Origin of the sequence: Streptomyces albidoflavus (assembly GCF_000719955.1) — a bacterium.
GTDB lineage: Bacteria > Actinomycetota > Actinomycetes > Streptomycetales > Streptomycetaceae > Streptomyces > Streptomyces albidoflavus.
This window is the reverse complement of record NZ_JOII01000027.1, coordinates 57672-113420: the sequence shown is the minus strand read 5'-3', so window position 1 is coordinate 113420 and position 55749 is coordinate 57672. Positions and strand designations below refer to the sequence as shown.

Genomic DNA, 55749 nt, shown 5'->3' with positions numbered 1-55749 from the left:
GCCGGTTTCACGTCCCGGTGCAGCACCCCGGCGCCGTGCGCCGCCCGCAGCGCCGAGAGCACCTCGGCGCCGACCGAGGCGGCCCGCTCCGGCTCCAGCGGCCCGTCCGCCTCCAGCACGTCCTGGAGGGTGATTCCGCGCACCAGCTCCATCACGATCCACGGCCGCCCGTCCTGGCGTACGACGTCGAACACCTCGGCCACGCTCGGGTGCTCGATCCGTCCCGCCGCCCGGGCCTCCCGCTCCAGCCGGGCGTGGAGCCGGGCCACGTCCTCCTCGGGGAGGCCGAACGGCACGCTCACCTCCTTGACGGCCACCTCGCGCCGGAGCGTCTCGTCCCGCGCCCGCCAGACCGTCCCCATGCCGCCCCGGCCCAGTTCCCCGACGAGCCGGTACCGCCCGGCCAGCAGCCGCCCGCGCGCCGCCGGTGGCGCACCGTGTCCTTCGCCGCCCGCTCTGCCCTGCCTGCCCGACGTACCCGATGTGTTCATGAACCCTCCGTGGGGGAGCGCCATTTCTCACACAAGTACCCCGTGAGGGCGTATCCGCAGCGCCGCCGCGCTGGTGATTCCGGCACGCGCCCGCCCTCGCGCGGGTGCGCCGGAGTCCGCCCCCGGCGCTCGCACGCCGCTTCACGCAGCGTCACAGCGGTCCCGTGCGACATGTCCCGGTCACGTGTGGGTATCCGTCAACAACCTTGCGGGCAGGGCCGATCCCGTGCCCGGGATACCGGCGTGGACCCCAAGGGCGATAGGGTTGCCCTGCCCGGGGCCGGGTGCCCTCGTACGGGTGGGGAGTGACATGGAACAGATAACTGTGCGCAGCAGGCCGCGAGTGCCTGCGATCACGTGCGGGAGCAGCGCGACCAGTTCGCGCCTCGACCGCCATCTCTCGGTGCTGGGCGGTCCTGCCGTCCCGCAGCGCGAGACGGCCGAGGCGACGACGCTGATGCGTGAGCTCACCTCACGGAAGGCCGCGCACGATCGCACCGGCAGGGGTGCGCGGGTCAGTCGGGTATCGCTGTTCGCACCGCTCAGGCGGCTGCGCAGGTCGCTGTTCGGCGGCCACTGACCCCGGGCCGGCCGTCAACCATCCGGCCGGCCTCCCCCTCCCCCTGTTCCAGACACCGTCCGGTTCGGGGCGCAACAGCTGTGCCACCACTCCCCGGCACATGACGGCGCCCCGCCCGGCGGTTTCTTTTTGCCCGGGCCCCGCTCACCAGAGGGCGGACTGCCCCTCCGGCCCCTCCTCGCGCACCGCCAGGGCCGGACCGGGCCGCCGCGCCGCCGCCGGGACCGGGAGCACCCCCACCGCCCGCAGCTCCGCCTCGCCGAGCACCGGCCCCGCCACCTCCGGACGGCTCGCCTCCGCCTCGGCCAGCAGCGCCAGCACCGTGATCAGCTCCAGCAGTTCCCGGGTCCGCTCCTGCGGCCACTCGCCGGGCGCCAGCCCCTCCAGCGTGCCCGGCGCCCCCAGCGCCGTCCGCCGCGCCACCCACTCCGCCAGCACCCGCACCCCGCCGCAGGTGAACTCCCAGGCCCCCGGCGGCACCGGCGCGATCCGCCCGCCCCCGACCATGAGGCTCTCGCTCTCCGCGTCGTACGCCACGGGGTACGGCCCCTCCTCGCCTGCCGCGACGGGGACCAGCGGCGCCCGGACGTACGGCCGCCGGCCGCCGGGCAGGCGGGGACGGTCGCCGTCGAGCGGGGCCAGCAGGGCGAGGACGGCGGTGCCCCAGGCCACGCCGGCCTCCCACTCGCGGGCCTGCCGGGGCAGCGGGACCTCGCAGCCGCCGGCCCCGGGGACGGCGGCGCAGACGATCCAGGCGAAGACGTCCCCGGCGCTCACCGGCAGGCCCCACTCCTTCGCCAGGTACGGGAGGAGGCCGGGCGCGAGGTTGGGATCGGCGGGGTCGGGGCCGCGGTGCAGGGGGCGGACCGGGCGGGCCCTGCCGTACGGGTTGCGGCCGGTCGGCAGCAGGGCGGTGGCGAGGATCGGGGGGCCGCCGGGGCCGGTCTCCAGCAGGTAGCGGGAGTGGGGGCCGTGGGCGCGCCAGAGTTCGGGCCGGGCCGTGTCCAGGAGCCGGTGGTCGGGCAGGAGCCACCGCGCGTCGAAGGGGCCGTCGAGGACGCGGACCGGTTCGGGGCACGGGCCGGGGTCGCGGGCGAGGCGGCCGGTGGCGGTGGTGCGGCCCGGCAGCGGCGCGACCGAGGAGCGGGTGGTGCGGGCCCGGGTCGGGCCGAAGAGCTCCTCACGCCGCTCGCCCTCCGCCTCGGCCAGCGCCCGCCAGCGGCGCCGCAGCGTCTCCGGCTCGGCCGCCAGCGGCCAGTCGCGGCCCGGCCGCCAGGGCGCCACCGACCAGGGCATCAACTCCGCCAGCCGCACACCCCGCCGGCCCGCTCCGCCGCCCCCTCGCTCGCTCATCCTCGCATCGTACAAACCGCCCGCCCCGCCCCGCCGCCGGTCCGGGGCCTCAGGGGCCGGTGAGGACGGCCAGGCGCTGGGTCGCGCGGGTCATCGCCACGTAGCGGTCGACGGCGCCCTCGACGCCCTCGCCGAACCGCTCCGGGCCGACCAGGACGACCAGGTCGAACTCCAGTCCCTTCGCCAGCTCCGGGGTGAGGGAGCGGACGCGGGAGGTGGCCGTGAAGGTGGGGTCGCCGATGACGCAGGCCACGCCCTCGGCGTGCTCGGCCAGCCAGGCGTCGAGGAGGGCGTCGCGGTCGGCGGCCGGGCCGTGGTGGACGGGGACACCGGTGCTGCGCACGGAGGAGGGGACGTTGGCGTCGGGCAGCGCGGCGCGGATGACCTGCTCGGCCTCGGTCATGACCTCGCTGGGGGTGCGGTAGTTGACGCCGAGCGAGGCCACCGTGATCCGGTCGAGGCCGGCCCGCTCCAGCCGCTCGGGCCAGGTGGCGGCGAAGCCGTGCCGGGCCTGGGCTCGGTCGCCGACGACGGTGAAGCTCCGCGAGGGGCAGCGCGACCGCAGCATCTGCCATTCCGCGTCGGTCAGCTCCTGCGCCTCGTCCACGACGATGTGCGCGAACGGGCCCTGCAACGGCTCCCGCTCGGCCCCCGGCAGCGCCCCCTCGTCGATCAGGGTGGACTGCAGGTCGTCGTGGAGGAGCATCGTCACCGCGCCCTCCCCGTCGTCGTCGGCCCGTACCAGGGTGTCGACGACGGCGGCCCGGCGCTCCCGCTCGGCGGCGACGGCGGCGTCCTGGCGGAGCTTGCGTACGGAGGACCGGGGGTCGCCGAGCCGCTGCCGGGCGGCGTCCAGGAGCGGCAGGTCCGCGAGGGTCCAGGCGTCCGGCACGGGGCGTTGCAGCGCGCGGACCTCCTCGACGGTCAGGTGCGGGGCGCAGCGGCGCAGGTAGGCGGGGACCGTCCAGAGGTCGCCGACCAGGTCGGTCGCCTCGATGACGGGCCAGGCCCGGTTGAGGGCGCCGATCAGCTTCCGGTTGCCGAGGAGCGAGCGGCGGAGCAGCGCGGGCGGGGCGTCGCTCTCGTCCTGGTCCATGAGGAGGGTGAGGAGTTCGTCGCGGATCTGGCCGCGGGCCTCGTTGTGCGGGGTGCCGGGCTCCACCGCGTCGAAGGCGGCGGCCCAGTCGGCGGCGCTCAGCCAGAGCGTGGACCAGTGCGTGACGACCTCCATGCCCTCGGTGGGCGGCTCCTCGTACAGGGCGACGGCCGGTTCGACGGCCCGCACCATCGCGGCCGAGGACTTCAGCCGGGCCACCTCCGGGTCCGCCTCGGGCCGGGCGGCGGCGCCCTCGGGGACCAGGTCGCGCAGGGTGCAGGTGCGCACGCCCTCCTCGCCGAGGCTGGGCAGCACGTCGTCCACGTAGTTCAGGTACGGCTGGTGCGGGCCGACGACGAGGACGCCGCCGCGCCGGTGGCCCAGGCGCGGGTCGGCGTAGAGGAGGTGGGCGGCGCGGTGCAGGGCGACGACCGTCTTGCCGGTGCCCGGGCCGCCGTCCACCACCAGGGTGCCCCGGGAGCCGGCGCGGATGATCGCGTCCTGGTCGGCCTGGATGGTGGCGAGCACGTCGCGCATCCGGTCCGAGCGGTGGCCGCCGAGGGAGGCGAGGAAGGCCGACTGGTCGTCCAGGGCGGCGTGGCCCTCCAGGCCGTCGGCGGTGAAGACCTCGTCCCAGTAGTCGCTGATCCGGCCGCCGCTCCAGCGGTACCTGCGGCGGCTGGCCAGGCCCATCGGGCGGGCGTGGGTCGCCGCGAAGAACGGTTCGGCGGCGGGGGAGCGCCAGTCGGTCAGCAGGCGGCGGCCGTCGCCGTCGGTGAGGCCGAGGCGGCCGATGTACACCGGCTCGGGGTCGTCCTCGCGGACGAAGTGGCCGAGGCAGAGGTCGAGGCCGAAACGGCGCAGGGTCCGCAGTCGCGCCCCGAGGCGGTGCACCTCGGTGTCCCGGTCCATCGCGGCCCGCCCGGCGCCGCCGGGGGAGCGGAGCGCGGCGTCCAGGCTCGCGGTCAGCTCGGCGACCGACTGTTCCAGGGCGGCCGTGACGGCGGCGAAGTGCCGGTCGTCGCCGCCGGTCAGCGCCGGGTCGGCCTTGGCCGCCAGGCGGCCGGGGAGGGCGAAGGCGGTGAAGGCGGCCGGGGAGTCCGCCCCGGGGACGGGCGAAGGGGTGCGCACTACGGGAACCACTCATTTCGGCAGGATCGGGCGACGGCCCGTGATTCTGCCTGGTGGAGGGGGCCTTGCCGCAAGGCCCCCCTTGAGCTATACCTTGAGAGTGGCAAGGAGCGCCGAGGCGCTCGTTGCCTTTCTTTCTGCCCCGGCGCCCCCGGCCCGCCTACGCGTCCAGCGTGACCGTGAACGAGAACCGGTCCCCCCGGTAGTGGATGCGGGTCACGTCGAGGGTGCGGCCCTCCTCGTCCACGGTGACCCCGGTGTAGTGCAGGATCGGGCTGAGCAGCGGCACGTCGAGCAGGCGGGCCGTCTCCGGGTCGGCGAGGCGGGCCTCGACCGTGTCGGTGATGCGGGCGATGCTGAGGCCGACGGTGTCCCGCAGCACCTTGGTCATCGGCCGTATCTCCAGCTCGGCGGGGTCGACCCGGGCCGCGATCTCCGGCGGGAGGTAGTTGCGGGCGTGGTTGGTCGGCTCGCCCGTCTCCTCGTCGTGGCGCAGCCGGTGGTACGCCGTCACCTCGGTGCGCCCGGGGAAGTACTCGGCCAGGCCGGCGGGGACGGGCGCCGGGCCGTGGTCGAGCAGGCGGGCGCGCATGCCGGACTGCTGGGCGACGATGGCGTCCACCGAGCCGAGCAGACGGACCGGGGCGCCCGGGCGGGCGCTGGGCTCGATGAAGGTGCCGCGCCTGCGGTGGCGGGTGATGAGCCCCTCGTCCTCCAGCTCCTTGAGCGCCTGCCGCATGGTCAGCACGCTGACGCCGTAGTGCGCGGCGAGCTGCTCCTCGGTGGGCAGCCGGAGCGGGTCGCCGGGGGAGCGGCCGAGTACGGAGGCCCGCAGGGACTGCGAGACCTGGTACCAGAGGGGCAGTTTCCGGTTCAGGACGATGGAGTCCGGTGCGAATGCGGTCACGGCTTCTCCGGGAGGACGGGACGGGGCGTCCCCGGCCGCCGGTGCGGGCGGCCGGGCCACGGGTGGGTCAGGGGATCATCCCGCAGTTCCCCAGTGTCGCTCCAGGCCCTGCCACACCCCGTCGTACCCCTGCTGGCGGTGGGCGGCGCCGGCCGCCTGCGCGGTCGGCAGGATCGGCCAGCGCGTCTCGAACATGAAGGCCAGCCCGTCGTCGATCTTCTGCGGCCGCAGCTCGGCCGCCGACGCCTTCTCGAAGGTGTCCCGGTCGGGGCCGTGCGCCGACATCATCGGGTGCAGCGAGCCGCCGCCGGGGACGAAGCCGCCGGCACCGCCGCGCTTGGCGTCGTAGGCGCCGTCGATCAGCCCCATGTACTCGCTCATCACGTTCCGGTGGAAGTACGGCGGGCGGAAGGTGTCCTCGCCGACCAGCCAGCGCGGGGCGAAGGCGACGAAGTCGACGCCGGCCAGGCCCGGGGTGTCCGAGGGCGAGGTGAGCACGGTGAAGATCGAGGGGTCGGGGTGGTCGTAGCTGATCGAGCCGATGACGTTGAACCGGCGCAGGTCGTAGACGTAGGGGACGTGGTTGCCGTGCCAGGCGACGACGTCCAGGGGGGAGTGGCCGTAGGTGGCCCGCCAGAGGTTGCCGCAGTACTTGGTGACGACCTCGACGGGCTCCTCCGCCTCCTCGTAGGCGGCGACCGGGGCGCGGAAGTCCCGCGGGTTGGCCAGCCCGTTGGCGCCGATCGGGCCGAGGTCGGGGAGCTGGAAGGGGCGGCCGAAGTTCTCGCAGACGTAGCCGCGGGCCGGGGCGCCGGACAGTTCCGCGCGGAAGCGGACGCCGCGCGGGATCAGCGCGATCTCGCCGGGCCCGGCGACCAGCAGGCCGAACTCGGTGCGCAGCCGCAGCGTGCCCTCCTGAGGGACGATCAGTAGTTCGCCGTCGGCGTCGGAGAAGACCCGCTCCATCGAGATGTCGGCCGCGTAGAGGTGGACGGCCATGCCCTCGCGGCGGGCCGGGTCGCCGTTGCCTCCGAGGGTCCACAGCCCGGCCAGGAAGTCGGTGCCGGGGGCCGGGTCGGGCAGCGGGTCCCAGCGCATCCGGTTGGGGTCGGGGACGGCGTCGGTGAACGGGCCGCCGTGCAGCGTGCCGTTCCCGGTCCGGACGAAGGCGGGGTGGGCGGCGGAGGGGCGGATGCGGTAGAGCCAGGAGCGGCGGTTGTGGGCGCGCGGCTCGGTGAAGGCGGTGCCGCTCAGCTGCTCGGCGTAGAGGCCGAGCGGGGCGCGCTGCGGGGAGTTGCGGCCCTCGGGGAGGGCGCCGGGGACCGCCTCGGAGCTGTGCTCGTTGCCGAAGCCGGTCAGGTAGGCCGGGGTGGCCGGTGCGTGTCCGTCAGCGCTCATCTGGTGACTCCCTTTTCCGCCAATTCCTCTGCAGCACCATAGGATTGCGGAGGTCCGGTGACAAGCCTCCGCACGGACGGGTCCGTGCGCGGGGGGCTCTCAAAAACTGGACATTGCTCTACTCTCCCGGGACATGTCGTGGACACGCAGGTTCCTCGCCGTCCTCGCCGTCGCCGGGACGCTCCTCGCCGCCCTGCTGACGGCCCCGCCCGCCCTCGCCCACGAGGAGCGCCCCGTCGACTTCCCCGACGGTTCCGGCAGCGTCCCCGTCCACCGCGACGAGCAACCCGACCTCCTCGTCTGCAAGAAGGGCCGGGCCGCCTTCGAGCGGCGTATCGCCTCCTTTCCCCAGGCCCTGCTGGAGAAGAACCGCACCCTGTACGACCGCTGCCTGCGCGAGGGGTACCGCCACCTCCAGCAGGCCGTCGACGCCGTCGACCGCCCGGGAACGACCATCGCGATCCTCCCCGGCCTCTACGAGGAGGAGCCCTCCCAGCCCGCCCCCTCGGGAGCCTGCGCCCGCCTCGACGCCCCCGACTCCCAGCTCGGCTACCAGATCCTTTCGTTCGCCCAGCAGAAGCAGTGCCCGCACAACCAGAACCTCGTCGCGATCCTCGGCAAGAAGGACCTCCAGATCGAGGGCACCGGCGCCCGCCGCACCGATGTCGTCATCGACGCCAAGTACCAGAAGCTCAACGCGATCCGTGCCGACTCCTCCGACGGGATCTACTTCAAGAACTTCACCGCCCAGCGCACCACCTTCAACGCCCTCTACGTCCTCGCCGGGGACGGCTTCGTCATCGACGACGTCCTCACCCGCTGGAACGACGAGTACGGCTTCCTCACCTTCGCCGGCGACCACGGCCTCTACAAGAACTGCGAGTCCTACGGCAACGGCGACTCGGGCATGACGGGGGGCTCGGTGTACGTCTGAAGGCGCGACAGCGACAACGAGTTCGACCACAACGTGACTCCTCCCTCCGGTTCGATCCGGTGGGCTTCTCCAGTACGCGGTTCAAATCACGTCAGGAAGGACCAGCCCGGCCCTGAGCTTGACGTTCCAGGCGCCGACCCGATCCGCGTGGTCGCGGTGATCACAGGCGGTGCACTGGAACTTCTCACCGTCGCGGTTCTCGCGGTCCACGTGCCCGCACTGCGGGCACGTGCGCGAGGTGTTGCGGGGGTCCACCGGGATCAGGACGCGAGCGGCGCTTTCAGCCTTCTGCGCGAGGATGCCCAGGAACACCCCCCAACCCGCGTCATGAATACTGCGATTGAGTTCGGCCTTCGAGGCGGCACCGTTCGGCAGGAATGAGCCGGCGGTCTCGGGGTCGGGCTTCGGCTTGGGGACGCGGACCATGTTCGCGATATTCAGCCGTTCGTGCGCGATCTGGTCGTAGGCGTGGACCAGAGCCAGTGCGGCCTTGTGCGCATGATCGGTGCGCTGACGGCGGATCTTGCGGTGCAGCTTGGCGGCCTTCTCGACCGCCCGGCGGTGGTTGGCGGTGCGATGCTCTCGCTTGCACCGGGGGAACGCTTTGAGTGCTCGCTGGGCGTTCGCCAAGGCTTGGTTGCCGCGCTTGCCGTGCCTCGGGTTCTCGACGTGCACTCCCTCGGACGTGGTGAGGAAGTGGGTGATGCCCATGTCGATGCCGGTCACCGTGCCCGCCGTCGGGAGCGGCTCGGTGGGTACTTGGTCGCAGACGAGTATGACGTACCACTGCCGCCCCTCGCGCTTGACGCTGACGGTCTTGATGCGGCCCTTCACTGCGCGGTGCTGGTGCACGCGGACGTGTCCGACCCCTTGCAGACGGACACGGGTGACGGAGTCGAGCGGGATGGAGTTCCACCGGCAGCCGTCCCCGTCCTTGGGGAACTCGACCGTGTCGAACCAGCTCACGCCTCGGAATCGGGGGTATCCGGGCTTTTCGCCCGCCTTCACGCGTCGGAAGAATGCTTGGAACGCCTTGTTCAGGCGGCGCAGTGTTGCTTGTTGAGAGCTGAAAGACCAGCGGCCTTGCTGCTCGGGGTCGAACGCTCGGATCTCCTTGAGCTGTGCGGACTGCTCGCCGTACTTGACGGAGGTCTTCGAGCTGTGCCGGTAGGCGTCCCGGCGTTCCTGTAAGGCCGCGTTGTAGAGGGAGCAGTGATCTCGCAGCATCTCGCCGAGTGCCTGGCGCTGTCTGACGGTGGGGCGAAGCAGGAACTTGTAGGCACGAATCACGAGTTGTCTCCACCCTGCTTCTTCGACCCGGGCCGCTCCCATTGAGTGTCGATGTACTTCTCCATCGCGTCCGCGCTGAGGGTGCCGGCCGAGGCGACGAAGAACGACGACGACCACAGCGTGGGCATCCGGCTCTTGAGGTGCGGGAACTCCGAGCGGAGTACGCGAGAAGTGAAACCCTTGAACTGGTTCGCCACGTAGGAGGCGGAAGCCTTCGGATCGTGTCTGACGAACACGCGCACGTGATCAGGGGCGATCTCAAGGGTGGCGATCTCCCACCCCTTCTCGGCCGCCTTCTGCTCGATCAGCTCATGCAGCCGGGTCGCCACGCTGCCACCGAGCACGCGGCGGCGGTACTTCGAGCACCACATTACGTGCAGCCCCAAGTCGTACACGGCGCCGGAGTAACGGCGGATCGATCGCGTCGCAGTCACGACGATCACTATACACATGCCGCACGTATAGTTCGCCGTGGTCAAAGGAACAGGATCGCGACGGAAGTTGAGGTCGAAGCAGCCCGGAGAAGCGATCTCCTCATGCATGAAGGCGCGCCCGAGCCGCTGGCCGCCAGATAGTGCGATTGCGCTACCGCCCGGACGCCGCGGTGGTGGCCCGGCCGTCACGTCGGCCAAGCCGTCACCTCGCACGGCAGATGGCCGACAGCGAGCACGTCGCCCGCAGCGCCCACGGCATCGGCACCCGGCACGACCTGCCCGTCTCCCCCTTCTACGCCTTCGCCGGAGCCTTCGCCGCCCTCCTCGTCTCCTTCCTCGGGCTCGGCCTGCTCTGGTCCCGCTCCCGCCTCACCGGGGAGGCCGCCGGGCGCCCGCTGCCCGCCGCCGTCCAGCGGTGCGCCGACGCCCGGGCCACCACCCTCGCCCTGCGCGCCCTCGGCCTCGCCGCGTACCTCACCCTCCTCGCCCACCTCCTCCTCGGCCCCGACGACCCCGCCCGCAACCCCGCCCCGGCCGCCGTCTACGCCCTTTTCTGGGCCGGGCTCGTCCCGCTCTCCCTGCTCTGCGGCCCGCTCTGGCGCCGGCTCAACCCGCTGCGCACCCTCCACCTCCTCGGCCGCGCCCTGCTCCGCCGCCCCGAGCCGGACCGCGTGCCGCCCGCCCCGCTGGGCCTGTGGCCGGCCGCGCTCGGGCTCGCCGCCTTCACCTGGCTCGAACTCGCCTCGCCCGCCCCGGCCTCGCGCGCCGCGCTGCTCACCTTCCTCGGCGCGTACACCGTGCTCCAGCTGGCCGCCGCCGCCCGCTGGGGCGAGGCGTGGTTCGCCCGGGGCGACGCCTTCGAGGCGTACGCGGGGCTGCTCGCCCGGCTCTCGCCCTTCGGCCGCCGTGCCGACGGCCGGCTCGTCGTCCGCAACCCGCTCGACGGCCTCGACGCCACCGAGCGGGTCCCCGGCCTCGCCGCCACCCTCTGCGTCCTCCTCGGCTCCACCGCGTACGACGGCCTCTCGGGCACCGCCGGGGGGACCGGCACCCTCCAGACCTCGCCGCTGGGGCGCACCCCGACCGCCACCCTCGGCCTCCTCGCGGTGATCGGCGTGACCGGGGCCGTCTACGCGCTGTGCACCGCCGCCACCCGGGTCCGGGGCGCCGGGGCCGCCTTCGCGCACAGCCTGGTGCCGGTGGCGCTCGGCTACCTCGTCGCCCACTACTTCACGCTCTTCACCACCGAGGCGCCCCACGCCGTCGCCCTCGCCGTGGGGGCCGGCCCGGGGCCCGTACCCGAACCACCCCTGGAGCCGGGTGCCCTGGCGGCGCTTCAGGTCTGCGCCGTCGTCACCGGCCATGTGCTCGGCGTCGTCGCGGCGCACGACCGGGCCGTCCGGCTCCAGCCGCCCGAACGCGCCGTCAGCGGGCAGATCCCGCTCCTCGTCCTCATGATCACGTACACTCTGGGCGGCCTCGGCCTGCTCGTCGCCTGAGGTCCCCGCGCGGCCCGGCCCCGCCCGACGCTCGCGCGGGCGCCCGCCGGGAGGGCACCATGGACCCTGTGCAGCACCTCACCTCCCTGCGCCGCGCTCCCGTCCAGCAGCGCAGCGCCGAACGGCTCGTCCGCATCCTCGACGCCTGCGCCGACCTCCTCGACGAGGTCGGCTACGAACAGCTCACCACCCGCGCCGTCGCCGACCGCGCCCAGGTCCCGATCGGCTCCGTCTACCGGTTCTTCGACAACAAGCGCGCCCTGGCCGACGCCCTGGCCCACCGCAACCTCGACCGGTACGCCGACCGCATCGCCCGCCGCGTCGGCGAGGTCGACGGGTCCGACTGGCGCGGCGCCGTCGACGCCTGCCTGGACGAGTACCTGACGATGAAGCGGACCGTCCCCGGCTTCACCCTCATCGACTTCGGCGTGCCCGCCCCGCCCACCGACGGCGAACCGCACGCCAACCACCAGGTCGCCGACCGGGTCGCGGCGCTCCTCGCGGCCCACCTCGGCCGCCCGCTCGACGACGCCCTGCGCCGCGCCGTCCTGGTCGGCGTCGAGGCCACCGACTCCCTGCTCCACCTGGCCTTCCGTACCGACCCGGCGGGCGACGAGGCCCTCGTCGGGGAGACCCGCACCCTGCTGCACGCCTACTTCGCGCACACCTTCGACCGGCCGCCCGGGGGACCGGGCGGCTGAACCGTGACCCTGGTGCGGGCCGAGGCCGGGGCGTTAGGTTGGCCGCCGCCCACCCTCGCCCAGCAGCCGGGAGAACTCGACGTGGTCCGTGCCGCCTTCCTGCCCGCCACCGGCTCCGCCCTCACCGTCGGTGAGATCGACCTGCCCGACCCCGGCCCCGGCCAGGTGCGGATCAGGCTCGCCGCCGCCGGGGTCTGCCACTCCGACCTGTCCCTGACCAACGGCACCATGGCCGTCCCCGTCCCGGCCGTCCTCGGCCACGAGGGCGCCGGAACCGTCGTCTCGGTCGGCGAGGGCGTCACCTCGGTCGCCCCCGGCGACGGCGTGGTCCTCAACTGGGCGCCCTCCTGCGGCGACTGCGGGGCCTGCGGCCGGGGCGAGGTGTGGCTCTGCCGCAACGCGCTGGCCGGGGCCGCGCGGGTCCACGCCCACCGGCCCGACGGCACCGTCCTGCACCCCGGCCTGAACGTCGCGGCCTTCGCCGAGGAGACCGTCGTCGAGGAGAACTGCGTGCTGCCCGTCCCCGACGGGGTGCCGCTCACCGACGCCGCCCTGCTCGGCTGCGCCGTCCTCACCGGCTACGGCGCCGTCCACCACAACGCCCGTGTCCGGGAGGGCGAGTCCGTCGTGGTCTTCGGCGTCGGGGGAGTGGGCCTCGCCGTCCTCCAGTCCGCCCGGATCGCCGGGGCCGGCGCGGTGATCGCCGTGGACGTCTCCGAGGCCAAGCGGGACCTGGCCCACCAGGCCGGCGCCACCGAGTTCGTCCTCGCCTCCGACACCACGGCCAAGGAGATCCGCGCCCTGACCGGCGGCGAGGGCGCCGACGTGGCGATCGAGTGCGTGGGCCGGGCCGCCACCATCAGGACCGCCTGGGAGTCGACCCGGCGCGGCGGCCGCACCACCGTCGTCGGCATCGGCGGCACCGACCAGCAGGTCACCTTCAACGCCCTGGAACTCTTCCACTGGGGCCGCACCCTCTCCGGCTGCGTCTACGGCAACTCCGACCCCGTCCGCGACCTGCCGGTCCTCGCCGAGCACATCCGGGCCGGGCGGCTCGACCTCGCCTCGATGGTGACCGACCGGATCGGGCTGGAGGACATCCCCGGCGCCTTCGAGCGGATGACCGCGGGCAAGGGCGGCCGGGCCCTGGTGGAGTTCGGGCAGGCGGGCCGATAGGGACGGCGCCCGGCGCCCGGCGGGTGCCGGGCGTCCCTCTCCCGGCCCCGCACGCTAAGCGCTTGCTCAGTGTCGGGGGTAGGGTGTGGCACCGGTACGGAGGGAAGGGCTGGTCATGAGCGCGGTGGAGCGGGACCCCGAGGGGTCCGACGAGGTTGTGGACGAGAGCGCCGGGGAGGCGGCCGGTGAGCCGGACGACGCGGCCTGGGCCGAGGTGACCCCGGACGCGGCCCGCAGGCTGCTGGTCGCCGCCGTCGACGCCTTCGCCGAACGCGGCTACCACGCCACGACCACGCGCGACATCGCCGGACGCGCGGGGATGAGCCCCGCCGCCCTCTACATCCACTACAAGACCAAGGAAGAGCTGCTCCACCGCATCAGCCGCATCGGCCACGACCGGGCGCTGAAGATCATGCGGGACGCGGCCGACAGCGGGGGCACCGCGGCCGAACGCCTGGACCGCGCCGTCCGCTCCTTCGTGGGCTGGCACGCCCTGCGCCACACCACGGCCCGCGTCGTCCAGTACGAACTGGACGCGCTCGGGCCCGAGCACCGCGCCGAGATCATCGAACTGCGCCGGGGCACCGACGCGGCCGTCCGCGAGATGATCTCCGACGGCGTCCGGGACGGCGAGTTCGAGGTCCCCGACATCCCCGGCACCACCCTCGCGGTGATCTCCCTCTGCATCGACGTGGCCCGCTGGTTCAAGGTCGGCGGCGCCCGCACCCCCGAGGAGATCGGCGCGCTCTACGCCGGTCTGGTCCTGCGGATGGTCGGCGCCGGCGAGAAGTGAGCAGACGTACGGCCCGGGAGCGCCTGACGCCCCCGGGCCGTACGCGCGGTGTTCAGAGGTAGTAGCGGACGACCGCCTCGGCGACGCAGACCGGCTTGTCGCCGCCCTCGCGCTCCACGGTGAAGACGGTGGTGACCTGGATGCCGCCGGTGACCTCGCCCACCTCGGTGACCTGCGCGGTGGCGCGCAGCCGCGAGCCGACCGGCACGGGGGCGGGGAAGCGGACCTTGTTCACGCCGTAGTTGACGCCCATCCGCACGCCCTCGACGGAGATCAGCTGCGGGCCGAAGACGGGCAGCAGCGAGAGCGTCAGGTACCCGTGCGCGATGGTGGTGCCGAACGGGCCCTCCTTCGCCTGCTCGGGATCGACGTGGATCCACTGGTGGTCGCCGGTCGCCTCGGCGAACTGGTCGATCCGCTTCTGCTCGATCTCCAGCCAGTCGGTGTGCCCCAGCTGCTCACCGACGGCCGCGCGCAGCTCGTCGACCGATGCGAAGATCCTCGGTTCTGCCATGTCCCGACCTCTCTCATCCACATGTCTAAGCGCTTGCTCAGCATGGACCGGCCGCCTCCGGCTGTCAATGAAACGCCCCACCGGCCCGCCGGTTCCCCCTCCCGCCACTGGGCCCGCCCGTGGGCCCGGCGTTCACCCGCGCCACGTAGGGTCGGGCGGGTGCCGCAGATTCCGCAGAAGATCCACGAGCTCACCGTCGGGCAGCTCTCCGCGCGCAGCGGGGCCGCCGTCTCCGCCCTGCACTTCTACGAGGCCAAGGGGCTCATCTCCAGCCGCCGCACCTCGGGCAACCAGCGCCGCTACCACCGCGACACCCTGCGCCGGGTCGCCTTCGTCCGCGCCGCCCAGCGCGTCGGCATCCCGCTGGCCACCATCCGCGACGCCCTCGCCGAACTCCCCGAGGAACGCACCCCGACCCACGAGGACTGGGCCCGCCTCTCCCACGTCTGGCGCGCCGAACTCGACGAGCGCATCAACCAGTTGCACCGCCTGCGGGACCACCTCACCGACTGCATCGGCTGCGGCTGCCTCTCCCTGGAGACCTGCGTCCTGTCCAACCCGGACGACACGGTGGGCGCGTCGCTGACGGGGTCGCGGCTGATGGGGGCACGGCGCAAGGCGTAGGAGGTTCAGGGGCGGGGCCGCCCGGACCGGTGGAAGACGACGGCCACACGGCGGTGACGGCGGTGGTGCCGCTCACCGCGACCGCGACGGCCGGCAGCCCGCACAGCAGGGCCGAGAAGGTCAGGACCAGGTGCGGCGGGAAGCGTCCGGCGAGCTGTGCCGCACAGGCGGCCCCCGCCGTGCCGCCGACCGCCCCGGCCGCCGGCAGCAGCCCGAACCCGGCCTCCGGCAGCCCGAGCACGCTGCCGCTGTAGACCACCAGCACCGACCACCACGCGGCGTCGGCGAAGGCGATGGCCGAGGCGGCGCAGGTCACCACCGCGAGCCGGGGGTGGCCCAGGAGCCGGCGGGCACCGCCCAGCAACTCGGTCAGCAGGCGGGGCCGCTCCTCGCGGGCGGGCGGAGCGGCCACGGTGGAGGCGGCCCTCGGCAGGGTGAGCACCAGGATGACGGCGACCACCAGGGCCGAGGCGTCCACGGCCAGCGGGACGAACATGGCGGTGGCGAAGAGCAGGGCGCCGATCAGCGGGAGGGCCCCGGCGCGGATGCCGTCGGCGACGTTGGCCGCCGCCGCGGAGGCCCAGAACCGCCGGAAGGAGGGCGGGAGACCTCGGTCCGCCGCGGCGGGCGCTGTCACGACAACTCCGTCTCTCGCGAACGGACAGGACGCGTCCGCCCGGGGGCGGGTGGCCCAGGCCAGGAGGGCGTGCTGCCCCGGGCAAGGGCGGGTGCCGGACTTCATGTCCCCGGCCCGGAGGGCGTGTTCACCGGCCCGCGCGCCCCCAGGCGTACCCCCACCCCCCCGGTGGAGCGCGGGGCGCCGAGGGTACATAAGGGGCGAGATGTCGATGCTGAGGGAGGGAGAGCCGGATGGGAGTGGCCGTCTGCTCGTTGAAGTGGGAAGCCGCCCGGACCGGGAGTCAGCGCATCGTCTACGACAGCGACGGCTACCACCTGGTGCGCTTTCCGTACGAGGAGAGCGAGGAGTCGTACGACCCGTGGGGGATGCACGACCCGGGGAAGGCGTACCCCGATCCGGAGTCGGGGCTGATCGTGCCGAGCCACGACGGGTGGGGGACCGTCTCGGCGCTGGTGTTCTGGGCGCCGGACAGCCGGCCCGTGGAGTACCGGGCCCGGTTCGTGCGGGACCCGCTCGGGAGTTCCACCGGGTACGACTCCACGGCGACCACCGACTCGGCGCCGACCGGGGGAAACCAGTTCCGGACGTACATGTGGCAGATGTTCGTCCGGAAGGACACCCCGCTCGGCCTGAAGGTCACCGCCAGGGCGTCGGGTGACGTGCCGGTGCCCGCGGCGCTGACCCTCGCCGAGTTCAAACTGGCCGTACAGACGGACGTGCACGTGCCGGAGTGACCGGCGCCGTGCGTGGGCGCGGCCCCCGCCGCCCTCGGGGCGCGGCCGGGGCCGGGTCGCTCAGGCCGCGAGCAGGGGAGTGGCGACCTGGGTGAGTGCCCGGGGGGTGAGCAGTTCGCGCGGGACGCTGATGCCGCAGTGGACGCAGTGCGGTTCGGGACCCTCGCCCCAGGCCAGGTGGGGGGTGGCGCAGACGGGGCAGTCGGTGCCGGGTTCCCGGTCCAGGGCGTCCAGGAGGCGGCGCAGCACCTCGGCGAGGGGGAGGGAGGGGTGCAGGCGGGGGTTGTCGCACCAGGCGAGGGCGTAGCCGCTGCCGGTGCGGCGCTGCCAGGTGTCGACGCCGGCCGGGCGGCGCAGCCCGTCGTGCTTCTCGCGCCGCCGGCGGGCGGCGAAACGGGCCTCGTGCGCGAGCCAGAGGTCCCGCGCCTCCTCCACCTCGGTCAGGGCCGCCTCCAGCCGGGCGGGATCGGGTGACCGGTCCTCGGGGCCGAAGCCGTGCCGGGAACACAGGTGGTCCCAGGTGGCCCGGTGGCCGTAGGGGGCGAATCGTTCGAGGCACTTGCGCAGGGAGTAGCGGCGCAGGGCCAGGTCGCATCGGGGGTCGCGGACCTGTCTCGCCAGACTCCGGAAACCAGCCATGGTGGTGCACCTCCGTGATCGGAACGCCGGCTCCGCCCCGGACCACCGCCGTCCGGGAGCCGCGGAGGGGGGCCCGGGCGGAGTGCGGTCGGAGCGAGGTCGTTACAGGGACGTATGCGCCGTCGAAACGGCTCCATTCGTCCCGACGCACTGCATTCCGCTTTCGTGCCCCGGAGGGGCGTATCCCGGCCACCCCCGGTGTGTGGGGATTCGGAAAAAGTGACGCATGTTCACCTTCAGCCCGTGTCCTACCGGCGGTAACCTCCGGCTCACCATCGTCGGGAGGATCAGGTATGCGACGGCGCACCCCCAGATACGCCCCACGCACCTCACTGGCCGGCCGGGCGGTGGCCGTCACGGCCACCGCTGTGCTCGCCCTCACCGCGGGGCTGCTCTCCCCGCTCCCACCGGCCGCCGCCGACGACCCGCCGCCGGTCGCCGATCACTGCGGAGACAACTGCCTGGACATCCTGCCGCCGGGCAACAACGGCAGCGCCACCCTCGTCGAGATCCTGGCTAACCGGGCACTCGGCACCCAGCCCAAGCACGCCGACGACCAGCTCGCGCCGTACGACGCGCTCGCCTCCGGCTACGGCTCGCTCACCGACGACAAGCTCTCCGAGTTCTTCCAGGACGCCTCCTTCGGCGTCCCCGAGGATCAGGTCGCCTCCGTCACCAGCCCCCGCGAGGACGTGACGATCACCCGCGACAAGAAGACCGGGGTGCCGCACATCAAGGGCACCACCCGCTACGGCACGGAGTTCGGCGCCGGATACGCGGCCGGGCAGGACCGGCTCTGGCTCATCGACCTCTTCCGGCACGTCGGCCGCGGCGAGCTGACCCCCTTCGCGGGCGGCGCCGAGGCCAACCAGGGCCTGGAACAGCAGTTCTGGCCGGAGGCCCCGTACACCGAGGAGGACCTGGAGGCGCAGGTCGCCTACATCCGCGACCACGGCGGCGAGCGCGGCAGGCAGGCGATGGCCGACGCCCAGGCGTACATCGACGGGCTCAACGCCTACCGTGTCAAGGCGAAGAAGAGCCGCACCTTCCCCGGCGAGTACGTGCTCACCGGAAAGATCGGCGCGGTCACCAACATCGGCGAGATCGAGCCGTTCAAGCTGACCGACCTGATCGCGCTGGCCTCCGTGGTCGGCGGTCTCTTCGGCAACGGCGGCGGCGGTGAGGTCGAGGCCGCCCTCTCCCTCCTCGCCGCGCAGCAGAAGTACGGCGTGGAGAAGGGCACCGAGATATGGGAGGGGTTCCGCGGCCGCGAGGACCCCGAGACGGTGCTGACCGTCACCGACGGCACCTCCTTCCCCTACGCCGGCAAACCGGAGAAGGCGCGCGGCCAGGCGCTGCCCGACAAGGGTTCGGTCACCCGCGAGCAGGTCGTGTACGACCGCACCGGCTCGGCCGCGCAGAAGAACCCCGCCAAGGACCCGGTGAAGGCACCCGCCGAGCTGAAGCCCCTCCAGGGCATGTACGACGACGGCGTCCTGCCGGCCGACCTGTTCTCCAGCGACCGGGGCATGTCCAACGCCCTGGTGGTCTCCGGCGAGCACACCGCCTCCGGCCACCCGGTCGCCGTCTTCGGCCCGCAGACCGGCTACTTCGCGCCGCAGCTGCTGATGATGCAGGAGCTCCAGGGCCCGGGCATCAGCGCCCGCGGCGTCTCCTTCGCCGGGGTCGGCATGTACGTCCAGCTCGGGCGCGGCCAGGACTACTCCTGGAGCGCGACCTCCGCAGGCCAGGACATCACCGACACCTACGCCGTCGAACTCTGCTCCCCGGACGGCTCGGCGCCGGGCAAGGACGCCGTCCACTACCGCTTCCGGGGTGCGTGCCTGCCCATGGAGAAGCTGGAGAAGACCAACGCCTGGAAGCCCAGCCTCGCCGACTCCACCGCCAAGGGCTCCTACCGCCTCCAGGTGTACCGGACCGAGCTCGGCATCGTGACCCACCGGGCCACCGTCGACGGCACCCCCGTCGCCTACACCCAGCTCCGCTCCACCTACGGGCACGAGGCCGACTCCATCATCGGCTTCCAGATGCTCAACGACCCCGGCCAGGTGACCGACGTCGCCTCCTTCCAGGAGGCCGCCCAGCACATCAACTACGCCTTCAACTGGTTCTACGCCGACTCGCGGGACACGGCGTACTACAACAGCGGCGGCAACCCGGTCCGCGCCGAGGGTGTCGACCCGGCCCTGCCGGTGCGCGGTGAGCCGGAGTACGAGTGGCGGGGGTACGACCCGGCCACCCACACCTCCGACCAGACCCCGCCCGCCGAGCACCCCCAGTCGGTCAACCAGGACTACTACATCTCCTGGAACAACAAGCAGGCCAAGGGGTACTCCGCCGCCAACTTCAGCCACGGCGCGGTGCACCGGGGCGACCTGCTCGACGGCCGGGTGAAGAAGCTGGTCGAGACCGGCTCGGTCACCCGCGCCTCGCTCACCAGGGCGATGGCCGAGGCCGGCGTCACCGACCTCCGCGGCGAGCAGGTGCTGCCCGAACTGCTGAAGCTCCTCGGCGGCGGCGACAGCCCCGAGACCACCAAGGCCGTCCAGCAGCTCCGGGCCTGGCAGGCGGCCGGGTCCCAGCGCAACCAGAGCGCGGCCGGCTCCAAGGCGTACGCCCATTCCGACGCGGTGCGGATCATGGACGCCTGGTGGCCGAAGCTGGTGCGGGCCTCGTTCGAACCGGGTCTCGGCGAGGAGCTGTACACCGCCCTCACCGGTGAACTCACCGTCGACGAGGCGCCGTCCGCCGGGCACGGACCGACCGGCTCGCACGCCGGGTCGGCCTTCCAGAACGGCTGGTGGGGCTATGTCGACAAGGATCTTCGGCGCGTTCTCGGCGAGCCCGTCGAGGGCGGCCCCGGCGTCGCCTACTGCGGCGACGGCGACCGCGACGCCTGCCGCAAGGTGCTGCTGACCACCCTCACCGAGGCCGCCGCGACCCCGGCCGAGGAGGTCTACCCCGGTGACGACACCTGCGAGGCGGGCGACCAGTGGTGCGCCGACAGCATCGTGCAGCGTGCCGTGGGCGGCCTCACCCACAAGAACATCCAGTGGCAGAACCGTCCGACCTACCAGCAGGTGGTGGAGTTCCCGAGCCACCGCTGACCCGCACCCGCACCGCACTCCCTGAACACGGCGGCGCCCCCGGCACGTTCCTGCCGGGGGCGCCGCCCTGTGGCGCGGCTCAGCGGTAGAGCAGGTACTTCCGCCGCGTCCGCCGGAACTCGGCCAGCTCGGCGCGCCAGCCCGCCACCACCTCGTCCGTGGTCGCGCCCGCGTCGATCGCGGTCCGGACCTGGGTGGAGCCGGTGAGCTTGTCGATCCAGTTGTCCTCGCGCCAGGCGAAGCCCGGCCAGACCTGGCGCGCCGTCACCAGCAGCCCGATGCCGGTCCGGACGGGGTCGAAGACCTCCCGGTCGTGGACGTGGACCTGGACCCCGCCGACCGTCACCCCCTGGAACTTGGAGAAGACCGGCGCGAAGTACGCCTCGCGGAAGTGCACGCCCTTCAGGCCCAGCTTGTTGGCGGCGGCCGCCCAGGCGTGGTCGATGCCCTCGGCGCCGATCAGCTCGAACGGGCGGGTGGTGCCGCGCCCCTCGGAGAGGTTGGTGCCCTCGAAGAGGCAGGTGCCCGCGTAGACCACGGCGGTCTCTGGGGTCGGCATGTTGGGACTCGGCGGCACCCACGGCAGCCCCGAGGCGTCGTAGAAGTCGTCCCGCCGCCAGCCGGTCATGCGGACCGTCTCCAGCTCGGCCGGCCGGGCCAGGAACTCGCCGTTGAAGAGCCCGGCCAGCTCCGCCACGGTCATCCCGTGCGCCTGCGAGATGGGCTCGCGCCCCACGAAGGTCGCGAACTCCTTGTGCAGCACCGGGCCCAGCGCCTCCCGGCCGGTCAGCGGATTGGGCCGGTCCAGCACCACGAACCGCTTGCCGGCGAGCGCCGCCGCCTCCATGCAGTCGTACAGCGTCCAGATGTAGGTGTAGAAGCGGGCGCCCGCGTCCTGGATGTCGAAGACGACGGTGTCCACGCCCGACTCGGTGAAGATGTCGGCGAGCTTCTGGCCCGTGGTCAGGTACGTGTCGTAGACCGGCAGCCCGGTCGCCGGGTCGTCGTAGCGGCCCTCGGAACCCCCGGCCTGCGCGGTGCCCCGGAAACCGTGTTCGGGCCCGAAGACGGCGCGCAGGTCGACGCGGCGGTCGGCGTGCATCACGTCGACGATGTGCCGCACCTCGCGGGTGACGCCGGTGGGGTTGGTGACCACGCCGACCTTCTGTCCGGCCAGCACCCGGTAGCCGCCGTCGGCCAGTTGCTCGAAACCGGTGCGCAGCCCGCGCCCGCCCCGCCCCGGAGGGCCGCCCTGGGCCAGGGCGGGGGCCGCGGCGGTGGCCGTCAGGGCTCCGGCGGCCGTGGTGGCGGCGAGGAGACTGCGTCGGGACAGGGTCATGCGCGGACCTCCGGAGTGCGGGGCTGTCATGTGCACGCACGCTAACGCGCCGAGCGCCCCCAGGGAACGAACCCGCGCCGGACGATCGCATTCCGCCGGAGCGGCCGGAGGCTTCTCAGGTGTCCGCGGCCGGCTGCCCGGTGAAGGCGCCCGCCGCCGCCGCGAGCGCCGTGGCCCGCGCCGCGCGGCGGGCCAACTGCGGATCGGGGGCCGCGCCGAGGAGCAGCAGCTGGTGGTAGAGGGGGGCGGTGGCGGCGACGAGCAGGGGCCGGGCCTCGGTCCCCGCCGGGAGGTCACCACGCGCGAGGGCCCGTTCGATCACCACCTCGCAGCGCGCGTACCGGTCGTCCCACAGGCGGCGCTGCGCCTCGGCCGCCTGCGGGGAGCGGAACGAGGCGGCGATCAGCGCGGGGACGACGGGCGGCCGCGCGGTCAGGGCGTCGTGGATCTCCTCGTTCAGCCCGGTCAGGTCGTCCTCCAGCGAGCCGGTGTCCGGCGGCCCCCAGTCGTCCGCGCCCGCCGCGTCGAGCACGTCGGCGAGCAGCCCGCCCACGTCCCGCCAGCGCCGGTACACCGTGGTGCGGTGCACGCCCGCCCGGGTCGCGACCGCCTCCACGGTGAGCCCGTCGTACCCGTGCTCGCCCAGTTCCGCGAGGACCGCGTCGAGCACCTGGCGCCGCGTACGGGCCGTGCGGCCCCCGGGCCGGGGGCGGGGGCCGGGAGGCGGAGCCGTCTCCGGGTCTGCCGTCTCGGAACCCATCCTCGTCCGCCCTTCTCGCCGATATCCGTTGCGCGGGCGCCGCCGCTGTGTCAGCATCCTAATGCATCAGTTGTCGCACTAGTGGAGTGATCGATGTTCCTGCGAAGCGTTCCCCCGGCCGTCCGGCCCCAGGCCGCCCCGTCCTCGAACGTTTCGGAGAACCCGCATGCCCGTACAGATCACCGCGCTCGACGTCAGCAAGTCCTTCGACGGCCGTCCCGTCCTCTCCTCGGTCACCTGCTCCCTCGGCGCGGGTGAGCGCACCGGGATCATCGGCGAGAACGGCTCCGGCAAGAGCACCCTGCTGCGCCTCTTCGCCGGGGTGGACCGCCCCGACGAGGGCGAGATCGTCGTCCAGGCATCCGGCGGCGTGGGCCACCTCGCCCAGGAGGAGCGGCTGCCCGCGTCCATGACCGTCCAGCAGGTCCTCGACCGCGGCCTCGCCGGACTGCGCGCCGTCGAACGCCGCCTGCGCCACCTGGAGGCCGCGATGGCCGCCGGCGACGCGTCGGTCCTGGCCGAGTACGGCGACCTGCTGACCCTCTTCGAACTGCGCGGCGGCTACGAGGCCGACGCCCGGGCCGAGCGCGCCCTGCGCGGCCTCGGCCTGCGCCTGGTCGACCGCGACCGTGCCGTCTCCACGCTCTCCGGCGGGGAGCAGGTCCGGCTGCGGCTGGCCGCGCTGCTGGCGGGCGCGCCGGAGATCCTGCTGCTCGACGAGCCCACCAACCACCTCGACGCCGCCGCCCTGCACTGGCTGGAGGAGCACCTGCGCGCCCGGCGCGGCACCACCGTCGCCGTCTCCCACGACCGGGACTTCCTCGAACGCGTCGCCACCAGCCTGCTGGAGGTGGACGCGGACCGCCGCACCGTCGTCCGTCACGGCGGCGGCTACGCGGACCACCTCGCCGAGAAGGCCGCCGCCCGGCGGCGCTGGGCCCAGGAGTACGAGCAGTGGTGCGCCGAGGCCGACGGGCTCCGCGAGACGGCGGCGACCACCGCCCGCCGGGTCGCCCACGGCCGCTCCATGAAGGACAACAACAAGATGGCCTACGACCGGGCCGGCGGCCGCGTGCAGCAGTCCGTGGCCGCCCGGGTCCGCAACGCCGAGGAACGGCTGCGCCGCCTGCTCGCCGACCCGGTCCCACCGCCCCCAAAGCCCCTGCGCTTCACCCCGGTCCTGCGGACGGGCCGCCTGGACGGCGCCCTGGTGGACGCGTCCGGCATCGAGGTCCCGGGCCGCCTGGAGCGCACCGGCCTCACCCTCGCCGCCGGTGACCGCCTGCTGGTCACGGGGGAGAACGGCGCGGGCAAGTCCACCCTCCTCCAGGTCCTCGCCGGGGAACTGGCGCCGGCCTCCGGGACGGTCACCCGGCGCGGCCGCGTCGGCCACCTCGCCCAGGAGCCTCCGGCGGGCGACCCGGACCGGACCGTCCTGGCCGCCTTCGCCCACGGCCTGCCGGGGCTGCCCCCGGACCACGCCGAGCACCTGCTCTCCCTCGGCCTGTTCACGCGCGAGCAGCTCACCGTGCCGGTGGGCCGCCTCTCCACCGGGCAGCGCAGGCGCCTGGCCCTCGCCCGGCTGCTCAGCCGCCCGGCCGACGTCCTGCTGCTCGACGAGCCGACCAACCACCTCTCGCCCGCCCTGGCCGAGGAGGTCGAGGCCGCGCTGGACGGATACGCGGGCGCCCTCGTCGTCGTCAGCCACGACCGCCGCCTCTGCCGCCGCTGGCGCGGCGACCGCCTCACCCTCGACGCCCCCGCCCCGGCGGCCGTCGCCCGCTGAATCCCGTCACACCCCTGACTCCCGCACCACCGGAAGGACGCCCACCCGTGCCCCCGTTCCCCGCCCCCGCCGACCCCACCGCGCTGCACCCGATGGAGGGCCAGCCGCGCGTCGTGCTCCTCAAGCCCCTCGTCACCTCCCCGCTCATCGAGGTGGGGGAGTTCTCCTACTACGACGACCCCGACGACCCGACCGCCTTCGAGACCCGCAACGTCCTCCACCACTACGGCCCGGAGAAGCTGGTCATCGGCAAGTTCTGCGCGCTGGCCACGGGCGTGCGGTTCCTCATGAACGGCGCCAACCACCGCATGGACGGCCCGTCCACCTTCCCCTTCCCGATGATGGGCGGCTCCTGGACCGACCACCGCGGCCTCCTCGCCGACCTGCCCGTCCGCGGCGACACCGTCATCGGCAACGACGTCTGGATCGGCCACGGCGCCACCGTCATGCCCGGCGTCCGCATCGGCCACGGAGCGATCGTCGCCGCCGGCTCCGTCGTCACCCGGGACATCCCCGACTACACCGTCGCCGGAGGCAACCCCGCCCGCGTCATCCGCCACCGCTACGACGAGAAGGACACCGCCCGCCTCCTCGACCTCGCCTGGTGGGACTGGCCCCTGGACCACCTCACCGCCCACCTCCCCACCGTCATGTCCGGCACCGTCGACGCCCTGGAGGCGGCAGCACCCCGCTGAACGCCCGCCCGCCCCTCTCGGAGCCCGGCCGGTGCCTGAGGCCACCACCAATGGCCCGGGGTGGCGGCAGGACCGACCCCCGCCCCAGCTCTTCCCAACCACATACCGACTGGTTAGTCTGCCAAGGCCAGCCGCAGGCAGATCGCTGATTGGGAGCCACGTGGACACCTCCTCCGTGCAGGGAACAGGAATCGTCGTCACCGGAGCCGCGGGCGGCATCGGCGCCGCCCTCGCCGAGCGCTTCGTCCGCGAGGGCGCCCGCGTCGTCGTCAACGACCTGGACGAGACCCGCACGAAGGAGGTGGCCGAACGCACCGGCGCCATCCCGGTCTGGGGCGACGCCTCCACCGTGGTCGACGCCGCCCGCGACGCCCTCGGCGGCACCGTCGACACCTGGTGCGCCAACGCCGGCCTGACCTCCCCCGGCACCGAGGAGGCCGACGAGGAGATCTGGGCGGCGGCCTGGGACGTCAACGTCATGGCCCACGTCCGCGCGGCCCGCGCCCTGCTCCCCGGCTGGCTCGAGCGCGGCCACGGCCGCTTCGTCTCCACCGTCTCCGCCGCCGGCCTGCTCACCATGATCGGGGCCGCCCCGTACAGCGTCTCCAAGCACGGCGCGTACGCCTTCGCCGAATGGCTCTCGCTGACCTACCGCCACCGCGGCCTGAAGGTCCACGCCATCTGCCCGCAGGGCGTGCGCACCGACATGCTCACCGCCGCCGGTTCCGCCGGCGACCTGGTCCTCGCCCCCACCGCCATCGACCCCGAGGACGTCGCCGACGCCCTCCTCGCGGGCATCGCCGAGGACCGCTTCCTCATCCTTCCGCACCCCGAGGTCGCCGGGTACTACGCGGCCCGCGCCAAGGACCCCGAGCGCTGGCTCGGCTCCATGAACCACCTCCAGCAGACCTGGGAAGGAGCAGGCCGATGACGACCGCTCCCCGGCACGGCTACGAGACCAAGCCGTGGCTCGCACTCCTCGACGACGTCCAGAAGGCGCCCGTCGCGCCCCCGCCCACCGTTGTCCACGCCTTCCGCGCGGGCGCCGCCCGCCACCCCGGGCGCACCGCCCTCGCCTACTTCGACGGCCGGATCGACCACCGCGAGGCCGACCTGCTCAGCGACTCCGTCGCCGGGCACCTCGCCGCCCACGGCATCGGCCCCGGCGACCGCGTCGCCGTGATGCTGCAGAACAGCCCGCACTACGTCCTCGCCGTCCTCGGCGTCTGGAAGGCCGGCGGCGTCGTGGTCCCGGTCAACCCGATGTACAAGTCCGGCGAGGTCGCCCACGTCCTGGCCGACGCCGAGGTCAGCGGCCTGGTCTGCGCCGACCGCACCTGGGAGGCGTACCTGCGCGAGGTTGCCGCCGGGAGTGCCGTACGCCTCGTCCTCACCGCCGACGAGCGGCAGCTGCAGAGCCGCGACGACGACCGGGTCCTCACCTTCGATCCGGTACCGGCGTTCGCCGACACCGAGGACCTGCTGACCGTCGCCCGGGCCGGGCACCGCGCCCCCGAGGGCCGCGAGCGCACCGCCGAGGACACCGCCCTCATCAGCTACACCTCGGGCACCAGCGGCACCCCCAAGGGCGCCACCAACACCCACGGCAACATCACCTACAACGCCGAACGCCAGCGCACCGGCTCCCGCATCCCCGAGGGCTCCACCTACTTCGCCCTCGCCCCGCTCTTCCACATCACCGGGATGGTCGCCCAGTTCGCCGCCTGCGTCCTCAACGGCGGCACCCTGGCCCTGGCGTACCGCTTCGAGCCCGGCGCCGTCCTCGACGCCTTCGCCGAGCACCGGCCCGCCTACACCGTCGGCCCCGCCACCGCCTTCATGGCGCTCGCCGCCCACCCCGCCGCCACCCCGGGCCACTTCTCCTCCTTCGTCCTCATCTCCTCCGGCGGCGCCCCGCTGCCGCCCGCCCTGGTCGAGAAGTTCCGCGCCGGCTTCGGCCCGTACCTCCACAACGGCTACGGCCTCACCGAGTGCACCGCCCCCTGCGCCTCCGTCCCGCCCGGCCGCGAGGCCCCCGTCGACCCGGTCTCCGGCACCCTCGCCGTCGGCGTCCCCGGCCCCGACTCGGTGGTGCGCATCCTCGACCCCGAGGGCCAGGAGGTGCCCTTCGGCGAACAGGGCGAGATCGCGGTACGCGGTCCCCAGGTCGTCCCCGGCTACTGGCGCCGCCCCGAGGCGACCGCCGAGACCTTCCCCGGCGGCGAGCTGCGCACCGGCGACATCGGCTTCATGGACCGCGAGGGCTGGCTGTACGTCGTCGACCGCAAGAAGGACATGATCAACGCCTCCGGCTTCAAGGTCTGGCCGCGCGAGGTCGAGGACGTCCTGTACACCCACCCGGCCGTCCGCGAGGCCGCCGTCGTCGGCGTCCCCGACCCCTACCGGGGCGAGACCGTCCGCGCCTATGTCAGTCTGCGGGCCGAGGCGGACCCCGCCGACCTGGTCGCCCACTGCAAGGAGCGGCTCGCCGCGTACAAGTACCCGCGCGAGGTGCGGGTCCTGCCCGAGCTGCCGAAGACGTCCAGTGGGAAGATCCTCCGGCGGGAACTGCGTTCACCCAGTGGCGCCGGTTCCGGCGGCAACGAGACCGAAGGCCGCGCCTAGCGGCAGCGACGAGGAAGGTGGCGGCGCGCAGTGCCCCAGAACACGCCCGGAAACCCGGAGGGCGACGGCACGCCCGTACCCCGGCGGCTGCTGGCCGCCGCCACCCGCCTCTTCGCCGACCAGGGGTACGACCGGACCTCCGTCCAGGAGATCGTCGAGGCGGCCGGCGTCACCAAGGGCGCCCTCTACCACTACTTCGGCTCCAAGGAGGACCTCCTCCAGGAGGTCTACGCCCGGCTGCTGAGACTCCAGCAGGAGCGCCTCGACATGTACGCCGGCTCCCAGGAGCCCGTCGAGGAGCGGCTGCGCGCGGCCGCCGCCGACGTCGTCGTCACCACCATCGAGAACCTCGACGACGCCTCCATCTTCTTCCGCTCCATGCACCAGCTGAGCCCGGAGAAGAACAAGCAGGTCCGGGCCGAGCGGCGCCGCTACCACGAGCGGTTCCGCGCCCTGGTCGAGGAGGGACAGCGGGCCGGGGTGTTCACCCGCGACATCCCCGCCGACCTGGTGGTCGACTACCACTTCGGCTCCGTCCACCACCTCTCCACCTGGTACCGCCCCGACGGCCCGCTCACCCCGCAGCAGGTCGCCACCCACCTCGCCGACCTGCTCCTGCGCGCCCTCACCCACCCGGGCACCTGAGCCGGAACCGGCACCGCGAAGGCCCCCGCCCACTTCAGGGCGGGGGCCTTCGGCCGTTCCCGGGTCAGCGGTACTTCTTCAGCTCCCGGCGGGCCAGCGAGCGCTGGTGGACCTCGTCGGGGCCGTCGGCCAGCCGCAGGGTGCGGGCGGCCGCCCACAGCTCGGCCAGCGGGAAGTCCTGGCTCACCCCGCCCGCGCCGTGCAGCTGCACCGCCCGGTCGATGATGTCCACCACCGCGCGGGGCGTCGCGATCTTGATCGCCTGGATCTCGGTGTGCGCGCCCCGGTTGCCGACGGTGTCCATCAGCCAGGCCGTCTTCAGCACCAGCAGCCGCAGCTGCTCCACGGTCACCCGGGCGTCCGCGATCCAGTTGTGCACCACGCCCTGCGCCGCCAGCGGCTTGCCGAACGCCTCCCGCTCCACCGCGCGGCGGCACATCAGCTCGATGGCCCGCTCGGCCATGCCGATCAGCCGCATGCAGTGGTGGATACGGCCCGGCCCCAGCCGTGCCTGGGCGATGGCGAAGCCGCCGCCCTCCTCGCCGACCAGGCCGGCCGCCGGGACGCGGACCTGGTCGAAGATCACTTCGGCGTGGCCGCCGTGGTAGTGGTCCTCGTAGCCGTAGACCCGCATCGCCCGCTTGACGGTGACGCCGGGGGTGTCGCGCGGGACCAGGATCATCGACTGCTGGCGGCGGATGTCGGCGCCGTCGGGGTCGGTCTTGCCCATGACGATGAAGATCTTGCAGTCGGGGTTCATCGCCCCGGAGATGTACCACTTGCGGCCGGTGACCACGTACGCGTCGCCGTCCCGCTCGATCCGGGTGGTGATGTTGGTGGCGTCCGAGGAGGCCACCTCCGGCTCTGTCATTGCGAAGGCCGACCGGATCTCGCCGGCGAGCAGCGGCTCCAGCCACTCCTTGCGCTGCGCCTCGTCGGCGAACTCGGCCAGCAGCTCCATGTTGCCGGTGTCCGGCGCCGCGCAGTTCAGCGCGGTCGGCGCCAGCTGCGGGGAGCGGCCGGTGATCTCGGCGAGCGGCGCGTACTGGAGGTTGGTGAGCCCGGCGCCGTACCGACGGTCGGGGAGGAAGAGGTTCCACAGGCCCTGCCGCTTCGCCTCCGCCTTCAGCTCCGCGACCACGGGCGGCTCGTCCCAGGGGGAGGCGAGCTGGTTCCGCTGCTCGTCGGCGACGGCCTCGGCGGGGTGGACGTGCTCGTCCATGAAGGCGAGCAGCTTGGTGCGGAGTTCCTCGGTGCGCGCGTCGTACGCGAAGTCCATGGTCAGCCTTCCTGGAGGGTGGTGAGACCGTGCTCGATGAAGACGGGGACGAGTTCCCCGATGCGGTCGAAGCCCGCGCCGACGGTCTGGCCGAGCGTCCAGCGGTAGTGGATGCCTTCGAGGATCACGGCGAGCTTGAACCAGGCGAAGGCGGTGTACCAGGAGACCGCCGAGGTGTCCTGGCCGGAGCGTTCGGCGTACCGGGCGACCAGCTCGGCGGGGGAGGGGTGGCCCGGGGCGGAGGCGGTGGTGCCGATGGGGGAGCCCGGCAGCTGGAGCGGCGTGCTGTACATGACCAGCAGGCCCAGGTCGGTCAGCGGGTCGCCGAGCGTGGACATCTCCCAGTCGAGGACGGCCCGGATGCGGTCGTCCGGGCCGATCAGGGCGTTGTCGAGCCGGAAGTCGCCGTGCACCACGGTGGCCGGACCGGAGGCGGGCAGCGCCTCGCCGAGGGCGGCGTGCAGCTCGTCGATGCCGGGCAGCTCGCGGTTGCGGGAGGCGTCGAGCTGCTTGCCCCAGCGGCGCAGCTGCCGCTCCAGGAAGCCCTCGGGCCGGCCGAAGTCGTCGAGGCCGACCGCCGCCGGGTCGACGGCGTGCAGGTCGACCAGGGTGTCGACCAGACCGAGCACCGCCTCCCGGGTCCGCTCCTCGCCGAGCGCGGCCAGCTCCTGCGAGGTGCGGTACGGGATGCCCTCGACGAACTCCATCACGTAGAACGGGGCGCCCAGCACCTCGGTGTCCTCGCAGAGCAGGACGGTGCCGGGGACCGGGACCGGGGTGTCGCTGAGCGCGCTGATCACCCGGTGCTCGCGCGCCATGTCGTGGGCGGTGGCCAGCACGTGGCCGAGCGGCGGCCTGCGTACCACCCAGCGCGCGGTGCCGTCGGTGACCGCGTAGGTGAGGTTGGAGCGGCCGCCCTCGATGAGTCTGCCGGTCAGCGGCCCGGCGACCAGCCCGGGCCGCTCCGCGTCCAGGTAGGCGCGCAGCCGGACCAGGTCCAGGCCGCGCGGGGAGGCGGCGGCCTCGTCCTCCTGCGGTGCGGGGGTGTCCGGTCGCTCTGGGCTCATCATGGCTCCTGGGTGGTGCGGTGCAGGGTCGCCCCCCATGATGCCGACCAGTCGGTATGTCGTCCAGAGGCGGAGCCCGACGTGATCCGGATCGCCTCCCCGCGCCCGGCTCCCCGCCCGGTTGCGCCCCGCCTTGCGGCCGCCGAGCCTCGAAGGAGGGGGAACCCGCCCGACCCGTCCGGGAGGCAGCCCATGCAGGGGATCAGCTACCGCACCTTCGGCGGCCCGGAGGTGCTGGAGTACGGCGATCTGCCCGATCCGAAACTGGCGCCCGACGCCGTCCTCGTCAAGGTGGTCGCCACCGCCGTCAACCCGGTCGACCTGGCCTGCCGCTCCGGCCTGCTCGCCCCGCTCCTGGACACCGCCTTCCCGGTGATCCCCGGCTGGGACGTCTCCGGCGTCGTCGTGCAGCGCGGCTGGTCGGTCGACGAGTACACGGTCGGCGACGAGGTCATCGGCTACGCCCGCAAGGACTGGCTCGGCCAGGGCACCTGCGCCGAGTACGTCGCCTGCCCGGTCCGCACCCTCGCCCACAAGCCCCGCAACCTCGGCTTCCTGGCCGCCTCCGGCCTCCCGCTCGCCGGCCTCACCGCCCTCCAGGCGCTCCGCCGGTGGCTGCGGGTCCGGCGCGGCGAGACCCTGCTGGTGCACGGCGCGGCGGGCGCGGTCGGCTCGATGGCGGTCCGGATCGGCGTCGACCTCGGCGCCCGCGTCGTCGGCGCCTCCCGGGCGGACGCCGCCGAGCAGGTCCAGGCGCTCGGCGCCGAACCGGTCGCCTACGAGGACGGCTTCGGCGCGGCCGTACGGGAACTGGTGCCCGAGGGCGTCGACGCGGCCCTGGACACCGTCGGCGGGCCGGTGCTCGCCGGGACCCCGCCGCTGCTGGCCCCGGACGGCCGGCTGGCCTCGGTGGCCGACGGGGAGGTGCTCTCGCTCGGCGGCGTCTACGTCTTCGTCCGCCCCGACCCGCACGACCTCGCCGACCTCGCGGGACTCGCCGAGGCCGGGGCGGTCGGCGTCACGGTGGCCCGGAGCTTCCCCCTGGACCAGGCCGACGACGCACACCGGGCCGCCGCCCAGTATCCCGGTTCGCAGGGCAAGACGGTGATCACCGTCGACTGGGAGTGAGCGCCGGCGGCCTCAGGCCGGGGAGGCGACCAGCACCCCGGCGGCCACCGCCAGCCCGGCCGCGCAGCAGACCGCGCCCAGCGCCCACCGCGCCGGCAGCGGCGCCGGCCGGGCCGGGACCAGGGCGCGCAGGCGGTGGTGGGCCAGGGCCAGGAAGCCGATCCACAGCAGGCAGCAGGCGGCGAGCGCCAGCACCCCGGCGGCGCCGCCGGAGCGGTGCAGGGCGGCGCGGGCGGCGAGCACCGCGACGACCGTGCAGGAGAGCGTGGTCCGCCGCCAGGCGAGCCGGGTCCGCTCCGGCTGGAGCCCGGGGTCGCGGACGGCCGGGGTGCTCACCCGGCCCAGCCGAAGACCACGACCACCACCATGGCGACCGCCACCACCGCCACGAGCAGGCTCAGCAGCGCGGGGAAGCGCGAGACGGGCAGATCCTCGCCGCGCCGCATGGCCCGCTCGCACCGCACCCAGTGGTGGACGGCGCGCAGCGCGCAGAGCACCCCCGAGGCGAGCAGCCCGAGGGCCAGCGCGATCCGCCAGCCGTCGGGGAGCCCGGGCAGGAACTGGTCGACGGCGAAGCCGCCCGCGATCAGGGCGAGGGCCGTCCGCAGCCAGGCGAGGAAGGTCCGCTCGTTGGCCAGGGAGAAGCGGTAGTCGGGGGTGTCGCCCTCGTCGGCGATCCGGGCCGGCGACCACCACAGCCTGAGGTCCTGCCGCAGGCTCACCGGCCCTCCCGCTCGGCCAGCCGTTCCCAGGCGGCGAGCCCGTCCGGCACCCACGGCCACTCGGGGAGCCGGGCCGCCAGCTCCTCGTCGGTGAGGAAGGCGTGCCACGCCACCTCGGAGACCTGCGGCTCCACGGGCTGTTCGCACCGCACCTCGTAGACCCGCGACCACCACGAGCCGTGGCCGTCCGGGTCCTCGTAGAGGAAGGAGAAGAGGGGAGTGGGGGCCGGCAGGCCGCTGACGCCCAGCTCCTCCTCGGCCTCCCGGAGCGCCGCCGCGTCGTACTCCTCCCCGGCGCCGACCACGCCGCCGACGAAGAGGTCGTAGCGGGAGGGGTACAGGAGCTTGGTGGCGGTGCGGCGGTGGACGAAGGTGCGGCCCCGCGCGTCGCGGGCGCGGACGAAGACGCACCGGTGCCGCAGCCCCCGGGCGTACACCTCGCCGCGCCGGGCCGTGCCCACGACCCGGTCCTCGGCGTCCACCACGTCCAGCAGTTCCTCGGCGGGGTCCTCGTACGGCTCGCTCTCCATGCCCCCATGTAACACCCCGCCCCCTGGCCCGGACGGGTCAGGGGGCGGGGCGCCGGCCGCGCGGCGGGCTCACTGGCCCATGACGTACTTCACCGTCGGCCCGGTGGTCCAGCCGCCGTCCACGGCCAGTTCGGCGCCGGTGACGTAGGAGGAGGTGTCGGAGAGGAGGAAGACGACCGCCCCGGCGATCTCCCCGGGCTCGCCCACCCGGCCCATCGGGGTGTTCGGGTAGTTCCCCTCGCCCTGCCGGATGCCGGTCTCGGCCGTCATCGGGGTGTACGTCATGCCGGGGTGGACGGAGTTGACGCGGATGCGGTCGGTGCCCAGCTCCACGGCGGCGAGCTTGCTGAGCCCGCGCACACCCCACTTGGAGGCGCCGTACGAGGAGGTGAGCGCGAGGCCCATCAGGCCGGCGGCCGAGGAGATGTTGACGATCGAGCCGCCGCCTGCCTCTTTCATCGCCGGGATCACCGTCTTCATGCCGATGAAGACCCCGGTCAGGTTGATGTCGACGACCTTGCGGAACCGCTCGACGCTCTCCGTCTCCAGGAACATGCCGGTGGAGATCCCCGCGTTGTTGACCAGCCCGTCGACCGAGCCGAACTCCTCCCGGGCGTACGCCACCACGCGCTGCCAGTCCTCCTCGCCGGTCACGTCGAGGTGCTGGTACCGGGCGGCGTCGCCCAGCTCGCGGGCGGTGGCCGCGCCCTCCTCGTCCAGGACGTCGGCGAGGACGACGCGCGCCCCGGCCGCGACCGCCTGGCGGGCGGCCTCCGCCCCGAGGCCGCGGGCCCCGCCGGTGATGATGACGGTCTTGCCGCTGAGGTCGTTCATGGTGCTGTCCTTCCGGCCGCGGGCACCGTCGCCCGCAGCAGTGATGCGGTGGTCTCGACGAGGTCGGCCAGGAAGAGCCGCTCGCCGGTCAGGGGGGTGGCGCCCGCCAGGTACTGCCGGGCCCGGTCGGCCAGGGCGGCGCCCACCAGGGTCAGGGCCAGGTCGAGGCGCTCCAGGCGCAGCGGCTCCGGGAGGGCGGCCAGGCACTCCTCGATCCGGCCGATCACCTCCCAGTAGCGGGTCCCGGCCAGCGTCGGGTGCGGGACGCGGGTGCGGACCCCGCTCTCGTGGCTGAGCTGTGCCGAGATGCACAGGCAGCGCCGGCCCGGCCCGGTGGCCAGTTCGCTCGCCTCGGCGGCGATCAGCGCGCCCAGCAGCTCGCGGAGGAGATCCGGGGAGCCGCCGTCCTGGTCCGTGCCCGCTCCGTCGTCCAGGTGGCGCGCGGCCAACCCGGCTGCCAGTACGGCTTCCGTCCGTTCCTGCCGCTCGGCCATGACCGCGTCCAGCAGCCCGGCCCGCGACCCGAAGTGGTACTGGACCGCCGACGGGTTGGCCTGTCCGGCCAGCCGCGTGATGTCGCGGAGCTGCGCGCCGTCCACCCCCTGCGCGGCGAACACCTCCTCGGCCGCCCGCACCAGCTTCTCCCGGGTCCCGCTCGCCTTCCTGACCATGGCTCCAAAGTAATACTGCACATTATTAATGTCCAGCATTGCTGCTAGGCGGGGCGCCCCGGGTGTTGACGCCCGCACCGGCGCCGCACAGGATCTAACCCACCGGTAACCCAGGGAACGAGGACGTGGACATGGCGTACGACGCAGACGTGATCGTGATCGGCGCGGGGCTCGCCGGGCTCGCCGCCACGGCCGAACTCGTCGACGCGGGACGCAAGGTGATCCTGCTGGACCAGGAGCCCGAGCAGTCCATTGGCGGTCAGGCCCACTGGTCCTTCGGTGGCCTCTTCTTCGTCGACTCGCCCGAACAGCGCCGCCTGCGCATCAAGGACAGCCACGCCCTCGCCCTCCAGGACTGGCTCGGCACCGCCGGCTTCGACCGCGAGGAGGACCACTGGCCGCGCCGCTGGGCCGAGGCGTACGTCGACTTCGCCGCCGGCGAGAAGCGGGCCTGGCTGCACGGCCAGGGCGTCCGGTTCTTCCCCGTCGTCGGCTGGGCCGAGCGCGGCGGCTACGACGCGGGCGGGCACGGGAACTCCGTCCCGCGCTTCCACATCACCTGGGGCACCGGGCCGGGCCTTGTCGCGCCCTTCGAGCGCCGGGTCCGCGAGGGCGTCGCCCGCGGCCTGGTCGAGCTGCGCTTCCGGCACCGGGTGACCGGGCTCGGCCGCGGCGAGGGCAGCGTCGACACCGTCACCGGCGAGATCCTCGAACCCTCCACCGCCGACCGGGGGCGGGCCAGCAGCCGTGAGGTCGCGGGCGCCTTCGAACTGCGCGCCCAGGCCGTGATCGTCACCTCCGGCGGCATCGGCGGCAACCACGACCTGGTCCGCCGGAACTGGCCGGAGCGGCTCGGCACCCCGCCGAAGAAGCTGCTCTCCGGCGTCCCCGCGCACGTCGACGGCCTGATGCTGGACGTGGCCGCCGAGGCCGGCGGCAACCTGATCAACGGCGACCGCATGTGGCACTACACCGAGGGCATCGAGAACTGGAACCCGATCTGGGCCCGGCACGGCATCCGCATCCTGCCCGGCCCCTCCTCGATCTGGCTCGACGCCACCGGCAACCGGCTGCCCGTCCCGCTCTTCCCCGGCTTCGACACCCTCGGCACCCTCGAACACATCATGCGGACCGGCCACGAGCACACCTGGTTCGTCCTCAACCAGCGGATCATCGGCAAGGAGTTCACCCTCTCCGGCTCCGAGCAGAACCCCGACCTCACCGGCCGCTCGGTGCGCGGCGTCCTCCAGCGGGCCCGCGCCGACGTGCCCGCGCCCGTCAAGGCGTTCATGGACCAGGGCGCCGACTTCGTGGTCGAGCGGGAACTGCCCGCCCTGGTCCGCGGGATGAACGCGCTCACAGACGAACCCCTCATCGACGAGGCCGCGCTGCACCGGACCCTGACCGCCCGGGACCGCGAGATCACCAACCCCTTCACCAAGGACTCCCAGATCACCGCGATCCGCGGCGCCCGCTCCTACCTCGGCGACCGCCTCATCCGCGCCGCCGCCCCGCACGCCATCCTCGACCCCGCGGCCGGCCCCCTCGTCGCCGTGCGCCTCAACATCCTCACCCGCAAGTCCCTCGGCGGCCTCCAGACCGACCTCTCCTCCCGCGTCCTCACCGCGTCCGGGGAGCCCCTGCCCGGCGTCTACGCGGCCGGGGAGGCCGCCGGCTTCGGCGGCGGCGGGGTCCACGGCTACCGCTCCCTCGAAGGCACCTTCCTCGGCGGCTGCCTCTTCTCCGGCCGCACCGCCGGCCGGGCCGCCGCCGAGGCGACCGCCTGACCGGCCGCCCCCGGGGGAGGGGCGGGCTCCGGGCGGAAAACCGCTACGGCCCGCACACCGGCGGCTGACATGCTGAGCCGATGGACGCCCCGATCCCGACCCCGGCCCCGATCGACCTCGACACGTGGCCGCGCCGGCAGCACTTCGACCACTACCGCCGGCGCGTCCCGTGCACGTACGCGATGACGGTGGAGGTGGACGTCACCGCCTTCGCCGCGGCCCTGCGCCGCTCACCGCGCAAGTCGTACCTCGCGCAGGTCTGGGCGCTCGCCACGGTCGTCAACCGGCACGAGGAGTTCAGGATGTGCCTGACCTCCTCGGGCGACCCGGCCGTCTGGCCGGTCGTGCACCCCGCCTTCACGGTCTTCAACCCGGAGCGCGAGACCTTCGCCTGCGTCTGGGCGCCCTACGACCCCGACTTCGGCACGTTCCACGACACGGCCGCCCCGCTCCTCGCCGTGCACAGCCGCGCCACCGCCTTCTTCCCGCAGGGGAATCCGCCCCCCAACGCCTTCGACGTGTCGAGCCTCCCGTGGGCCTCCTTCACCGGCTTCACCCTCGACATCCGCGACGGCTGGGACCACCTCGCCCCCATCTTCACCCTTGGCCGCTACACCGAACGCGACGCCCGCCTCCTGCTCCCCCTCTCCGTACAGATCCACCACGCCGCCGCCGACGGCTTCCACACGGCCCGCCTCACCGACGAACTCCAGACCCTCCTCGCCGACCCGGCCTGGCTGTGAGAGACCGTCCACACCCAAGCCCGTCCGGCGCCCACGGGCACCCCAACACCGCCCGGGCACAACGGGGTTGCCCCCAATGGGCCCGGGTGGGCCTTGACTCGGCGGGCGCCCGCCCGCTTGACTGCGCGTGATCAGTCGCTCGCACGTCGTGTCGTGAAGGACCCTCGCGGTGCCCCCACCCCCGCCCCCGTTCGGCCGTGCCCGCAAACGGGCCACCCACCCCCTCGACCCCGCACTTGGCGACGCCGACCTGATCGCCGCCCGCGCCGCCCTCATCCAGGGCCGCTGGACGGCCGTCCGTGAACTCCTGGCGCACACCGGCACCGACTGGGACCTGCGCGGCCACCGCCTCACCGTGCTGGCCGCCGCCCAGGGCGCGGCCGCCTGGGGCGAGGAGTGGCGGATCGCCGAGCCCGACAGCGCCGACGCCGCCGCCCTCATCGGCTGCGCCACCGTCGCCCGCGCCCTGGGCGACCGCCGGTACTGCCCCGAGGCCACCGACGCCTGCCACCGCGCCGCCGCCCTCGCCCCCGAGGACCCCACCCCGTGGCTGGCCCTGCTCCTGCTGGCCCGCAGACGCGGCACCGAGGACGAGGTGGTCCGCCTCTTCGACGCGGTGCGCGTACGCCACCAGGACCACCACATGGCCCACCACCTGATGGTCGCCCGCCTCGCCGAACGCCACCCCGAACTCGGCCGCGACCCGCTCCACGAGGTCTACGACTTCGCCGCCTGGTCCGCCGAACACGCCTCCCCGGACTCCCCGCTCGCCGTGCTCCCGGTGGTCGCCCACGCCGAGCGCTACCGGGTGCTGGCCGCCGCCGGCAGCGAACCCCCGGACCCGGCCGCCTCCGGCCACTGGCGCTCCCGCCGCGCCCGCCAGGTCCTGCGCACCGCCTTCGACTGGTGGCTGGAGTGGGAGGAGCGCCTGGACCGGGGCCGCATCCGCACCGACCTCAACTACCTGGCCCACGCCAAGTTCTGCGAGGGCCGCCCCGCCGAGGCGGCCGCCCTCTTCCACCGCATCGGCCCGCACGCCACCCGCGCCCCCTGGGCCTACCCGGACCGCGACCCGTACGACGCCTTCCACGCCGCCCGCAGCGCCGCCCTGGGCGCCGCCTGAGCCGCCGTCGGCCCCTGTACCGCCGCACCACCGCCACCCTCCGAGAGGACCCCGAACCGATGACCGCCGAGACCCCCTCCTCCGAGGGAATCCGCACCTACAAGGGCGAAGAGCGCGCCCTGCGGGCCGACCGCCTGGGCACCACCGGGCTGCTGCTGTCCGTCCTCGCCGCCAGCGCCCCCCTCATGGTCGTCGCGGGTGTCATGCCCACGACATTCGGGGTCATGGGCATCACCGGGCAGCCCCTGCTCTTCGTGATCCTCGGCATCGTCCTCGCCCTCTTCTCCCTGGGCTACGCCGAGATGAGCCGCCACGTCCACAACGCCGGCGCCTTCTACGCGTACATCTCCCGCGGCCTCGGCGGGACCGCCGGCGCCGGGGCCTCGCTGGTCGCGCTGGTGGCGTACAGCGCGATGCAGGTCGGCATCTACGGGATCTTCGGCTTCGAGGTGTCGGTGATCTGCTCGACCTACCTCGGGCTCGACATCGCCTGGTGGATCTTCGCGCTGGCCTCGGTGGCCGCCGTCGCCGTCCTCGCCTGGCTGAAGATCGACCTCAACGCCCGCGTCCTCGGGGTGCTGCTGCTGATCGAGTGCGTCCTGGTCGTCATCTTCGACGTCGCCGCCATCGCCGACCCCGGCCCCGAGGGCCTGTCGCTGCACGCCTTCAACCCGGAGACCCTCACCGGCGCCGGGCTCGGCACCGCGCTCTGCTTCTGCATCGCCGCCTTCGTCGGCTTCGAACAGGCCCCCGTCTACGCCGAGGAGACCCGGCGCCCGCACATCGTGGTCGCCCGCGTGATGTTCCTCGCCATCGGCTTCGTCGCCCTCTTCTTCATGATCAGCTCCTGGGCGCTCACCGTGGCGTCGGGCCCCTCCGGGATCGTCGGCGACGCCCGCGAGCAGAGCGCGGGGCTCCTCTTCCACCTCACCGAGTCGCGGCTCGGCACCACCTTCACCGACGTCCTGCACATCCTCTTCGTCACCGGCATGTTCGCGGCGATGCTCAGCTTCCACAACGTCGTCGCCCGCTACGCCTTCGCCATGGGCCGCGAGGGCCTGCTGCCCGCCGCCTTCGGCCGTACCAACCCCGGCAGCGGCGCCCCCGGCACCGGCTCGTTGCTGCAGACCGGCATCTCGGTCGTCCTGGTCGCCGCCTTCGCCCTCACCGACGGCAACCCGGTCGGCGACCCGACCGCGCCCGTGCTGCGGATGTTCACCTGGATGGGCAACGTCGGCGCGCTCGGCATCATCGTCCTGATGGCCGCCGCGTCGCTGGCCGTGATCGTCTTCTTCGCCCGCCGGGGCGCCGCCCGCGCCCAGCTCTGGCGGCTGCTCGCCTCCGGCATCGCCGGACTCGCCCTGCTGACCATCGCCGGATACACCGTCAAGGACTTCTCCGTGCTGGTCGGCGCCGAGTCCGGGTCGGCGCTCAGCTGGCTGCTGCCCGGCGTGATCGGCCTCGCGGCGGTCGCCGGGATCGGCTACGGCCTGCTCCTCAAGCGCACCCGCCCCGAGGTCCCCCCTTCGGGTGTCCGGGCCTCGCCGCCAGCGGGTGCTACAGCACCAGCGAGAGCAGCAGGACGAAGATGAGCGAGACGACGGAGATGATCGTCTCCATCACCGACCAGGTCTTGATGGTCTGGCCGACGTTCAGCCCGAAGTACTCCTTGACCAGCCAGAAGCCGGCGTCGTTGACGTGGCTGAAGAAGAGCGAGCCCGCGCCGATCGCCAGCACCAGCAGCGCCATGTGCGAGGACGACATGTCCGCCGCCAGCGGGGCCACCAGACCGGCCGCCGAGATGGTCGCCACCGTCGCCGAACCGGTCGCCAGCCGGATCGCCACCGCGATCAGCCAGGCGAGCAGCAGGGTCGGGATGGCCCAGCTCTCGGAGAAGTCCAGGATCATCTGGCCGATGCCGACGTCGATCAGGGTCTGCTTGAAACCACCGCCGGCGCCGACGATGAGCAGCACGCCCGCGATCGGGGCGAGCGACTTCTCCACCGTGGTGGAGAGGCGGCCCTTGGTGAACCCGGCGGCGCGGCCGAGGGTGAACATGCCCACGATCACGGCGGCGAGCAGGGCGATCATCGGGGAGCCGATGACGTCGAAGACCCGCTGGACGCCGGACTCGGGGTTGTCCACCACGATGTCGACGAGGGCCTTGGCGAGCATCAGCACGACCGGCAGCAGCACGGTGGCCAGCGTCGCGCCGAAGCTCGGGCGGCGGTCGGTCTCCTCGGTGGCGCGCTGCGGGATCATCTTCTCGGGCGCCGGCACGTCCACCCAGCGGGCGGCGTACTTGCCGAAGAGGGGACCGGCGATGATCACGGTGGGTATCGCGACCAGGACGCCGAGCGCCAGGGTGATGCCGAGGTTGGCGCCGATCGCGTCGATGGCGACGAGCGGGCCGGGGTGCGGCGGGATCAGGCCGTGCATGACCGACAGGCCGGCCAGGGCCGGGATGCCGATCTTCATCAGCGAGTAGTTGCCGCGCTTGGCGACCATCAGGACCACCGGGATCAGCAGCACGATGCCGACCTCGAAGAAGAGCGGCAGGCCGATCACGGAGGCGATGAGCACCATCGCCCACGGCATCGCCCGGCCACCGGCCTTGGCGAGGATCGTGTCGACGATCTGGTCGGCGCCGCCCGAGTCGGCGAGGAGCTTGCCGAGGATCGCGCCGAGCGCGATCAGCACACCCACGCCCGCCACGGTCGAGCCGAGCCCGGCGGTGAAGCTGGTGATGGCCTTGTCCAGCGGCGCTCCGGCGAAGGCGCCGAGGGCGAGCGAACCGATGGTCAGCGCCAGGAAGGCGTGGACCTTGAACTTCGTGATGAGCAGGACGATGACGGCGATGCCGGCGAGAACGGCGATCCCCAACTGGGCGTTGCCCGCAGAGGTGATCGGTTCCGCCGCGTCCGCTGCCAGCATCTCGACGCTGAGACGGGTCACGGGATTCTTCCCTCGTGTGAAGAGTGGGTGGGGGAGGGGGTGGAGCGGAGGGGGACGGGCGGGGTGTCGGCCCGCGCCGGCCCCCGGCGGTCCGGGGTCAGGCAGGGTCAGGAGGACCCGGCCCGCTCCCGGTCGTAGGCGGCCAGCGCCGCGCGGGCGCGGTCGGCGATCTCCTCGGGCGTGCCCGACACGTCGACGGAGACCCCGGCCTCGTCCGGCTGGAGCGGCTGGAGCGTCGCGAACTGCGAGTCGAGCAGCGCCGTCGGCATGAAGTGGCCCTTGCGTTCGGCCATCCGTTCCTCGATCAGCGCCCGGTCCCCGGTGAGGTGGACGAAGACCACGCCCGGCCCGGAGGCGCGCAGCCGGTCCCGGTAGGAGCGCTTGAGGGCGGAGCTGCTGACCACGCCGCCGAGCCCGGTCCGGCTGTGGGCCCAGGCGCCGATGGCGTCCAGCCACGGCCAGCGGTCGTCGTCGTCCAGCGGCGTGCCGGCCGACATCTTGGCGATGTTCGCCGGGGGGTGGAAGTCGTCGCCCTCGGCGTAGGGGACGCCGAGCCGTTCGGCGAGCAGGGGGCCGATCGTGGTCTTGCCGGTTCCTGCGACGCCCATGACCACGACGACGTGGGGGGTGTTCATTGCTGCCTCGCTCGCTGTCTTCTTCGACATCGTTCGCCTGTCGGGCCCCGGAGGGTCACGACACTGAAACCCATTAGATACGACTAATTCAAGAGCCTGTGACATAAAAGTCTGACTTTTTGTTCCCGCGGGCAGCCTCGTAGTCTGATCGACATGACCACACAGGGCGGGGGACTCCACGCACGCGTCCTCGAACGGCTCGGCCCCGCGATCACCGAGGGCCAGTACCCGGCGGGCAGCGTGCTGCGCACCGACGAGCTGGCCCAGCGCTACGAGGTCTCCCGCTCGGTCATGCGGGAGGCCGTCCGCGTCCTGGAGTCGATGCACCTGGTCGCCTCCCGGCGCCGGGTCGGCGTCACCGTGCTCCCGGCCGAGGAGTGGAACGTCTACGACCCGCAGGTCATCCGCTGGCGGCTGGCCGGCGCCGACCGCCCCCGCCAGCTCCGCTCACTGACCGTGCTCCGCTCGGCGGTCGAGCCGGTCGCCGCCGGGCTCGCCGCCCGCCACGCCACCTCGGCCCAGTGCGCGGAGCTGACCGAGAACGCCCTCGGCATGGTCGCCCACTCCCGGGGCCACCGGCTGGAGGGGTACCTGCGCCACGACATCGCCTTCCACCGCGTCGTCCTGCGCGCCTCCGGCAACGAGATGTTCGCCCGCCTCGGCGACGTGGTCGCCGAGGTCCTCTCCGGCCGCACCCACCACCAGGTGATGTTCCACGACCCGGACCCGGCCGCCGTCACCCTCCACGTACGCCTCGCCGAGGCCGTCCGCGAACGCGACGCCGGCCGCGCGGAGGCCCTCACCCGGGAGATCACCATCGGCGCCCTCCAGGAACTCGACATCCTGGACCCGCCGCCGGCGGCCCCGGCCGGGAGCTGACGGGCAGCGGAAGACCGGCGGGCCCGCTCAGTCCCGGACGTCCCCGTCCACGTACAGCCAGGCCCCGTTCCCCTCGGCCCGGGTGAAGCGGCTGTGCTCCGCCATCACCCCGGTCTCGCCCCCGGCGCTCCAGTGGGCGCGGAAGGTGACCGTCCCCGTGGCGTGGAAGGCGCTCCCCTCCGAGGTGCCGGTGATCTCCAGCCCCGTCCACCGCATCCCGTCGTCCAGGTCCAGCGCGGCGGGGCGGGTGCGCGGGTGCCAGGTGCGCAGCAGGTAGGCGGCGTCACGGGTGGCGAAGGCCGCGTACCGCGAGCGCATCAGCTGCTCCGCCGTCGCCGCCTCGGCGCTCCCGGCGTGGAACCGTCCGCAGCACGCGCCGTACGTCCGCCCGGTGCCGCACGGGCACGGGTCGGCGGGCCGCACCGCCACGGCGGCGGCACGGCGGGGAGCGGCGGAGCGGTTGCGGGCGCGACGTGACATGGCCCCATTCTCCACGGCCGTCCCCCGCCCGGCGCAGGCCGCCGGGCCCACCCGCGCTCCCGGTGGTCTCATCGCGGGTAGGGATCCCCTCGCCGAAGGACGCCGCCGTGAGTGACGAAGCCCCCCGGGTACGCCGGGTGTACGAGCCCGCCGAGCCCTCCGACGGCACCCGCGTCCTCGTCGACCGGCTCTGGCCCCGGGGCGTCTCCAAGGAACGCGCCGCCGTCGACGTGTGGCTGAAGGAGATCACCCCCTCGACCGAGCTGCGCGACTGGTACCACCAGAACCCCGAGGAGCGGTACGACGGCTTCACCGAGCGGTACCGCACCGAGCTGGCCGACCCGGCCCACCGGGCCGCGGTCGGCCAACTCCTCGACCTGATGGACCAGGGCACCGTGACGCTGATCATGTCCGAGGGGGGACTTGAACCCCCACGCCCGATAAAGGGCACTAGCACCTCAAGCTAGCGCGTCTGCCATTCCGCCACCCGGACAAGGTGTCTGTCGTCCGCCGGGTCTTCCCTGCGGCGACGTGGAAAACCATAGCAAACATCTGGGGGTCCCCGATCACCCCCGGGTCCCGCCCCGGGAGGGGCGCCGCGTGTGACGGGCGTATGTCGGCCGGGACCCGGTCTTGGGCGCGAGGCCCGCCCGGGGTGAGGATGAGAGGACCCAACACGGCGACAAGCCAAGGAGCAGCGTGAGCGAGCCGAAGACCGTCCAGGGGACCGGGAGCCTTCGCGGCGAGGACGAGGTGGTCGACCTCTGCCGCGACCTCATCCGGATCGACACCAGCAACTACGGCGACCACTCCGGCCCCGGCGAGCGGCGGGCCGCCGAGTACGTGGCGGAGAAGCTCGCCGAGGTCGGCCTCGAACCGGAGATCTTCGAGTCCCACCCGGGCCGCGCCTCCACCGTGGTCCGGATCGAGGGCGAGGACCGCTCCCGTCCCGGCCTGCTCATCCACGGCCACACCGACGTGGTCCCGGCCAACGCGGCCGACTGGACCCACGACCCGTTCTCCGGGGAGGTGGCCGACGGCTGTGTCTGGGGCCGTGGCGCCGTCGACATGAAGGACATGGACGCGATGACCCTCGCGGTGGTCCGCGAGCGGATGCGCACCGGCCGCAAGCCCCCGCGCGACCTCGTCCTCGCCTTCCTCGCCGACGAGGAGGCGGGCGGCACCTGGGGCGCCCGGCACCTGGTCGACAACCACCCCGGCCTCTTCGAGGGCGTCACCGAGGCGATCGGCGAGGTCGGCGGCTTCTCCTTCACCGTCAACGAGAAGCTCCGCCTCTACCTCGTGGAGACCGCCCAGAAGGGCATGCACTGGATGAAGCTGACCGTGGACGGCACCGCCGGACACGGTTCGATGATCCACCGCGACAACGCCATCACCGAACTCTCCGAGGCCGTGGGCCGGCTGGGCCGCCACGAGTTCCCCATCCGCGTCACCAAGACCCTGCGGCACTTCCTCGACGAACTCTCCGACGCCCTCGGCACCGAGCTGGACCCGGAGAGCATGGACGAGACGCTCGCCAAGCTCGGCGGCATCGCCAAGCTCATCGGCGCCTCGCTGAAGAACACCGCCAACCCCACCCAGCTCGGCGCCGGTTACAAGGTCAACGTCATCCCCGGCCAGGCCACCGCCCACGTCGACGGCCGCTTCCTGCCCGGGTACGAGGAGGAGTTCCTCGCCGACCTCGACCGCATCCTCGGCCCGCGGGTCCGCCGCGAGGACGTGCACGCGGACAAGGCGCTGGAGACCACCTTCGACGGCGCCCTGGTCGACGCCATGCAGACGGCGCTCTCCGCCGAGGACCCCATCGCCCGCGCCGTGCCCTACATGCTCTCCGCCGGCACCGACGCCAAGTCCTTCGACGACCTGGGCATCCGCTGCTTCGGCTTCTCGCCGCTCCAGCTCCCCCCGGAGCTGGACTTCGCCGGGATGTTCCACGGTGTGGACGAGCGGGTCCCGGTCGACGGACTGAAGTTCGGGGTGCGGGTGCTCGACCGGTTCCTCGACGCCTCCTGACGCCCTATCGGGTGAGCTTGGCGGCGGCCGCCCGTTGGTCCGGTTGCCGCAGCCGGGGCGCGGGCAGTCTCCCCCGCGCCGCGCCCCGGCCCACCGGCCTCACGCCGTATTCGGCCGGGCGTACGCATCCGACTGGGAAGAGTGAACGTCGGATTCCGCACGTACCCCCTCCTTGGATTCTTCGTTACACGTGGTGCGGTCCGCGGCTGGGATCGCATTGCCAACAAGGAGGAATCATGATCAAGAAGGTCGTCGCCGCTGCGGCAGCCACGGGTGGCCTCGTTCTCGCCGGTGCGGGCATGGCCGTCGCCGACGCCGGTGCCCAGGGTGCCGCTGTCGGTTCCCCCGGCGTTCTGTCCGGCAACGTGGTCCAGGTTCCGGTCCACGTCCCGGTGAACGTCTGTGGCAACACCGTCTCCGTGATCGGTCTGCTGAACCCCGCCTTCGGCAACGCCTGCGTCAACGCCTGACGTTGCGCCTCGCCCCGCCTCACGTGGGGCTGAAGTCCGCCGGCCCCGGAGCGCGCGCCATGCGCTCCGGGGCCGTCGGCATCTACGGGCGCCACCCAGTCGGGTGGCGCACACTCCGGAAGGTCAAAGGCAGGGAACAACCTATGCGACAGGTCATGCGCAAGGGCCTGATCACGGTGGCCGCGGCCACCGGCGTCATCGCCGTCACCGGCGGTTACGCACAAGCCGACGCGGGCGCGGGCAGCGCCGCCACCAACTCGCCGGGCGTGCTCTCCGGCAACTCCGTCTCCGTCCCGGTCCACGTGCCGGTCAACGCCTGCGGCAACAGCGTGGACGTGGTGGGTCTCCTCAACCCCGCCTTCGGCAACAGCTGCGCCAACAGCGGCGGGAGCCAGGCCGGGCCCGCCGAGCGCGCGGCCGAGCCGGCGGGGGACAGCTCCAACCGGGCGGGCGGAGCCACCCGGACCGCCGACAGCGGCGACTCCACCTCGGGTGCGAGTGCCGAGGCCGTCGCCGCCGGCTCGCCGGGGCTCCTCTCCGGCAACGTCGTCCAGGCGCCGGTCGACGTGCCGGTGAACGTCTGCGGCAACTCCGTCTCCGTGGTCGGGCTGCTGAACCCCGCCTTCGGCAACAACTGCGCCAACACGGCGCCCGAGCCGGAGAAGCCCCCGGTCACCCCGGAGAAGCCCGAGAAGCCCGTGGAGCCGCCGGTCACCCCGGAGAAGCCCGTGGAGCCCCCGGTCACTCCGGAGAAGCCGGTGAAGCCCCCGGTCACCCCGGAGGTCCCGGAGGAGCTCGCCGTGACGGGCAGCTCCGTGCCGCTGGGCCTCGGCGGTGCCGCGGCCGGCGGGCTGCTGCTCGGCGGAGCGATCCTCTACCGCAAGGCACGCCAGGCCGCCTGACCCGGACCGGGTACCCACCCGGCCGGTGCCAGGACGGCCCGGCACACGACGGAGGGCGGCGACCGCGTGTCGCCGCCCTTCGGCGTGCCCGGGCTCATCCGTCGCTCACCAGGTGGCCCGCAGCTGGCGGATGATCCGCCGCCGAAGCCGCACCCTGCGGCTGCCGTCCGGGAGCAGCACCAGCCGGTCCAGCTCCCAGTGGCCGTACTCGGCGTGGTCGGTGAGCAGGCGGGTCGTATCGGTGCGAGTGATCCCTCGCGGGACATACACGTCAGTGAATTCGTATTCCGGCATCGCATCTATTGTGCGGGAGCGGCCCCGGTACGGATAGCGTCAGCACCATGTCTGATGCTGAGCAGCCCACGGCTGCCGAGGTACGGGCCGCCGCCGAGGCGGTCAAGACCGCGCTCGACCGCCACCTGGCCGCGGTGGAGCGCAGGACGGGCGAGGACGATCCGGCCGTCCACGCCGCCTTCAACGACCTGGCCGCCGCCGCCGAGGAATACGACGAACTGCTCTACGAGCGCTACGACGAGGTCACCCCCTTCGACATCCCCGACGCCGAGGAGGCCCTGCCGCCGTACACCGGGCCCGACGAGCCCAGTGCCCTGAGCGTCCTCATCCGCCGCGACTACGCGGTCGCCGAACCCCGGCGGCTGCTCTCCCAGGCGCAGCGCATCGCCGACCACGACCGGGCCGGGGCCGCCGCCCCGCCCGGCTCCGGGGCGGGGGCCCAGGGCGTGGTCGGGGACAGCGTGCACGCCGCCCTCGGCATCCTGTTCGGCGAGTACGAGGCGGACGAGGTCGCCTCCCGGCACAAGGAGTTCGGGCTGGAGGAGGGGGATTCCACCCTGTGGGTGGTGGCCGCCGAGGAGCCCGCCGAGCCCGGGGAGTGGCTCGACGCGCCCTTCGAGGACGCCGATCCGGAGCTGGTCGTCTGCCGCTTCGACATGAGCGCCGTGTTCGACGAGGACCCGGACGACTCCGACGACGGGGAGCTCGACGACGTGATGGACATCGACGAGGACGCCGCCGAGGGGCTGGACGGGTATCAGGAGCGGCGGGGGCGCATCTGACGAGCTTGCCCGCGGCGGGGCCGGGTCCTTCGGGGTCCGGCCCCGCCCGCTTGCCCGGGCGCGGGGGCCTCAGGCGCCGGCCGGGCCGGGATCGCCGGCCGGCGCTTGGGCTCGGGTGTCAGGCTGTGGCCGGGGCCGGGAGCTGGGGCCTGAGCAGGAGGGGGAGGCGGGTGGTGCGGGGCTTGGCGGGGCGTTCCGCGACCGCGGTGGCGAGGGCCGGGCCGACTCCCTGGACGACGGAGAGGTGGCGTTCCGCGCGGCCGAAGGCGGTGTAGACCCAGTCGCGGGCCAGGGCCGGGCCGGCGTCGCCCGGGACGACCACGACGGCGGCCGGGGCGCGCAGGGTGACCGCCTGGTGGGCGGTGACCGCCCAGCCGTGGCGGAGGGTGGCCGCCACCCGGTCGCGGGCGACCAGGACCTCGCCGCCCGCGCAGCGCAGCCGCAGGCCCTCCTGCTCGGCGCCGAGGACCTGGCCCAGCTCGGTGCGGCCCGGCGCCGGGCTGTACGCCACCCGGTCGCCCGGGTCGAAACCGGCGAAGCGGCCGGGGCCGGGGTTGCACTTCTCCTTCAGGGCGGCGTTCAGCACGCGGGTGCCCGCCGCGCCTCCGTGGCCCGGGGTCACCACCAGGGTCTGCTCCGGGGGGACCTGGAAGGCGCGCGGCACGGACTCCGTGACCAGCTGCACCGTGCGGTGCACGGCCTCGGCCGGGTCGCGCACCGGGACGATCGCCACCTCGTGCCCGGGGGCGTCCACCGCCGTCAGCTCACCGGCGCCCACGCCCGAGACCAGCTCGCCCACCGGGCCCGGGTCCGGGGTGCGGGAGACGACGACGGGGCAGGCACGCGCGGCCAGCAGGTCGCCGAAGACCCGGCCGGGACCGGCCGAACCGAGGACCCCGGGGTCGCCGCTGAGCACGAGGCGCGCCCCGTCGGGCAGCGCCTCGACCAGCATCGCGGCGCTCTCCACGTCCAGTTGCGGCGCGTCGAGGACGACCAGCAGGTCGAGGGCGAGCGAGCCCTCCGCGTCCCGCCCGGGGCCCTCGGCGCCCGAGAGCAGCCCCGCCACGGTGGCCGCCCCGCCCTCGGTGCCGGAGAGCGCCGCCGCGAGCCGTGCCCGGCTGTCGGGGCCGTGTGCCGCGCCCCAGGCCCGCAGGCCGAGGGAGGCGGCGGCGGTGAGCAGCGCGGCCGGTTCGGCGCGGGCCGCCTCGCCGCCCGAGTGGAGGACGAGGCCGTGCCCGGCGGCGGCCCGGATCAGCTCGGCCGCCGACCCGCGCCCCTCGCCGCCCGCGCCCTGCCACTCCTCGGCTCCTGGTCCGGCCGCCGGCCGGGTGTTCACCAGCCCGGCCAGGCCGTCGGCGAGGCTCTCCTCGGCCAGGGCGTACCGCTCCAGGCCGATCAGCACCCGCACCGGGGTCTCGGCCGGTTCCTCCGTCTCGTCCGCGCCGGGGCCGGACACCGGAGCCGTCGGCGCGCCGGTGTCCAGCGGGTCCTGGAAGACCAGCACGTCGCCCTCGGCGACCGCTTCGCGCAGGGTGGCCTCCGGGTCCGGGACGGCGCGCTGTCCGAGCGCCGCGCGCAGGGCCTCGGCCTCCAGGGCGGTGTGCCCGGCGAGGGCGGCCTGCTCCAGGAGCCACCCGGTGACCGCCCGGCCGCGCCGCGCGTCGTCGGGCCTGGCCTCGGCGCCGAGGAGGGCGCGGGCGAACCCGTCGGCCTGCTCGGGGCGTACTCCTCGGGCGTGCAGCAGTTGCCACGGGTCCTCGCGCAGCGTCTCGGCGGCGCCGTCGCCCAGGGCCTCGGCGACGGCGGGGGCGAGGGCGGCGGGGGCGGAGCCGTCGGCGAGCACTGCCGCGACCTCGTCCACGGCCCGGTCGGAGGGACCGGTGGGCGCCGCCGGGGCGACCGGCGCGGGCGCGGGGCGGGCCGGCTCCGGGGCGGGCCTGCGCGGCGCGGCCGGCGCCGTCTCGGGGAGGTACGCGGTCGGCGCGGCCCCGCCCTCCACCGCCTTGACGGCGGCCAGCAGGTCGGCGGCGGCACCCTGGAGCTTGCCGCCCGCCTCGACCGGCGCCTCCCGCCCGGCCTTGCGCTCCTCGATGCGCCGCCGCAGCTCACGCTGGGCCGCCAGCTCGGCCTCCGCCTCGGAGAGCGCGGGCGCGGCCGCTTCGCCCTCCTCGCCGGAGGGGGCGGGAGTCTCGCCGTCGCCGGCCTCGCCCCGCGTCTCCTCGGGGCCGTGCTCCGGGGGCCGGGCGTCCTCGGGGGCCGCCGCCTGGGGGGCGGGCGCGTCCTCGTCGGCGGGCGCGGCGGCGGGGTCCGTACTCACAGCGTGCTCCAGTCCTGGTCGGGATAGCGGTGCACGGGCGCCGACACGTCGTCGAGCGCCTGGCAGATCTCGTCGGGAAGCGTAAGGGCTTCCGCCGACAGTGCCGCCGCGAGCTGCTCGGCGGTGCGCGGCCCGACGAGGGGGGCGCAGACGCCGGGCCGGTCGCGGACCCAGGCGAGTGCCACCTGGAGCGGGGTGGCGGCCAGGCCGTCGGCGGCGGTGGTGAGGGCGTCGACGACCCGGTCGCCCGCGTCGTCGAGGTAGGGCGCGACGAACCCGGCCAGCTGCTCGGAGGCGCCCCGGGAACCCGGCGGGCCCGGGGGAGCGGCCTGCCGGTACTTGCCGGTGAGGACGCCCCGGCCGAGCGGCGAGGAGGGGAGCAGGCCCACGCCGAGGTCGAGGGCGGCGGGCAGCACCTCGCGCTCCACGCCGCGCTGGAGCAGCGAGTACTCCATCTGGGTGCTGGCCAGTCTGGTGCGCCCGGCCGGCAGGGCCAGCTGCCAGGTGGCGGCCTTGGCCAGCTGCCAGCCGGAGAAGTTGGAGACCCCCGCGTACCGGGCGCGGCCGGTGGTGACGGCGATGTCGAGTGCCTGGAGAGTTTCGTCCAGCGGGGTCAGCGGGTCGAAGGCGTGGACCTGCCACAGGTCGACGTGGTCGGTGCCCAGCCGGTGCAGGGAGGCGTCGAGGGCGCCGAGGAGATGGCCGCGCGAGCCGTCGAACCGCCGCTGCGGGTCGGGGACGCTGCCCGCCTTGGTGGCGATCACCAGGTCCTCGCGGGGGACCAGCCGGTCGACGATCCGGCCGAGGAGGTACTCCGCCTCCCCGTCCGCGTACACGTCGGCGGTGTCGACGAGCGAACCGCCCGCCTCCCAGAAGGTCTTCACCAGCTCGGCGGCGTCGTGCTCGTCGGTGCCCCGGCCCCAGGTCAGGGTGCCCAGACCGATGCGGGACACGCGCAGGCCGGTGCGGCCCAGATGCCTCTGCTCCATGGTCGCCGAGAGTACTGGCCGCACACCGGTTCGTGGTGGCCTGTGGACAACCACGGCCGCACGGCGCGCCGTACGCCGCCACGTGACGGGGGCGACGTGCCCAGGCATACCGTCCGGACGGGTGGGAGCGCTAGAGTCCCCCGGAACGGGACGTTACCGATGGGTAAGGGGATTTGCGCATGCAGCTCGGCATCAACCTCGGCTACTGGGGCGCCGGTATGGACGCGGACAACCTGGCGGTCGCCAAGGAGGCCGACCGGCTGGGCTACTCGGTCTGCTGGGCCGCGGAGGCGTACGGCTCGGACGGCCCGACCGTCCTCGCCTGGGTCGCCGCCCAGACCGAGCGGATCGACATCGGCTCCGCGATCATGCAGATCCCGGCGCGTCAGCCCACCATGACCGCGATGACCGCGGCCACCCTCGACTCGCTCTCCGGCGGCCGCTTCCGCCTGGGCCTCGGCGTCTCCGGCCCGCAGGTCTCCGAGGGCTGGTACGGCGTCAAGTTCGACAAGCCGCTGGCCCGCACCCGCGAGTACGTCGAGATCGTCCGCAAGGCGATGAGCCGCGAGCGGGTCTCCTTCGAGGGCGACCACTGGACGCTGCCGCTGCCCGGCGGCCCCGGCAAGCCGCTCAAGCTCACCGTCCACCCCGAGCGCGAGCGCATCCCGCTCTACATCGCGGCGATCGGCCCGAAGAACCTGGAGCAGACCGGCGAGATCGCCGACGGCGCCCTGCTGATCTTCCCCGCCGCCGAGCACCTGGAGGAGACGGCCGTCCGCCATCTGCGCGCGGGCCGCGAGAAGGCCGGTCTCACCATGGAGGGCTTCGACGTCGTCCCGACCGTCCCGATCGCCGTCGGCGACGACGTGAACGGCCTCGCCGACCTCTTCCGCCCGTACACCGCGCTGTACGTCGGCGGCATGGGCAGCCGCAAGCAGAACTTCTACAACCAGCTCGCCGGGCGCATGGGGTACGAGAAGGAGGCCGCCGAGATCCAGGACAAGTACCTGGCCGGCGACAAGGGCGGGGCCGCCGCGGCCGTCCCGCACCAGCTCATCGACTCCACCACGCTGCTCGGCGGCGTCGACCGGATCGCCGACCGCATGCAGGCGTACGCCGCCGCGGGCGTCACCACCCTGACGCTCTCCCCGGCCGGCTTCACCCTCGACGAGCGGCTCGCCGCGCTGCGCGCCGGCACCGAGGCGCTGGAGCGGGCCGGCCTCGCCTGACCCCTCCGCAGCACGACGAAGGCCCCGCCGGTACGAGACCGGCGGGGCCTTCCAGCTCTACGGCCGTGGTGGGGGCTCGGGGGTCTTCCCCGCCACGGCCGTCACCAGGACAACGCCGCAGGGCCCACGGGGTTACGCCCACCGGCGCGCGACCTCGCCCCGCGCGCCGTCCCCCGTTCGGCCCAGCCCCGCCGCCGATGGCGTTGCCGGGCCCCGGGGGCGGCCGTTGACTGGCCTTCTGCGGACGACTGTCCGGCGACGCACGGAGGTTTGCGGATGCTCTCGGCCCGGAGTCTCTTCCAGGAGATCCTCGACAACGACGACGCCTACCGGCTCTTCTGCTCCATCGCCGCCAGCGGCGAGACGCAGGGAGGCTGGGAGAACGCCCGGATCGCCGCGCTGGTCCCCGAGGCGCAGCGCGCCCTGGCCCCCAAGATCGCCCGGCACGGCGCCGACGAGGACAAGCACGGCCGCATCTTCCAGGCCCTGCTGAGGAAGCGCGGCCTCGAACCCTGCGAGGTCCCCGGGGACACCGACTACACGATGCTCCTGGAACGCCACGGCATCGGCCTCGCCCACGCCCGCCTCCAGGCGGACACCCCGCTCAGCGAGCAGGACATCATCACCTACCTCGCGCACAGCCGCGTCACCGAGCAGCGCGCCTCCGAACAGATGCGGATGCTGCTGCGGTACTTCGGCGACCACCCCGAGCTCGGCCGGGCCGTCCGGATGATCTCCGACGACGAGGACAACCACCTCGCCTACTGCCACGAGGAGCTGCTGCGCCTCGCCCGGGCCGGCCACGGCCCCGCCATCCACCGCACCCTGCACACCTGCGTCCGCGCCGAACTCGCCGTCTACCGCGACGTCAGCCTCGCCGTGATGGCCCGGATGGGCGAGGTGCTGGGCTGGTCCGGGGCGCGCGGCCGGCTCCTCGCGGCGGGCATCCACGCCGCGTACCGGTACGAGCGGGTGCACGGCTGGCGGCGGATGGTCTCCCTCGCCCCGCCCGAGCGGCGCGACCCGCTCGGCGGACCGGCCACCGCCGCCCCCGAGTTCGCCTGAACCGGGCCCGGTCAGAGCCAGCCGCGCCGCTTGAACTGGCGGTGCAGGGCGACGGCGATGCCGACCATCACCAGGACCACCACCGGGTAGCTGCCCGGCCAGGCCAGCTCCGGCATCGACTCGAAGTTCATGCCGTAGATCCCGGCGATCATCGTCGGCACTGCCGCCATCGCCGCCCACGCCGAGATCTTCCGCATGTCGTCGTTCTGCCGGACGCCCATCTGCGCCAGGTGCGCCGAGAGGATGTCCGAGACCAGCCGGTCCAGGCTCTCCACCGACTCGTTGACCCGCAGCAGGTGGTCGCCGACGTCCCGGAAGAAGGGCTGCGAGGAGTCGTGCACGAACGGCACGCCGTGGCCGAACGGGCCGCCGCCGGCCAGCCGCCCCACCGGCGCCGCCAGCGGGCCCGTCGCCCGGCGGAACTCCACGATCTGCCGCTTGAAGGTGTAGATCCGCTCGGCGGTGTCCCGGCTGCCCGAGGAGTCGGGAGAGAAGACCTCCGTCTCCAGCTCCTCCAGGTCGGTCTGGAGTTCGGCCGCCACGACCAGGTAGTGGTCCACCACCGCGTCCGCGATGGCGTACAGCACCGCGGTGGGCCCGTGCGCCAGCATCTCCGGTTCGTGCTCCAGGCGGTCGCGCACCTCGGCCAGCGGCGCCCCGTCCCCGTGCCGGACCGTCACCACGAAGCCGTCGCCGACGAAGACCATCACCTCGCCGAGGGAGACCCGGTCGCTCCGCGGCTCGTACACCACCGGCTTCAGCACCATGAAGAGCGAGTCGTCGTACACCTCCAGCTTCGGCCGCTGGTGCGCCTTGAGGGCGTCCTCGACCGCCAGGGGGTGGAGTCCGAACTCCTCACTGACCCGCCCGAACTCCTCCTCGCTCGGGTCGAGCACGCCCAGCCAGACGAAGGCGTCGCCCGAGGCGCGGGCCTTCGCCAGCGCCTCGGTGAACTCGCCGGCCCGCTCGGTGCGGCGGCCGGCCCGGTAGATGGCACAGTCCACGATCACCGGGTCAGTCTTCCCCGCCCGGGCCGGTCCTCACCCGCCCTCCTCGTGCCCGTCGCCGTACCTGGTCCAGCCCTTACGCTGGCACGCATGCCCACCCTGATCCTCGTCCGGCACGGACGCTCCACCGCCAACACCGCGGGAATCCTCGCCGGGCGCACCCCGGGCGTCCGCCTCGACGACCACGGCCGCGCCCAGGCCGAGGCGCTGCCCGCCCGGCTCGCCGCGATCCCGCTGGCCGCCGCCGTCAGCAGCCCGCTGGAGCGCTGCCGGGAGACCCTCGCCCCGCTGCTCGCCGCCCGGCCCGGCCTCGCGGTCCACGAGGAGGAGGGGGTCAACGAGTGCGACTACGGCGACTGGTCGGGCCGCAAACTCTCCGAACTGAGCGGCGAGCCGCTCATGGAGGTCGTCCAGCAGCACCCCTCGGCCGCCGCGTTCCCGGGCGGCGAGTCGATGCGCCACATGCACCACCGCGCCGCCGAGGCGGTCCGGACGTGGAACACCCGCATCGCCGAGGAGCACGGCGAGGACGCCGCGTACGTCCTGTGCACCCACGGCGACATCATCAAGTCCCTGGTCGCCGACGCCCTCGGCCTCCACCTCGACCTCTTCCAGCGGATCTCGGTCCAGCCCTGCTCGGTCACCGCCATCCGCTTCACCCGGCTGCGCCCCTTCCTGGTCCGCCTCGGCGACACCGGCGACCTGGACTCCCTGGCCCCGCGCCCCGCCACCGGCGAGGACGCCGGACGAGCCACGGTCGGGGGCGGTACGGGCGCACCGTGATCGCCCGCCGCAGTAGGGTGAAACCGAGCGGGCGCCGCCCCTCGTCCCACCGCCCTCCGCCACCGATCCTCTGGAGATGCAGGACGTGTCCCGTCAGGTGTTCCTCTTCGACCCGCCCGAGCGCTTCGTCGCCGGGACGGTCGGTCTGCCCGGGCGCAGGACCTTCTTCCTCCAGGCCTCCTCGCAAGGCCGGGTCACCAGTGTGGCCTTGGAGAAGACCCAGGTCGCCGCGCTCGCGGAGCGTATGAACGAACTGCTCGACGAAGTCGTCCGGCGCAGCGGCGGCAACGCCGCGGTGCCCGCCGTGGTCCCGGCCGACGTCGCCGACAGCGCCCCCCTCGACAACCCGGTCGAGGAGGAGTTCCGGGTCGGCACCATGGCGCTGGCCTGGGACGGCGAGGACCAGCGGATGATCGTCGAGGCCCAGGCCCTGGTCGAGCTGGAGGGGGACTCCGACGAGGACCTCGCCGCCGCCGAGGAACGCCTCCTCCAGGACGAGGAGAACGGCCCCCCGATGCTGCGGGTCCGCCTCTCCGGAGCCCAGGCCCGGGCCTTCGCCAAGCGCGCCCTGGACGTCGTCAACGCCGGCCGGCCGCCCTGCCCGCTGTGCAGCCTGCCGCTCGACCCGGAAGGACACGTATGCCCGCGCCAGAACGGGTACCGCCGGGACCTGTGACCACCGCGCCCGCCGAGCCGGCCCCGGCCGGCTCCGTGACCGCCCTGCTCACCGGGGGCGAGCTGACCGTGCGCGGCCGCATCGCCGAGGCGTCCAACGCCGTGCTGCATTGCACCGTCGTCCACCAGGGCCGCACCGCCGCCTGCGTCTACAAGCCGGTGGCGGGGGAGCAGCCGCTCTGGGACTTCCCCGACGGCACACTGGCCCAGCGCGAGGTCGCGGCCTACGAGGTGTGCGCCGCCCTCGGCTGGGAGCTGATCCCGCCCACCGTGCTGCGCGAGGGCCCGTACGGTCCCGGCATGGTCCAGCTCTGGATCGACCAGGCCGACGAGGAGCCCGGGGAGCCCGCCGGGCCCGGCGGAGCGCCGGAGGCCGGGGAGAACGCCTCCGGCCCGGTCCCCGTCGGCCATCTGCTGGCCCTCGCCGACGCCGAGCGGCCCGCCCCCGAGGGATGGC

The 55749-nt window shown here is 73.9% G+C and carries 53 protein-coding genes, 1 tRNA gene and 2 pseudogenes (2 of these 56 running past the window's edge); 30 read left to right on the top strand and 26 right to left on the bottom strand.

What is annotated here, in order from left to right; translation table 11 throughout:
* On the bottom strand, positions 1-491 hold the 5' portion of the coding sequence (locus IF45_RS0123895; RefSeq protein ID WP_078842918.1) for a serine/threonine-protein kinase. It extends 613 nt beyond the left edge of the window; the window shows 491 of its 1104 coding nt (coding positions 1-491); its start codon is at positions 489-491; its stop codon lies beyond the left edge, outside the window.
* Between the two features lie 310 nt (positions 492-801).
* Here IF45_RS0123895 and IF45_RS0123890 point away from each other — a divergent pair, with 310 nt between their 5' ends.
* On the top strand, positions 802-1071 hold the full coding sequence (locus tag IF45_RS0123890) for a hypothetical protein (RefSeq protein ID WP_003947277.1): 270 nt from the start codon (positions 802-804) through the stop codon (positions 1069-1071).
* Between the two features lie 144 nt (positions 1072-1215).
* Here IF45_RS0123890 and IF45_RS0123885 read toward each other — a convergent pair whose 3' ends face one another.
* The 4 genes from IF45_RS0123885 to hmgA form a co-directional block, all read right to left on the bottom strand.
* On the bottom strand, positions 1216-2367 hold the full coding sequence (locus tag IF45_RS0123885) for a type ISP restriction/modification enzyme (protein ID WP_030309459.1): 1152 nt from the start codon (positions 2365-2367) through the stop codon (positions 1216-1218).
* 106 nt (positions 2368-2473) lie between these two features.
* A complete protein-coding gene (gene helR, locus IF45_RS0123880; RefSeq protein WP_018469233.1) occupies positions 2474-4651 on the bottom strand; it encodes an RNA polymerase recycling motor ATPase HelR in 2178 nt (725 codons plus the stop codon).
* 160 nt (positions 4652-4811) lie between these two features.
* Complete coding sequence (locus tag IF45_RS0123875) at positions 4812-5558, bottom strand: GntR family transcriptional regulator (RefSeq protein WP_030309456.1); 747 nt, start codon at positions 5556-5558, stop codon at positions 4812-4814.
* A 75-nt stretch (positions 5559-5633) separates the two neighbouring features.
* Positions 5634-6956, bottom strand: coding sequence for a homogentisate 1,2-dioxygenase (gene hmgA / locus IF45_RS0123870; RefSeq protein WP_018469232.1), 1323 nt, complete (start codon positions 6954-6956; stop codon positions 5634-5636).
* 133 nt (positions 6957-7089) lie between these two features.
* On the opposite strand from hmgA, the pseudogene IF45_RS0123865 reads away from it, so the two are divergent.
* A pseudogene (locus tag IF45_RS0123865) lies at positions 7090-7878 on the top strand (right-handed parallel beta-helix repeat-containing protein); the annotation flags it as partial.
* A 93-nt stretch (positions 7879-7971) separates the two neighbouring features.
* On the opposite strand, the gene IF45_RS0123860 reads toward IF45_RS0123865, so the two are convergent.
* Together IF45_RS0123860 and tnpA are read right to left on the bottom strand one after the other, a co-directional pair.
* Positions 7972-9180, bottom strand: a complete 1209-nt coding sequence (locus tag IF45_RS0123860) for an RNA-guided endonuclease InsQ/TnpB family protein (protein ID WP_008411920.1) — start codon at positions 9178-9180, stop codon at positions 7972-7974.
* Complete coding sequence (gene tnpA / locus IF45_RS0123855; protein WP_008411923.1) at positions 9177-9632, bottom strand: IS200/IS605 family transposase; 456 nt, start codon at positions 9630-9632, stop codon at positions 9177-9179. Before tnpA ends, IF45_RS0123860 begins: the two co-directional genes overlap by 4 nt.
* A gap of 200 nt (positions 9633-9832) precedes the next feature.
* Between tnpA and IF45_RS0123850 the strand changes: the two genes are divergently transcribed.
* From IF45_RS0123850 to IF45_RS0123835, 4 genes are all read left to right on the top strand, one after another.
* Positions 9833-11113: a hypothetical protein gene (locus IF45_RS0123850; protein WP_030309452.1), complete on the top strand. Its 1281-nt coding sequence runs from the start codon at positions 9833-9835 to the stop codon at positions 11111-11113.
* Positions 11114-11172: 59 nt separating this feature from the next.
* Positions 11173-11814 (top strand): TetR/AcrR family transcriptional regulator, encoded by a 642-nt coding sequence (locus tag IF45_RS0123845; RefSeq protein WP_008411928.1) that lies wholly within the window; start codon positions 11173-11175, stop codon positions 11812-11814.
* Between the two features lie 81 nt (positions 11815-11895).
* Positions 11896-12990, top strand: a complete 1095-nt coding sequence (locus IF45_RS0123840) for a zinc-binding dehydrogenase (RefSeq protein WP_030309450.1) — start codon at positions 11896-11898, stop codon at positions 12988-12990.
* Between the two features lie 115 nt (positions 12991-13105).
* Positions 13106-13783 (top strand): TetR/AcrR family transcriptional regulator, encoded by a 678-nt coding sequence (locus IF45_RS0123835; RefSeq protein ID WP_008411933.1) that lies wholly within the window; start codon positions 13106-13108, stop codon positions 13781-13783.
* Positions 13784-13835: 52 nt separating this feature from the next.
* Here the strand turns inward: IF45_RS0123835 and IF45_RS0123830 are convergent, their stop codons facing one another.
* A complete protein-coding gene (locus tag IF45_RS0123830; protein WP_003947265.1) occupies positions 13836-14297 on the bottom strand; it encodes a MaoC family dehydratase in 462 nt (153 codons plus the stop codon).
* Positions 14298-14456: 159 nt separating this feature from the next.
* Here IF45_RS0123830 and soxR point away from each other — a divergent pair, with 159 nt between their 5' ends.
* A complete protein-coding gene (gene soxR / locus IF45_RS0123825; protein WP_008411936.1) occupies positions 14457-14921 on the top strand; it encodes a redox-sensitive transcriptional activator SoxR in 465 nt (154 codons plus the stop codon).
* Between the two features lie 870 nt (positions 14922-15791).
* The gene (locus IF45_RS0123815; protein ID WP_003947262.1) at positions 15792-16295 is read left to right on the top strand and encodes a hypothetical protein; all 504 of its coding nucleotides are present in this window, start codon (positions 15792-15794) and stop codon (positions 16293-16295) included.
* 60 nt (positions 16296-16355) lie between these two features.
* Here IF45_RS0123815 and IF45_RS0123810 read toward each other — a convergent pair whose 3' ends face one another.
* Positions 16356-16934: a hypothetical protein gene (locus IF45_RS0123810; RefSeq protein WP_003947261.1), complete on the bottom strand. Its 579-nt coding sequence runs from the start codon at positions 16932-16934 to the stop codon at positions 16356-16358.
* 293 nt (positions 16935-17227) lie between these two features.
* Between IF45_RS0123810 and IF45_RS0123805 the strand changes: the two genes are divergently transcribed.
* Positions 17228-20062: a penicillin acylase family protein gene (locus IF45_RS0123805; protein WP_008411942.1), complete on the top strand. Its 2835-nt coding sequence runs from the start codon at positions 17228-17230 to the stop codon at positions 20060-20062.
* A gap of 79 nt (positions 20063-20141) precedes the next feature.
* On the opposite strand, the gene IF45_RS0123800 is transcribed toward IF45_RS0123805, so the two are convergent.
* Positions 20142-21401 carry an exo-beta-N-acetylmuramidase NamZ family protein gene (locus IF45_RS0123800; RefSeq protein WP_008411944.1) on the bottom strand — a complete coding sequence of 420 codons (1260 nt, stop codon included), beginning with the start codon at positions 21399-21401 and terminating at the stop codon, positions 20142-20144.
* Positions 21402-21516: 115 nt separating this feature from the next.
* A complete protein-coding gene (locus tag IF45_RS0123795) occupies positions 21517-22161 on the bottom strand; it encodes a TetR/AcrR family transcriptional regulator (protein ID WP_030309441.1) in 645 nt (214 codons plus the stop codon).
* A 166-nt stretch (positions 22162-22327) separates the two neighbouring features.
* On the opposite strand from IF45_RS0123795, the gene abc-f reads away from it, so the two are divergent.
* The 5 genes from abc-f to IF45_RS0123770 all read left to right on the top strand — a co-directional run bounded on the left by abc-f (position 22328) and on the right by IF45_RS0123770 (position 27912).
* Positions 22328-23947: a ribosomal protection-like ABC-F family protein gene (gene abc-f, locus IF45_RS0123790; RefSeq protein WP_030309439.1), complete on the top strand. Its 1620-nt coding sequence runs from the start codon at positions 22328-22330 to the stop codon at positions 23945-23947.
* A 92-nt stretch (positions 23948-24039) separates the two neighbouring features.
* On the top strand, positions 24040-24642 hold the full coding sequence (locus IF45_RS0123785) for a CatB-related O-acetyltransferase (protein WP_071337172.1): 603 nt from the start codon (positions 24040-24042) through the stop codon (positions 24640-24642).
* Between the two features lie 160 nt (positions 24643-24802).
* Complete coding sequence (locus IF45_RS0123780; RefSeq protein WP_030309437.1) at positions 24803-25573, top strand: SDR family oxidoreductase; 771 nt, start codon at positions 24803-24805, stop codon at positions 25571-25573.
* On the top strand, positions 25570-27267 hold the full coding sequence (locus tag IF45_RS0123775; protein WP_008411958.1) for a class I adenylate-forming enzyme family protein: 1698 nt from the start codon (positions 25570-25572) through the stop codon (positions 27265-27267). Before IF45_RS0123780 ends, IF45_RS0123775 begins: the two co-directional genes overlap by 4 nt.
* Positions 27268-27297: 30 nt before the next feature.
* On the top strand, positions 27298-27912 hold the full coding sequence (locus IF45_RS0123770) for a TetR/AcrR family transcriptional regulator (RefSeq protein WP_003947253.1): 615 nt from the start codon (positions 27298-27300) through the stop codon (positions 27910-27912).
* A gap of 64 nt (positions 27913-27976) precedes the next feature.
* On the opposite strand, the gene IF45_RS0123765 is transcribed toward IF45_RS0123770, so the two are convergent.
* Positions 27977-29191, bottom strand: a complete 1215-nt coding sequence (locus tag IF45_RS0123765; protein ID WP_030309436.1) for an acyl-CoA dehydrogenase family protein — start codon at positions 29189-29191, stop codon at positions 27977-27979.
* 2 nt (positions 29192-29193) lie between these two features.
* Entirely contained in the window at positions 29194-30261 is a 1068-nt protein-coding gene (locus IF45_RS0123760; protein ID WP_078842917.1) for a phosphotransferase family protein, read from the bottom strand.
* 189 nt (positions 30262-30450) lie between these two features.
* On the opposite strand from IF45_RS0123760, the gene IF45_RS0123755 reads away from it, so the two are divergent.
* A complete protein-coding gene (locus IF45_RS0123755; protein ID WP_030309428.1) occupies positions 30451-31386 on the top strand; it encodes an NADP-dependent oxidoreductase in 936 nt (311 codons plus the stop codon).
* Positions 31387-31398: 12 nt separating this feature from the next.
* On the opposite strand, the gene IF45_RS0123750 is transcribed toward IF45_RS0123755, so the two are convergent.
* The 5 genes from IF45_RS0123750 to IF45_RS0123730 form a co-directional block, all read right to left on the bottom strand.
* Positions 31399-31722 (bottom strand): DUF202 domain-containing protein, encoded by a 324-nt coding sequence (locus tag IF45_RS0123750; protein WP_008411965.1) that lies wholly within the window; start codon positions 31720-31722, stop codon positions 31399-31401.
* Positions 31719-32108: a YidH family protein gene (locus IF45_RS0123745; RefSeq protein ID WP_003947248.1), complete on the bottom strand. Its 390-nt coding sequence runs from the start codon at positions 32106-32108 to the stop codon at positions 31719-31721. The genes IF45_RS0123750 and IF45_RS0123745 overlap by 4 nt, the downstream gene beginning before the upstream one ends.
* Positions 32105-32638, bottom strand: a complete 534-nt coding sequence (locus tag IF45_RS0123740; RefSeq protein WP_030309425.1) for an NUDIX domain-containing protein — start codon at positions 32636-32638, stop codon at positions 32105-32107. Before IF45_RS0123740 ends, IF45_RS0123745 begins: the two co-directional genes overlap by 4 nt.
* 69 nt (positions 32639-32707) lie before the next feature.
* Positions 32708-33472 (bottom strand): SDR family oxidoreductase, encoded by a 765-nt coding sequence (locus tag IF45_RS0123735; protein WP_018469215.1) that lies wholly within the window; start codon positions 33470-33472, stop codon positions 32708-32710.
* On the bottom strand, positions 33469-34143 hold the full coding sequence (locus IF45_RS0123730) for a TetR/AcrR family transcriptional regulator (RefSeq protein WP_030309423.1): 675 nt from the start codon (positions 34141-34143) through the stop codon (positions 33469-33471). The genes IF45_RS0123735 and IF45_RS0123730 overlap by 4 nt, the downstream gene beginning before the upstream one ends.
* Before the next feature lie 131 nt (positions 34144-34274).
* Here IF45_RS0123730 and IF45_RS0123725 point away from each other — a divergent pair, with 131 nt between their 5' ends.
* The 4 genes from IF45_RS0123725 (at position 34275) to IF45_RS0123710 (ending at position 39388) form a co-directional block, all read left to right on the top strand.
* The gene (locus IF45_RS0123725; protein ID WP_003947244.1) at positions 34275-35930 is read left to right on the top strand and encodes an FAD-binding dehydrogenase; all 1656 of its coding nucleotides are present in this window, start codon (positions 34275-34277) and stop codon (positions 35928-35930) included.
* 80 nt (positions 35931-36010) lie between these two features.
* A complete protein-coding gene (gene catA / locus IF45_RS0123720; protein ID WP_030309421.1) occupies positions 36011-36673 on the top strand; it encodes a type A chloramphenicol O-acetyltransferase in 663 nt (220 codons plus the stop codon).
* 169 nt (positions 36674-36842) lie between these two features.
* Positions 36843-37796 (top strand): hypothetical protein, encoded by a 954-nt coding sequence (locus tag IF45_RS0123715; protein ID WP_030309419.1) that lies wholly within the window; start codon positions 36843-36845, stop codon positions 37794-37796.
* A 59-nt stretch (positions 37797-37855) separates the two neighbouring features.
* Positions 37856-39388 (top strand): APC family permease, encoded by a 1533-nt coding sequence (locus IF45_RS0123710; protein WP_256671091.1) that lies wholly within the window; start codon positions 37856-37858, stop codon positions 39386-39388.
* Here IF45_RS0123710 and IF45_RS0123705 read toward each other — a convergent pair.
* Positions 39354-40751, bottom strand: a complete 1398-nt coding sequence (locus IF45_RS0123705; protein WP_030309416.1) for a GntT/GntP/DsdX family permease — start codon at positions 40749-40751, stop codon at positions 39354-39356. The two genes, IF45_RS0123710 and IF45_RS0123705, sit on opposite strands and share 35 nt — an antisense overlap.
* A gap of 107 nt (positions 40752-40858) precedes the next feature.
* Positions 40859-41386 (bottom strand): gluconokinase, encoded by a 528-nt coding sequence (locus tag IF45_RS0123700; RefSeq protein WP_030309414.1) that lies wholly within the window; start codon positions 41384-41386, stop codon positions 40859-40861.
* Between the two features lie 153 nt (positions 41387-41539).
* Between IF45_RS0123700 and IF45_RS0123695 the strand changes: the two genes are divergently transcribed.
* On the top strand, positions 41540-42265 hold the full coding sequence (locus IF45_RS0123695; protein ID WP_003947238.1) for a FadR/GntR family transcriptional regulator: 726 nt from the start codon (positions 41540-41542) through the stop codon (positions 42263-42265).
* A 27-nt stretch (positions 42266-42292) separates the two neighbouring features.
* Here IF45_RS0123695 and IF45_RS0123690 read toward each other — a convergent pair whose 3' ends face one another.
* Entirely contained in the window at positions 42293-42745 is a 453-nt protein-coding gene (locus tag IF45_RS0123690; protein WP_015508122.1) for a YchJ family protein, read from the bottom strand.
* Between the two features lie 107 nt (positions 42746-42852).
* On the opposite strand from IF45_RS0123690, the pseudogene IF45_RS32560 reads away from it, so the two are divergent.
* Positions 42853-43152 (top strand): annotated as a pseudogene (locus IF45_RS32560) (DUF488 domain-containing protein); the annotation flags it as partial.
* A 1-nt stretch (position 43153) separates the two neighbouring features.
* On the opposite strand, the gene IF45_RS0123685 reads toward IF45_RS32560, so the two are convergent.
* Positions 43154-43238, bottom strand: a tRNA-Leu gene (locus IF45_RS0123685).
* Between the two features lie 206 nt (positions 43239-43444).
* Between IF45_RS0123685 and IF45_RS0123680 the strand changes: the two genes are divergently transcribed.
* The 3 genes from IF45_RS0123680 to IF45_RS34305 all read left to right on the top strand — a co-directional run bounded on the left by IF45_RS0123680 (position 43445) and on the right by IF45_RS34305 (position 46151).
* Positions 43445-44779, top strand: a complete 1335-nt coding sequence (locus IF45_RS0123680) for a M20/M25/M40 family metallo-hydrolase (RefSeq protein WP_030309412.1) — start codon at positions 43445-43447, stop codon at positions 44777-44779.
* Positions 44780-45015: 236 nt separating this feature from the next.
* Positions 45016-45249 carry a chaplin ChpH gene (gene chpH / locus IF45_RS0123675; protein WP_003947234.1) on the top strand — a complete coding sequence of 78 codons (234 nt, stop codon included), beginning with the start codon at positions 45016-45018 and terminating at the stop codon, positions 45247-45249.
* 143 nt (positions 45250-45392) lie between these two features.
* Positions 45393-46151 carry a chaplin gene (locus IF45_RS34305; protein ID WP_010636684.1) on the top strand — a complete coding sequence of 253 codons (759 nt, stop codon included), beginning with the start codon at positions 45393-45395 and terminating at the stop codon, positions 46149-46151.
* Positions 46152-46256: 105 nt separating this feature from the next.
* On the opposite strand, the gene IF45_RS0123665 is transcribed toward IF45_RS34305, so the two are convergent.
* Positions 46257-46445: a DUF5703 family protein gene (locus IF45_RS0123665; protein WP_003947232.1), complete on the bottom strand. Its 189-nt coding sequence runs from the start codon at positions 46443-46445 to the stop codon at positions 46257-46259.
* A gap of 47 nt (positions 46446-46492) precedes the next feature.
* Between IF45_RS0123665 and IF45_RS0123660 the strand changes: the two genes are divergently transcribed.
* The gene (locus IF45_RS0123660; protein WP_030309410.1) at positions 46493-47227 is read left to right on the top strand and encodes a hypothetical protein; all 735 of its coding nucleotides are present in this window, start codon (positions 46493-46495) and stop codon (positions 47225-47227) included.
* Between the two features lie 118 nt (positions 47228-47345).
* On the opposite strand, the gene IF45_RS0123655 is transcribed toward IF45_RS0123660, so the two are convergent.
* Positions 47346-49544, bottom strand: a complete 2199-nt coding sequence (locus tag IF45_RS0123655) for a helix-hairpin-helix domain-containing protein (protein ID WP_030309408.1) — start codon at positions 49542-49544, stop codon at positions 47346-47348.
* The gene (locus IF45_RS0123650; protein WP_003947229.1) at positions 49541-50533 is read right to left on the bottom strand and encodes an aldo/keto reductase; all 993 of its coding nucleotides are present in this window, start codon (positions 50531-50533) and stop codon (positions 49541-49543) included. Before IF45_RS0123650 ends, IF45_RS0123655 begins: the two co-directional genes overlap by 4 nt.
* Before the next feature lie 179 nt (positions 50534-50712).
* Between IF45_RS0123650 and IF45_RS0123645 the strand changes: the two genes are divergently transcribed.
* Together IF45_RS0123645 and IF45_RS0123640 are read left to right on the top strand one after the other, a co-directional pair.
* Entirely contained in the window at positions 50713-51762 is a 1050-nt protein-coding gene (locus IF45_RS0123645) for an LLM class F420-dependent oxidoreductase (protein ID WP_030309406.1), read from the top strand.
* A 276-nt stretch (positions 51763-52038) separates the two neighbouring features.
* Positions 52039-52827: a hypothetical protein gene (locus IF45_RS0123640; RefSeq protein ID WP_030309405.1), complete on the top strand. Its 789-nt coding sequence runs from the start codon at positions 52039-52041 to the stop codon at positions 52825-52827.
* A gap of 11 nt (positions 52828-52838) precedes the next feature.
* On the opposite strand, the gene IF45_RS0123635 is transcribed toward IF45_RS0123640, so the two are convergent.
* A complete protein-coding gene (locus IF45_RS0123635) occupies positions 52839-53837 on the bottom strand; it encodes a magnesium and cobalt transport protein CorA (protein WP_008409521.1) in 999 nt (332 codons plus the stop codon).
* Between the two features lie 87 nt (positions 53838-53924).
* Here IF45_RS0123635 and IF45_RS0123630 point away from each other — a divergent pair, with 87 nt between their 5' ends.
* The 3 genes from IF45_RS0123630 to IF45_RS0123620 all read left to right on the top strand — a co-directional run.
* Entirely contained in the window at positions 53925-54617 is a 693-nt protein-coding gene (locus IF45_RS0123630; protein ID WP_003947225.1) for a histidine phosphatase family protein, read from the top strand.
* Between the two features lie 85 nt (positions 54618-54702).
* Complete coding sequence (locus tag IF45_RS0123625; protein WP_008409519.1) at positions 54703-55293, top strand: DUF3090 domain-containing protein; 591 nt, start codon at positions 54703-54705, stop codon at positions 55291-55293.
* A protein-coding gene (locus IF45_RS0123620) for an SCO1664 family protein (RefSeq protein ID WP_030309403.1) crosses the window boundary here: on the top strand, positions 55257-55749 show its 5' portion. Its footprint extends 434 nt past the window's final position; the window shows 493 of its 927 coding nt (coding positions 1-493); it begins with the start codon at positions 55257-55259; the stop codon falls past the right edge of the window. The genes IF45_RS0123625 and IF45_RS0123620 overlap by 37 nt, the downstream gene beginning before the upstream one ends.

Coding starts and splice junctions, on each gene's coding strand:
- IF45_RS0123755 (WP_030309428.1), top strand. CDS start 30,451: ATGCAGGGGATCAGCTACCGCACCTTCGGCGGCCCGGAGGTGCTGGAG.
- IF45_RS0123890 (WP_003947277.1), top strand. CDS start 802: ATGGAACAGATAACTGTGCGCAGCAGGCCGCGAGTGCCTGCGATCACG.
- IF45_RS0123760 (WP_078842917.1), bottom strand. CDS start 30,261: ATGATGAGCCCAGAGCGACCGGACACCCCCGCACCGCAGGAGGACGAG.
- IF45_RS0123660 (WP_030309410.1), top strand. CDS start 46,493: ATGTCTGATGCTGAGCAGCCCACGGCTGCCGAGGTACGGGCCGCCGCC.
- catA (WP_030309421.1), top strand. CDS start 36,011: ATGGACGCCCCGATCCCGACCCCGGCCCCGATCGACCTCGACACGTGG.
- IF45_RS0123810 (WP_003947261.1), bottom strand. CDS start 16,934: ATGGCTGGTTTCCGGAGTCTGGCGAGACAGGTCCGCGACCCCCGATGC.
- IF45_RS0123830 (WP_003947265.1), bottom strand. CDS start 14,297: ATGGCAGAACCGAGGATCTTCGCATCGGTCGACGAGCTGCGCGCGGCC.
- IF45_RS0123845 (WP_008411928.1), top strand. CDS start 11,173: ATGGACCCTGTGCAGCACCTCACCTCCCTGCGCCGCGCTCCCGTCCAG.
- IF45_RS0123630 (WP_003947225.1), top strand. CDS start 53,925: ATGCCCACCCTGATCCTCGTCCGGCACGGACGCTCCACCGCCAACACC.
- IF45_RS0123850 (WP_030309452.1), top strand. CDS start 9,833: ATGGCCGACAGCGAGCACGTCGCCCGCAGCGCCCACGGCATCGGCACC.
- IF45_RS0123710 (WP_256671091.1), top strand. CDS start 37,856: ATGACCGCCGAGACCCCCTCCTCCGAGGGAATCCGCACCTACAAGGGC.
- IF45_RS0123800 (WP_008411944.1), bottom strand. CDS start 21,401: ATGACCCTGTCCCGACGCAGTCTCCTCGCCGCCACCACGGCCGCCGGA.
- IF45_RS0123835 (WP_008411933.1), top strand. CDS start 13,106: ATGAGCGCGGTGGAGCGGGACCCCGAGGGGTCCGACGAGGTTGTGGAC.
- IF45_RS0123885 (WP_030309459.1), bottom strand. CDS start 2,367: ATGCCCTGGTCGGTGGCGCCCTGGCGGCCGGGCCGCGACTGGCCGCTG.
- IF45_RS0123650 (WP_003947229.1), bottom strand. CDS start 50,533: ATGGAGCAGAGGCATCTGGGCCGCACCGGCCTGCGCGTGTCCCGCATC.
- IF45_RS0123775 (WP_008411958.1), top strand. CDS start 25,570: ATGACGACCGCTCCCCGGCACGGCTACGAGACCAAGCCGTGGCTCGCA.
- IF45_RS0123700 (WP_030309414.1), bottom strand. CDS start 41,386: ATGAACACCCCCCACGTCGTCGTGGTCATGGGCGTCGCAGGAACCGGC.
- tnpA (WP_008411923.1), bottom strand. CDS start 9,632: ATGTGTATAGTGATCGTCGTGACTGCGACGCGATCGATCCGCCGTTAC.
- IF45_RS0123665 (WP_003947232.1), bottom strand. CDS start 46,445: ATGCCGGAATACGAATTCACTGACGTGTATGTCCCGCGAGGGATCACT.
- IF45_RS0123740 (WP_030309425.1), bottom strand. CDS start 32,638: ATGGAGAGCGAGCCGTACGAGGACCCCGCCGAGGAACTGCTGGACGTG.
- IF45_RS0123730 (WP_030309423.1), bottom strand. CDS start 34,143: ATGGTCAGGAAGGCGAGCGGGACCCGGGAGAAGCTGGTGCGGGCGGCC.
- IF45_RS0123695 (WP_003947238.1), top strand. CDS start 41,540: ATGACCACACAGGGCGGGGGACTCCACGCACGCGTCCTCGAACGGCTC.
- chpH (WP_003947234.1), top strand. CDS start 45,016: ATGATCAAGAAGGTCGTCGCCGCTGCGGCAGCCACGGGTGGCCTCGTT.
- IF45_RS0123765 (WP_030309436.1), bottom strand. CDS start 29,191: ATGGACTTCGCGTACGACGCGCGCACCGAGGAACTCCGCACCAAGCTG.
- IF45_RS0123785 (WP_071337172.1), top strand. CDS start 24,040: ATGGAGGGCCAGCCGCGCGTCGTGCTCCTCAAGCCCCTCGTCACCTCC.
- IF45_RS0123805 (WP_008411942.1), top strand. CDS start 17,228: ATGCGACGGCGCACCCCCAGATACGCCCCACGCACCTCACTGGCCGGC.
- IF45_RS0123815 (WP_003947262.1), top strand. CDS start 15,792: ATGGGAGTGGCCGTCTGCTCGTTGAAGTGGGAAGCCGCCCGGACCGGG.
- abc-f (WP_030309439.1), top strand. CDS start 22,328: ATGCCCGTACAGATCACCGCGCTCGACGTCAGCAAGTCCTTCGACGGC.
- IF45_RS0123640 (WP_030309405.1), top strand. CDS start 52,039: ATGCTCTCGGCCCGGAGTCTCTTCCAGGAGATCCTCGACAACGACGAC.
- IF45_RS0123735 (WP_018469215.1), bottom strand. CDS start 33,472: ATGAACGACCTCAGCGGCAAGACCGTCATCATCACCGGCGGGGCCCGC.
- IF45_RS34305 (WP_010636684.1), top strand. CDS start 45,393: ATGCGACAGGTCATGCGCAAGGGCCTGATCACGGTGGCCGCGGCCACC.
- IF45_RS0123725 (WP_003947244.1), top strand. CDS start 34,275: ATGGCGTACGACGCAGACGTGATCGTGATCGGCGCGGGGCTCGCCGGG.
- IF45_RS0123795 (WP_030309441.1), bottom strand. CDS start 22,161: ATGGGTTCCGAGACGGCAGACCCGGAGACGGCTCCGCCTCCCGGCCCC.
- hmgA (WP_018469232.1), bottom strand. CDS start 6,956: ATGAGCGCTGACGGACACGCACCGGCCACCCCGGCCTACCTGACCGGC.
- IF45_RS0123645 (WP_030309406.1), top strand. CDS start 50,713: ATGCAGCTCGGCATCAACCTCGGCTACTGGGGCGCCGGTATGGACGCG.
- IF45_RS0123690 (WP_015508122.1), bottom strand. CDS start 42,745: ATGTCACGTCGCGCCCGCAACCGCTCCGCCGCTCCCCGCCGTGCCGCC.